Source organism: Pseudomonas sp. GV047 (assembly GCF_003058245.1).
Taxonomy (GTDB): Bacteria; Pseudomonadota; Gammaproteobacteria; order Pseudomonadales; family Pseudomonadaceae; genus Aquipseudomonas; species Aquipseudomonas marginalis.
This window is the reverse complement of the sequence record NZ_QCWA01000013.1, coordinates 113,245-170,915: the sequence shown is the minus strand read 5'-3', so window position 1 is coordinate 170,915 and position 57,671 is coordinate 113,245. Positions and strand designations below refer to the sequence as shown.

General features: G+C 60.9%; 48 protein-coding genes (2 of these 48 only partly in view). 38 read left to right on the top strand and 10 right to left on the bottom strand.

Features of this window, described 5'->3' with window-relative positions; translation table 11 throughout:
- From queA to C8K58_RS26990, 6 genes are all read left to right on the top strand, one after another.
- Window positions 1–50, top strand: the 3' portion of a protein-coding gene (gene queA, locus C8K58_RS27015; protein WP_065939254.1) for a tRNA preQ1(34) S-adenosylmethionine ribosyltransferase-isomerase QueA. 1,000 nt of this gene lie to the left of the window's left edge; 50 of the gene's 1,050 nt are visible here — the last part of the coding sequence; the start codon falls outside the window, past its left edge; it ends in the stop codon at window positions 48–50.
- A gap of 5 nt (window positions 51–55) precedes the next feature.
- Window positions 56–1,171, top strand: a complete 1,116-nt coding sequence (gene tgt, locus C8K58_RS27010; RefSeq protein WP_003175976.1) for a tRNA guanosine(34) transglycosylase Tgt — start codon at window positions 56–58, stop codon at window positions 1,169–1,171.
- A 43-nt stretch (window positions 1,172–1,214) separates the two neighbouring features.
- Window positions 1,215–1,553 (top strand): preprotein translocase subunit YajC, encoded by a 339-nt coding sequence (gene yajC / locus C8K58_RS27005; RefSeq protein ID WP_003175975.1) that lies wholly within the window; start codon window positions 1,215–1,217, stop codon window positions 1,551–1,553.
- 62 nt (window positions 1,554–1,615) lie between these two features.
- A complete protein-coding gene (gene secD / locus C8K58_RS27000) occupies window positions 1,616–3,484 on the top strand; it encodes a protein translocase subunit SecD (protein WP_027605408.1) in 1,869 nt (622 codons plus the stop codon).
- A 9-nt stretch (window positions 3,485–3,493) separates the two neighbouring features.
- Complete coding sequence (gene secF / locus C8K58_RS26995; protein WP_027605409.1) at window positions 3,494–4,408, top strand: protein translocase subunit SecF; 915 nt, start codon at window positions 3,494–3,496, stop codon at window positions 4,406–4,408.
- Window positions 4,409–4,532: 124 nt separating this feature from the next.
- Window positions 4,533–5,075 carry a glycine zipper 2TM domain-containing protein gene (locus C8K58_RS26990; protein ID WP_015885750.1) on the top strand — a complete coding sequence of 181 codons (543 nt, stop codon included), beginning with the start codon at window positions 4,533–4,535 and terminating at the stop codon, window positions 5,073–5,075.
- A 109-nt stretch (window positions 5,076–5,184) separates the two neighbouring features.
- Here the strand turns inward: C8K58_RS26990 and suhB are convergent, their stop codons facing one another.
- Window positions 5,185–6,000, bottom strand: coding sequence for an inositol-phosphate phosphatase (gene suhB, locus C8K58_RS26985; protein ID WP_003175971.1), 816 nt, complete (start codon window positions 5,998–6,000; stop codon window positions 5,185–5,187).
- A 145-nt stretch (window positions 6,001–6,145) separates the two neighbouring features.
- Here suhB and trmJ point away from each other — a divergent pair, with 145 nt between their 5' ends.
- From trmJ to C8K58_RS26880, 21 genes are all read left to right on the top strand, one after another.
- Window positions 6,146–6,916, top strand: coding sequence for a tRNA (cytosine(32)/uridine(32)-2'-O)-methyltransferase TrmJ (trmJ, locus tag C8K58_RS26980; RefSeq protein ID WP_027605410.1), 771 nt, complete (start codon window positions 6,146–6,148; stop codon window positions 6,914–6,916).
- A 2-nt stretch (window positions 6,917–6,918) separates the two neighbouring features.
- Window positions 6,919–7,701: a serine O-acetyltransferase gene (gene cysE / locus C8K58_RS26975; protein ID WP_092358316.1), complete on the top strand. Its 783-nt coding sequence runs from the start codon at window positions 6,919–6,921 to the stop codon at window positions 7,699–7,701.
- Between the two features lie 304 nt (window positions 7,702–8,005).
- Window positions 8,006–8,497 (top strand): Fe-S cluster assembly transcriptional regulator IscR, encoded by a 492-nt coding sequence (iscR, locus tag C8K58_RS26970; RefSeq protein ID WP_003194020.1) that lies wholly within the window; start codon window positions 8,006–8,008, stop codon window positions 8,495–8,497.
- Between the two features lie 50 nt (window positions 8,498–8,547).
- Window positions 8,548–9,762, top strand: a complete 1,215-nt coding sequence (locus tag C8K58_RS26965) for an IscS subfamily cysteine desulfurase (RefSeq protein WP_017530022.1) — start codon at window positions 8,548–8,550, stop codon at window positions 9,760–9,762.
- Window positions 9,763–9,861: 99 nt separating this feature from the next.
- Entirely contained in the window at window positions 9,862–10,248 is a 387-nt protein-coding gene (iscU, locus tag C8K58_RS26960) for a Fe-S cluster assembly scaffold IscU (protein ID WP_003175965.1), read from the top strand.
- Between the two features lie 28 nt (window positions 10,249–10,276).
- Window positions 10,277–10,600: an iron-sulfur cluster assembly protein IscA gene (gene iscA / locus C8K58_RS26955; RefSeq protein ID WP_024077295.1), complete on the top strand. Its 324-nt coding sequence runs from the start codon at window positions 10,277–10,279 to the stop codon at window positions 10,598–10,600.
- A gap of 8 nt (window positions 10,601–10,608) precedes the next feature.
- Window positions 10,609–11,130 (top strand): co-chaperone HscB, encoded by a 522-nt coding sequence (gene hscB / locus C8K58_RS26950; RefSeq protein WP_108574641.1) that lies wholly within the window; start codon window positions 10,609–10,611, stop codon window positions 11,128–11,130.
- Between the two features lie 53 nt (window positions 11,131–11,183).
- Window positions 11,184–13,046: a Fe-S protein assembly chaperone HscA gene (gene hscA, locus C8K58_RS26945; protein WP_108574640.1), complete on the top strand. Its 1,863-nt coding sequence runs from the start codon at window positions 11,184–11,186 to the stop codon at window positions 13,044–13,046.
- A gap of 3 nt (window positions 13,047–13,049) precedes the next feature.
- Window positions 13,050–13,391 (top strand): ISC system 2Fe-2S type ferredoxin, encoded by a 342-nt coding sequence (gene fdx / locus C8K58_RS26940; protein ID WP_027605415.1) that lies wholly within the window; start codon window positions 13,050–13,052, stop codon window positions 13,389–13,391.
- Window positions 13,392–13,405: 14 nt separating this feature from the next.
- On the top strand, window positions 13,406–13,606 hold the full coding sequence (gene iscX / locus C8K58_RS26935) for a Fe-S cluster assembly protein IscX (protein ID WP_017846180.1): 201 nt from the start codon (window positions 13,406–13,408) through the stop codon (window positions 13,604–13,606).
- Window positions 13,607–13,697: 91 nt separating this feature from the next.
- Complete coding sequence (ndk, locus tag C8K58_RS26930) at window positions 13,698–14,123, top strand: nucleoside-diphosphate kinase (protein ID WP_017846179.1); 426 nt, start codon at window positions 13,698–13,700, stop codon at window positions 14,121–14,123.
- Window positions 14,124–14,152: 29 nt separating this feature from the next.
- Window positions 14,153–15,301, top strand: coding sequence for a 23S rRNA (adenine(2503)-C(2))-methyltransferase RlmN (gene rlmN, locus C8K58_RS26925; RefSeq protein WP_027605416.1), 1,149 nt, complete (start codon window positions 14,153–14,155; stop codon window positions 15,299–15,301).
- 12 nt (window positions 15,302–15,313) lie between these two features.
- Entirely contained in the window at window positions 15,314–16,072 is a 759-nt protein-coding gene (gene pilW / locus C8K58_RS26920; protein ID WP_098478812.1) for a type IV pilus biogenesis/stability protein PilW, read from the top strand.
- Window positions 16,072–17,073, top strand: coding sequence for a RodZ family helix-turn-helix domain-containing protein (locus C8K58_RS26915; protein WP_027605418.1), 1,002 nt, complete (start codon window positions 16,072–16,074; stop codon window positions 17,071–17,073). Before pilW ends, C8K58_RS26915 begins: the two co-directional genes overlap by 1 nt.
- 2 nt (window positions 17,074–17,075) lie before the next feature.
- Entirely contained in the window at window positions 17,076–18,185 is a 1,110-nt protein-coding gene (gene ispG / locus C8K58_RS26910; RefSeq protein WP_003175952.1) for a flavodoxin-dependent (E)-4-hydroxy-3-methylbut-2-enyl-diphosphate synthase, read from the top strand.
- A gap of 23 nt (window positions 18,186–18,208) precedes the next feature.
- A complete protein-coding gene (hisS, locus tag C8K58_RS26905; protein WP_027605419.1) occupies window positions 18,209–19,498 on the top strand; it encodes a histidine--tRNA ligase in 1,290 nt (429 codons plus the stop codon).
- 41 nt (window positions 19,499–19,539) lie between these two features.
- A complete protein-coding gene (locus C8K58_RS26900; protein WP_027605420.1) occupies window positions 19,540–20,181 on the top strand; it encodes a YfgM family protein in 642 nt (213 codons plus the stop codon).
- A complete protein-coding gene (bamB, locus tag C8K58_RS26895; RefSeq protein WP_027605421.1) occupies window positions 20,174–21,325 on the top strand; it encodes an outer membrane protein assembly factor BamB in 1,152 nt (383 codons plus the stop codon). Before C8K58_RS26900 ends, bamB begins: the two co-directional genes overlap by 8 nt.
- Before the next feature lie 139 nt (window positions 21,326–21,464).
- A complete protein-coding gene (gene der, locus C8K58_RS26890) occupies window positions 21,465–22,934 on the top strand; it encodes a ribosome biogenesis GTPase Der (RefSeq protein ID WP_027605422.1) in 1,470 nt (489 codons plus the stop codon).
- Between the two features lie 135 nt (window positions 22,935–23,069).
- Window positions 23,070–24,218, top strand: a complete 1,149-nt coding sequence (locus tag C8K58_RS26885) for a pyridoxal phosphate-dependent aminotransferase (protein ID WP_027605423.1) — start codon at window positions 23,070–23,072, stop codon at window positions 24,216–24,218.
- Entirely contained in the window at window positions 24,206–24,997 is a 792-nt protein-coding gene (locus C8K58_RS26880; protein ID WP_027605651.1) for an amidohydrolase, read from the top strand. The genes C8K58_RS26885 and C8K58_RS26880 overlap by 13 nt, the downstream gene beginning before the upstream one ends.
- A 90-nt stretch (window positions 24,998–25,087) precedes the next feature.
- Here C8K58_RS26880 and leuA read toward each other — a convergent pair whose 3' ends face one another.
- From leuA to C8K58_RS26850, 5 genes are all read right to left on the bottom strand, one after another.
- The gene (gene leuA / locus C8K58_RS26875; protein ID WP_027605424.1) at window positions 25,088–26,767 is read right to left on the bottom strand and encodes a 2-isopropylmalate synthase; all 1,680 of its coding nucleotides are present in this window, start codon (window positions 26,765–26,767) and stop codon (window positions 25,088–25,090) included.
- Between the two features lie 370 nt (window positions 26,768–27,137).
- A complete protein-coding gene (locus tag C8K58_RS26865; protein ID WP_133822151.1) occupies window positions 27,138–31,322 on the bottom strand; it encodes a membrane-targeted effector domain-containing toxin in 4,185 nt (1,394 codons plus the stop codon).
- Window positions 31,323–31,553: 231 nt separating this feature from the next.
- On the bottom strand, window positions 31,554–32,375 hold the full coding sequence (locus tag C8K58_RS26860; protein ID WP_027605425.1) for a M23 family metallopeptidase: 822 nt from the start codon (window positions 32,373–32,375) through the stop codon (window positions 31,554–31,556).
- Between the two features lie 3 nt (window positions 32,376–32,378).
- A complete protein-coding gene (gene xseA, locus C8K58_RS26855; protein WP_108574638.1) occupies window positions 32,379–33,758 on the bottom strand; it encodes an exodeoxyribonuclease VII large subunit in 1,380 nt (459 codons plus the stop codon).
- A 10-nt stretch (window positions 33,759–33,768) separates the two neighbouring features.
- Complete coding sequence (locus tag C8K58_RS26850; RefSeq protein WP_108574637.1) at window positions 33,769–34,659, bottom strand: LysR family transcriptional regulator; 891 nt, start codon at window positions 34,657–34,659, stop codon at window positions 33,769–33,771.
- A 99-nt stretch (window positions 34,660–34,758) separates the two neighbouring features.
- Between C8K58_RS26850 and C8K58_RS26845 the strand changes: the two genes are divergently transcribed.
- The 4 genes from C8K58_RS26845 to guaA all read left to right on the top strand — a co-directional run bounded on the left by C8K58_RS26845 (window position 34,759) and on the right by guaA (window position 39,399).
- Window positions 34,759–35,526, top strand: coding sequence for a sulfite exporter TauE/SafE family protein (locus C8K58_RS26845; protein ID WP_108574636.1), 768 nt, complete (start codon window positions 34,759–34,761; stop codon window positions 35,524–35,526).
- A gap of 91 nt (window positions 35,527–35,617) precedes the next feature.
- Complete coding sequence (locus tag C8K58_RS26840; protein WP_027605429.1) at window positions 35,618–36,166, top strand: hypothetical protein; 549 nt, start codon at window positions 35,618–35,620, stop codon at window positions 36,164–36,166.
- Between the two features lie 104 nt (window positions 36,167–36,270).
- Window positions 36,271–37,740 (top strand): IMP dehydrogenase, encoded by a 1,470-nt coding sequence (guaB, locus tag C8K58_RS26835; RefSeq protein ID WP_003209646.1) that lies wholly within the window; start codon window positions 36,271–36,273, stop codon window positions 37,738–37,740.
- Between the two features lie 81 nt (window positions 37,741–37,821).
- Window positions 37,822–39,399, top strand: a complete 1,578-nt coding sequence (guaA, locus tag C8K58_RS26830; protein WP_027605430.1) for a glutamine-hydrolyzing GMP synthase — start codon at window positions 37,822–37,824, stop codon at window positions 39,397–39,399.
- A gap of 71 nt (window positions 39,400–39,470) precedes the next feature.
- Here the strand turns inward: guaA and C8K58_RS26825 are convergent, their stop codons facing one another.
- Together C8K58_RS26825 and treR are read right to left on the bottom strand one after the other, a co-directional pair.
- Window positions 39,471–42,530 (bottom strand): membrane-targeted effector domain-containing toxin, encoded by a 3,060-nt coding sequence (locus tag C8K58_RS26825; RefSeq protein ID WP_108574635.1) that lies wholly within the window; start codon window positions 42,528–42,530, stop codon window positions 39,471–39,473.
- Window positions 42,531–42,595: 65 nt separating this feature from the next.
- Window positions 42,596–43,300, bottom strand: a complete 705-nt coding sequence (gene treR / locus C8K58_RS26820) for a trehalose operon repressor (protein WP_027605432.1) — start codon at window positions 43,298–43,300, stop codon at window positions 42,596–42,598.
- 239 nt (window positions 43,301–43,539) lie between these two features.
- Between treR and treP the strand changes: the two genes are divergently transcribed.
- The 5 genes from treP to C8K58_RS26795 all read left to right on the top strand — a co-directional run bounded on the left by treP (window position 43,540) and on the right by C8K58_RS26795 (window position 50,862).
- Entirely contained in the window at window positions 43,540–44,982 is a 1,443-nt protein-coding gene (treP, locus tag C8K58_RS26815) for a PTS system trehalose-specific EIIBC component (protein WP_108574634.1), read from the top strand.
- Between the two features lie 70 nt (window positions 44,983–45,052).
- A complete protein-coding gene (treC, locus tag C8K58_RS26810; RefSeq protein WP_027605434.1) occupies window positions 45,053–46,699 on the top strand; it encodes an alpha,alpha-phosphotrehalase in 1,647 nt (548 codons plus the stop codon).
- 74 nt (window positions 46,700–46,773) lie between these two features.
- Window positions 46,774–47,994: a carbohydrate porin gene (locus C8K58_RS26805; protein WP_108574633.1), complete on the top strand. Its 1,221-nt coding sequence runs from the start codon at window positions 46,774–46,776 to the stop codon at window positions 47,992–47,994.
- A gap of 61 nt (window positions 47,995–48,055) precedes the next feature.
- On the top strand, window positions 48,056–50,581 hold the full coding sequence (gene ptsP, locus C8K58_RS26800; protein ID WP_108574632.1) for a phosphoenolpyruvate--protein phosphotransferase: 2,526 nt from the start codon (window positions 48,056–48,058) through the stop codon (window positions 50,579–50,581).
- A gap of 2 nt (window positions 50,582–50,583) precedes the next feature.
- Window positions 50,584–50,862: a PTS transporter subunit EIIB gene (locus C8K58_RS26795; protein ID WP_027605437.1), complete on the top strand. Its 279-nt coding sequence runs from the start codon at window positions 50,584–50,586 to the stop codon at window positions 50,860–50,862.
- A 40-nt stretch (window positions 50,863–50,902) separates the two neighbouring features.
- On the opposite strand, the gene mltF is transcribed toward C8K58_RS26795, so the two are convergent.
- Window positions 50,903–52,363 carry a membrane-bound lytic murein transglycosylase MltF gene (mltF, locus tag C8K58_RS26790; protein WP_027605438.1) on the bottom strand — a complete coding sequence of 487 codons (1,461 nt, stop codon included), beginning with the start codon at window positions 52,361–52,363 and terminating at the stop codon, window positions 50,903–50,905.
- Window positions 52,364–52,649: 286 nt separating this feature from the next.
- On the opposite strand from mltF, the gene purL reads away from it, so the two are divergent.
- Together purL and C8K58_RS26780 are read left to right on the top strand one after the other, a co-directional pair.
- The gene (gene purL / locus C8K58_RS26785) at window positions 52,650–56,546 is read left to right on the top strand and encodes a phosphoribosylformylglycinamidine synthase (RefSeq protein WP_027605439.1); all 3,897 of its coding nucleotides are present in this window, start codon (window positions 52,650–52,652) and stop codon (window positions 56,544–56,546) included.
- A 4-nt stretch (window positions 56,547–56,550) separates the two neighbouring features.
- Window positions 56,551–56,862 (top strand): NGG1p interacting factor NIF3, encoded by a 312-nt coding sequence (locus C8K58_RS26780; protein WP_098478821.1) that lies wholly within the window; start codon window positions 56,551–56,553, stop codon window positions 56,860–56,862.
- Between the two features lie 95 nt (window positions 56,863–56,957).
- On the opposite strand, the gene C8K58_RS26775 is transcribed toward C8K58_RS26780, so the two are convergent.
- Window positions 56,958–57,671, bottom strand: the 3' portion of a protein-coding gene (locus C8K58_RS26775; RefSeq protein ID WP_108574631.1) for a membrane-targeted effector domain-containing toxin. Its footprint extends 5,004 nt past the window's final position; 714 of the gene's 5,718 nt are visible here — the last part of the coding sequence; the start codon falls outside the window, past its right edge; it ends in the stop codon at window positions 56,958–56,960.

Here is a 57,671-nt window from a genome sequence, read left to right as displayed (position 1 = left end):
TGTTTATCACCCGTAATCCGGCGCCGCGCGGCCCAGAGGAACAACTATGAGTCGTATGTCGTTTGAATTGCTCGCCACCGACGGCAAGGCCCGTCGCGGCCGCCTGACGTTTCCGCGCGGTACGGTAGAGACCCCGGCATTCATGCCCGTGGGCACCTACGGCACCGTCAAAGGCATGCTGCCGCGTGACATCGTCGCCACCGGCGCCGAGATCATCCTCGGCAACACCTTCCACCTGTGGCTGCGTCCAGGCACTGAAGTGATCAAGAAGCATGGCGACCTGCATGACTTCATGAAGTGGCAGGGCCCGATCCTCACGGACTCGGGTGGCTTCCAGGTGTTCAGCCTGGGTGCCATGCGCAAGATCAAGGAGGAGGGCGTGACCTTCGCCTCTCCGGTGGACGGTTCCAAGGTATTCATGGGGCCGGAAGAGTCCATGCAGGTGCAACGCGACCTGGGCTCGGACATCGTGATGATTTTCGACGAGTGCACGCCGTACCCGGCCGATGAAGACGTCGCGCGGATTTCCATGGAGCTGTCCCTGCGTTGGGCCCAGCGTTCGAAGAATGCCCATGGCGACAACACCGCGGCGCTGTTCGGTATCGTCCAGGGCGGCATGCATGAAAGCTTGCGCAAGCGCTCGCTGGAAGGCCTCGACAAGATCGGTTTTGACGGCCTGGCCATCGGCGGTCTGTCGGTGGGCGAACCGAAGCACGAGATGATCAAGGTACTGGACTACCTGCCAGGCCTGATGCCCGCTGACAAACCTCGTTACCTTATGGGCGTTGGCAAACCCGAAGATCTCGTAGAGGGTGTGCGCCGCGGTGTGGACATGTTCGATTGCGTGATGCCAACCCGTAATGCCCGCAATGGGCATCTGTTCATCGATACAGGCGTGCTCAAGATCCGTAACGCGTTCCATCGCCATGATGATTCGCCGCTGGATCCCACCTGTGATTGCTACACCTGCCAGAACTTCTCCCGTGCTTATCTGCACCATCTGGACAAATGCGGGGAAATGCTGGGTAGCATGTTGAATACCATCCACAATTTGCGTCACTACCAAGTCCTGATGGCTGGTTTGCGCGAGGCTATTCAACAGGGTACATTGGCCGCCTTCGTCGATGCCTTCTATGCCAAGCGCGGGCTCCCTGTGCCGCCCTTGGACTGAGTTTTCCGACCCTAAGATTCACTATTTGCAACTGGAGTGCTAAATGAGCTTTTTTATCTCTAACGCCATGGCTGACGCCGCTGCGCCTGCTGCTGCCGGCCCTATGGGCGGTGGTTTCGAGTGGATTTTCCTGGTCGGCTTCCTGGTCATCTTCTACCTGATGATCTGGCGTCCACAGGCCAAGCGTGCCAAAGAGCAGAAGAACCTGCTGGGCAGCCTGCAGAAAGGCGACGAAGTCGTGACCACCGGCGGTATCGCGGGCAAGATCACCAAGGTTTCCGATGCTTTCGTGGTTCTGGAAGTCTCCGACACCGTGGAAATGAAGTTCCAGAAGGGCGCCATCGCCGCCACGCTGCCAAAAGGCACGCTCAAAGCGATCTAAGTTCCAACCTTTACCAATCGACGGGGCGCGCAAGGCGCCCCGCGTTATAAGCGGGCGGCGTGATGCTGAACAAATACCCTCTGTGGAAATACGTACTGATCCTGGCGGTGCTGGCGATCGGTTTTATTTATTCCGCTCCCAATCTTTACCCTGATGACCCGGCGATCCAGATCACTGGCGCCAGCACTTCGCTGCAGGTCAACCAGGCTGACCTGGAACGCGCGAGCAAGGCACTGGCCGACGCGGGTATCCAGGTTAAAGCGGCAACATTGGCAGCTGGTGCGAAGGGCGGGTTGTTGCGCCTGACCAAGCAAGAAGACCAATTGCCGGCAAAAGATGTCGTACGCAAGGCCATGGGTGACGACTACGTCGTTGCGCTGAACCTGGCACAGACCACCCCGCAGTGGTTGCGCAGCATTGGCGCGCACCCGATGAAGCTGGGTCTGGACTTGTCCGGTGGTGTGCACTTCCTGCTGGAAGTCGACATGGACAAAGCCCTCGACGCACGCCTGAAGGTCTATGAAGGCGACGTGAAGAGCCTGCTGCGCAAAGAGAAGCTGCGTTATCGCAGCCTGCCGCAGCTCAACGGTGCCATCCAGCTGGGCTTCTCTGACGAAGCTTCCCGTGAACAGGCCCGTGCGCTGATCCGCAAGAACTTCAATGATTTCGACATCGTACCGGCCGACCTGAATGGTCAGGCGGTACTGCGTCTGGCGATGAGCCCGGCCAAGATCGCGGAAATCCGCGAATACTCCATCAAGCAGAACTTGACCACGGTACGTAACCGCGTCAACGAGCTGGGTGTGGCCGAGCCGATTGTTCAGCGTCAGGGCGCCAACCGCATCGTGGTTGAGCTGCCGGGCGTGCAGGACACCGCTGAAGCCAAGCGTATCCTGGGTAAAACCGCCAACCTGGAGTTCCGTCTTGCGGCTGAGCCGGGTGCTTCCCGCGCAACTTCCGAAGAGTTCGAGTTCCGTGAAGGCAACCGTCCTCCGGCGCTGATCGAGCGTGGCTTGATCATCACCGGTGACCAGGTGACCGACGCCAAGGCCGGTTTCGGCGAGCACGGTACCCCTGAAGTGAACATCCGCCTGGATGGCCACGGCGGCGAACTGATGAGCCGCGCCACGCGCAGCAACGTGGGTCGCAGCATGGCGGTGATCTTCATCGAGCAGCGCCCGGTGACCACCTACACCAAGCAAATGGTCAACGGCGTCGAGAAAGACGTACCGGTGCAGACCTTCAAGGAAGAGAAGAAGATCATCAGCCTGGCGACCATCCAGTCGCCGCTGGGTGCTCAATTCCGCATCACCGGCCTGAACGGCCAGGGCGAATCCTCGGAGCTGGCCCTGTTGCTGCGTGCCGGCGGCCTGGCTGCGCCGATGTATTTCGCTGAAGAACGTACCATCGGCCCGAGCCTGGGTGCCGACAACATCACCAAGGGTATCGACGCGGCCTTGTGGGGCATGCTGTTCGTGTCGCTGTTCATCATCGCCATCTACCGCTTCTTCGGCATCATTGCCACCGTGGCCCTGGCGGGCAACATGGTGATGCTGCTGGCCCTGATGTCGCTGCTGGGCGCCACGCTGACCCTGCCAGGTATCGCCGGTATCGTACTCACCATGGGTATGGCGGTAGACGCCAACGTGCTGATCTTCTCGCGGATTCGTGAAGAGATCGCCGCCGGCATGACCGTACAGCGTGCAATCAACGAAGGCTTCGGCCGGGCATTTACCGCGATTCTCGACTCCAACCTGACCACATTGCTGGTCGGCGGGATCCTCTTTGCCATGGGCACCGGCCCGGTCAAGGGTTTTGCGGTAACCATGTCCCTCGGTATCTTTACCTCGATGTTCACGGCCATCATGGTGACCCGCGCAATGGTCAACCTGATCTTTGGCGGGCGTGACTTCAAGAAGTTGTGGATTTAAGGGGCTGCCATGTTACGTACAATCAACTTCATGGGCGTTCGCAACATTGCGTTCGGCGTCACCGTGCTCCTTACCGTTCTGGCGTTGTTCAGCTGGTTCCATAAGGGCCTGAACTACGGTCTGGACTTCACCGGCGGTACGCTCATCGAGCTGACCTACGAGAAGCCTGCCGACGTCACCCTGGTGCGCAGTGAGCTGGTCAAGGCCGGCTATCACGAAGCCATCGTGCAGAGCTTCGGTGCGACCACCGACCTGCTGGTGCGCATGCCTGGCGAAGACCCGCAACTGGGTCACCAGGTAGCCGAGGCCTTGCAGAAGGTGGGTGGCGACAACCCGGCGTCGGTCAAGCGCGTCGAGTTCGTGGGCCCGCAAGTGGGTGAAGAACTGCGCGACCAGGGCGGCCTCGGCATGCTGATGGCGCTGGTCGGCATCATGATCTACCTGGCTTTCCGCTTTCAGTGGAAGTTCGGTGTCGGCGCCATTGTGTCGCTGATCCACGACGTGATCGTGACCGTGGGTATCCTGGCGTACTTCCAGATCACCTTCGACCTGACCGTGCTGGCGGCCGTACTGGCGATCATTGGTTACTCCCTCAATGACACCATTGTGGTATTCGACCGGGTTCGTGAGAACTTCCGCGTACTGCGCAAGGCATCGCTGATCGAGAACATCAACATCTCCACCACCCAGACCCTGCTGCGGACCATGGCGACGTCGATCTCCACCTTGCTGGCGATCGCGGCACTGATGATCTTCGGCGGCGACAACCTGTGGGGCTTCTCCCTGGCTCTGTTCATCGGCGTCCTGGCGGGCACCTACTCGTCGATCTACATCGCCAACGTGGTGCTGATCTGGCTGAACCTCAACAGCGAAGACCTGATCCCTCCTGCCGCCACTGGCAAAGAGGTCGACGATCGTCCTTGATGGGCGCTTGTTGATCTGCTGTTACAAAAAGGGCACGAGTATTGAACTCGTGCCTTTTTTTTTGCTCCAAGGCTGGGTATAGCGCGGATCTTTCGGTCCGTTTGTGATGGTCAGGAGGTTCAACGTGAACAAGTCGTTACTGGTTGGTGCGGTATTGGGTGCTGTCGGTGTAACTGCCGGGGGTGCTGTTGCCACCTACAGCCTGGTAAAAAGCGGCCCTGAGTATGCGCAAGTGCTGGCGGTGCAGCCGGTGAAAACCCAGATTAAAACACCTCGTGAAGTCTGCAAGGACGTCGCAGTGACCCGGCAGAAGCCGGTGCAGGATCAACATCAGATCGTCGGTACCGTGGTAGGTGCACTGGCCGGTGGCCTGTTGGGTAACCAGGTCGGTGGCGGTAACGGCAAAAAGCTGGCCACTGTGGCCGGTGCGGTCGGTGGTGGTTACGCCGGTAACAAGGTTCAGGAAGGCATGCAGAACCGCGATACCTATACCACCACCCAGACTCGCTGTAACACCGTCAACGACATCAGTGACAAGGTCGTCGGCTATGACGTGCGTTACACCTTGGATGGCAAGGAAGGTTCGGTGCGCATGGATCGTGATCCGGGCGGCCAGATTCCAGTCGACAAGGAAGGGCGTCTCGTCCTGGGCCAGAACCAGCAGTAAGTCTTCTCTTGTATTTGATTTGTGGTGTTGTTGGTATTTAAGCTCACATCAAGCAAATCCCTGGCATAAAAAAAGCACCCCGCAGGGTGCTTTTTTTTTGCTCGCTCGCTTAGCGCTTCAGCGAAGCCGGCAGGTGCGGCTGGATCGCCGTCAGTACGGCCTTGAAGCATTTGGTGTTGCCGGCAACGACGTGGCCTTTTTCCAGGAAGTCATGGCCGCCAGTGAAGTCGCTCACCAGGCCGCCGGCCTCTTGGATCAGCAGGGCGCCTGCAGCCATGTCCCACTCGGACAGGCCCGACTCCCAGAACGCATCAAAACGACCGGCAGCCACATAGGCCAGGTCCAGGCTGGCCGCGCCAGCGCGACGGATGCCGGCAGTCTGGCCAACCAGGGCGCGGAACATGCCCAGGTAGTTTTCCAGGTTGTCCATCTGGTCGTCACGGAACGGGAAGCCGGTACCCAGCAGGGCGCCGTCCAGGCTGGTGCGACCGCTGACGCGCAGGCGACGACCGTTCAGTTGGGCGCCACGGCCACGGCTGGCGGTGAATTCTTCCTGGCGAACAGGATCGAGTACTACAGCGTGTTCCAGGCGGCCACGGTATTTGCAGGCAATGCTGACGGCAAAGTGCGGGATGCCGCGCAGGAAGTTGGTGGTGCCATCCAGTGGGTCGATGATCCACAGGTAGTCTTCGCCTTCGCCGCTGCCTTTGTGCAGGCCGGTTTCCTCGCCGAGGATGCCGTGGGTAGGGTAGGCCTTGCGCAGCGCGTCGATGATCTTCTGTTCGGCGGCGCGATCCACCTCGGACACATAATCCTTGGCGTCTTTTTCGTCGACCTTGATGGTATCCAGGCGCTCGATGGAGCGGAAGATCAATTCACTGGCGCTGCGGGCGGCGCGCAGCGCGATATTCAGCATGGGCTGCATGGATGTGTCACCTAAGGTTGTTAAAGAAAGCCGAGCATTCTAGCAGAAACTTTCTTCAGGTGAAGGACGACGTTAGCTTTCATGGCATAACCTTAGGCTGTTCTGTAAGATTTGCTCCCCTTTCCCGTGTCCGAGAGCGCCTACCTTGCTGCAAAACATTCGTGTCGTCTTGGTCAATACCAGTCATCCCGGCAATATCGGCGGGGTGGCGCGAGCCATGAAAAACATGGGGCTGACGCGCCTGGTGCTGGTCGAGCCGCGCGTGTTCCCGCACCACGAGGCCGATGCCCGCGCATCCGGCGCCAATGACATCCTGGAAAAAGCCCAGGTGGTCGCCACTCTGGAAGACGCCTTGGTCGGCTGCAACCTGGTGCTTGGCACCAGTGCCCGTGACCGCCGCATCCCCTGGCCGCTGCTGGATCCGCGTGAGTGCGGTACCAAGGTGGTGGAAGAGGCGGCCGGCGGTGCTGAAATCGCCCTGGTATTCGGCCGTGAAGACTCCGGCCTCACCAATGAAGAGCTGCAACGATGTCATTATCACGTGCACATTCCATCAGACCCTGGGTTCAGTTCGCTGAACCTCGGAGCAGCGGTGCAGGTGTTGAGTTACGAAGTGCGCATGGCCTGGCTGGCCGCTGAAGGCCAGCCGAGCAAGGTAGAGAAGGATGAAGTGGCGTCGACCAAGAGTGGCGAACTGGCCACCATGGACGAGCTGGAGCGGTTCTATGAGCACCTGGAGCAAACCCTGGTGGCCATCGAATTCCTCGATCCGGAAAAGCCTCGACACTTGATGGCGCGCCTGCGCCGCCTGTACGGGCGCAGCTCGGTCAGCCGGGCGGAAATGAATATATTGCGTGGCATTCTCACGGAAACCCAGAAAGCGGCCCGTGGCGAGCTTCTTAAGCGGAAGGATTAAAAATGTTCGAGCGTTTGCGAGAAGATATCCAGAGTGTTTTCCATCGTGATCCGGCGGCGCGCAACGCCTTTGAAGTGCTGACCTGCTACCCGGGCATGCACGCGATCTGGATCCATCGCCTGTCCGGCGCTTTGTGGAATATGGGCTGGAAATGGCTGGCGCGGCTGGTGTCGAACTTCGGCCGCTGGTTGACCGGGATCGAGATTCACCCAGGTGCCAAGGTGGGACGTCGCTTCTTTATCGATCACGGTATGGGCATCGTCATTGGTGAGACGGCCGAGATCGGTGATGACGTGACCCTCTACCAGGGCGTGACATTGGGCGGCACCAGTTGGAACAAGGGTAAGCGCCACCCGACGCTGGAGGATGGTGTGGTGGTGGGTGCGGGCGCCAAGGTGCTTGGTCCGTTCACCGTAGGCGCTGGCGCCAAGGTCGGCTCCAACGCCGTGGTGACCAAGGCCGTGCCGGCCGGCGCCACTGTAGTGGGGATTCCGGGGCGGATCATCGTCAAGCCGGACGTGGGCGATGAGCAGGAAGCCAAGCGCAAGGCCATGGCCGAGAAAATCGGTTTCGATGCCTACGGTGTCAGCGAAGACATGCCCGACCCGGTGGCGCGCGCCATCGGTCAGTTGCTTGACCACCTGCAAGCGGTGGACGGCAAGCTGGACGGTATGTGCGGCGCGCTGAAGGAGTTGGGCAGCAGCTACTGTGCGAAAGACCTGCCTGAGCTGCGCGAAGAGGACTTCGCCGAGATCAAGAGTGAGCCCGCCACCAAGGCTGGCTGAGATTTCACATTTGCTGCTAGGCCCGTGTGGGAGGGGGGGGCTTGCCCCGATGGCCATCTGTCAGTCACCCAATATATTGACTGATCCACCGCTATCGGGGGCAAGCCCCCTCCCACATTTGATCTCCATTCGTCTCGATATCGAACCATCGCCCCGCTGCCGCTGTTCGTCCCTGCCCCATCCTGCTATGATTCGCGCGCCCTTTTTACGGGTAATCCTGACTAAAGTACTAGGTCTTATAGTTGACTTAAATACTCGGGAATCGCATACTTGCTCCCATTCTGAAACACCTTGGTACTTGTCCATGAGACTGACTACAAAAGGCCGATACGCGGTGACCGCCATGCTTGACTTGGCCTTGCACGCGCAAACTGGGCCGGTGTCCCTGGCCGATATCTCCGAGCGCCAAGGCATTTCCCTGTCCTACCTTGAGCAGCTGTTCGCCAAGCTGCGCCGCAGCAATCTGGTCTCCAGTGTGCGTGGGCCGGGCGGCGGTTATCAGCTGTCCCGCGACATGCAGGGCATCCAGGTGGCCCAGGTGATCGACGCGGTCAACGAGTCCGTCGACGCGACCAAGTGCCAGGGCCTGGGTGACTGCCACGCCGGCGACACCTGCCTGACGCACCACTTGTGGTGTGACTTGAGCCTGCAGATCCATGAGTTTTTGAGTGGTATCAGCTTGGCTGATCTTGTGACTCGCCGTGAGGTGCAAGAAGTAGCCCAGCGTCAGGACCAGCGCCGTTGCAACACCAAGGCGCCGCGTCTGGACAAGATCGAAGCGTCCGCCGTCGAGTGACAGCCGAAGAGCTAACGGCACGCCAGCCAGCCTGATTTAGGAGAAAGTCCATGAAATTGCCGATTTACCTTGATTATTCAGCGACCACCCCGGTTGATCCGCGTGTCGCGCAAAAGATGAGCGAATGCCTGCTGGTCGACGGAAACTTCGGCAACCCGGCCTCCCGTTCCCACGTTTTCGGCTGGAAAGCCGAGGAAGCGGTCGAGAACGCTCGTCGCCAGGTTGCTGACCTGGTTGGCGCAGACCCGCGTGAAATCGTCTGGACCTCCGGTGCCACCGAGTCCGACAACCTGGCTATCAAGGGCGCGGCGCATTTCTACGCGACCAAAGGCAAGCACCTGATCACCACCAAGATTGAGCACAAGGCTGTCCTCGACACCATGCGCCAACTGGAGCGTGAAGGTTTCGAGGTTACTTACCTCGAGCCAACCACCGACGGTATCGTCACACCGGCGATGATCGAAGCCGCGCTGCGTGAAGACACCATCCTGGTTTCCGTGATCCACGTGAATAACGAAATCGGTACCATCAACGACATCGCGGCCATCGGCGAGCTGACTCGCTCCAAGGGCATCCTGCTGCACGTCGACGCTGCCCAGTCCACCGGCAAGGTCGACATCGACCTGTCCAAGCTGAAAGTCGACCTGATGTCGTTCTCGGCCCACAAGACCTATGGCCCCAAAGGCATCGGCGCCCTGTACGTGAGCCGCAAGCCACGCGTGCGCATCGAAGCCACCATGCACGGCGGCGGTCACGAGCGCGGCATGCGTTCGGGCACCCTGGCGACCCACCAGATCGTCGGCATGGGCGAAGCCTTCCGCGTAGCCAAGGAAGACATGGCTGCCGAAAACGTACGTATCAAGGCCCTGAGCGATCGCTTCTACAAGCAGGTCGAGAACCTTGAAGAGCTGTACATCAACGGCAGCATGACTGCCCGTGTACCGCACAACCTGAATTTGAGCTTCAACTATGTCGAAGGCGAGTCGCTGATCATGGCGCTCAAGGACCTGGCGGTTTCATCCGGTTCGGCCTGCACCTCGGCTTCGCTTGAGCCTTCGTACGTATTGCGCGCCCTGGGCCGCAACGACGAACTGGCACACAGCTCGATCCGCTTTACGTTCGGCCGCTTCACCACCGAAGAGCAAGTCGACTACGCCGCGCAGAAGGTCTGCGAAGCCGTCAACAAGCTGCGTGTCCTGTCGCCGCTGTGGGACATGTACAAAGACGGTGTCGATATTTCCAAGATCGAGTGGGCGGCACACTAACTATAGAAGCCGCCACCCAAGCTCTGTAGGAACGTGGCGGAAAACGCAGGCGTTTCTACAGGGTTCCAGAGCGGCCCTGATGAGTGAGGATTCAGTACCATGGCTTACAGCGAAAAGGTCATCGACCACTACGAAAACCCGCGCAACGTCGGCAAGATGAACGCGGAAGATCCTGATGTCGGCACCGGCATGGTCGGCGCTCCGGCGTGCGGCGATGTGATGCGCCTGCAGATCAAGGTCAACGACGCTGGCGTTATCGAAGACGCCAAGTTCAAGACTTACGGTTGCGGTTCGGCGATCGCCTCCAGCTCCCTGGCGACCGAATGGATGAAAGGCAAGACCCTGGATGAGGCTGTGACTATCAGCAACACCCAGCTGGCCGAAGAACTGGCCCTGCCGCCAGTGAAAATCCACTGCTCCGTGCTCGCTGAAGACGCCATCAAGGCGGCCGTTCGCGACTACAAGCAGAAGAAAGGCTTGATCTAAGCATTTGGCGACGAGTAAGGAGTCAACGATGGCTATCAGCATGACAGAAGCGGCTGCGCGGCACGTGCGACGCTCCCTGGATGGGCGCGGTAAAGGTGAGGGGATTCGTCTGGGTGTTCGCACCACGGGCTGCTCCGGCCTTGCCTATGTGCTGGAGTTCGTCGACGAGGTGGTCGATGAGGACCAGGTGTTCGAAAGTCACGGCGAGAAAGTGATCATCGACCCTAAAAGCCTGACCTACCTGGACGGCACCGAACTCGATTTCGTCAAGGAAGGGTTGAACGAAGGCTTCAAGTTCAACAACCCCAACGTGCGCGGTGAATGTGGCTGCGGCGAAAGCTTCAACATCTGAGGCTATTCGTGGGTACTCCTTGTCATTTCGCTTTATTCGAGCTGCAGCCGAGTTTTAGGCTGGACCTCGAGCAGCTTGCCACGCGCTACCGAGAATTGGCGCGTGGGGTGCATCCGGACCGCTTCGCTGACGCTTCCGAGCGTGAGCAGCGCCTGGCGCTGGAGCAATCGGCCAGCCTCAACGAAGCCTATCAGACGCTCAAGAGCCCTCCTAAACGCGCGCGTTACCTGCTCGCGATGAACGGTGGCGAGTTGCCGCTGGAAGTGACCGTGCACGACCCGGACTTCCTGATGCAGCAGATGCAATGGCGTGAAGAACTCGAAGACCTGCAGGACGAAGCCGATGTGGCGGGTGTCGCGGTCTTCAAGCGTCGTCTGAAAATTGCCCAGGATGAACTCAACGAAAGCTTCGCAGCCTGTTGGGATGATGCAGCGCAACGTGAACAGGCCGAGCGCCTGATGCGGCGCATGCAGTTCCTCGACAAGCTCACCTACGAAGTGCGCCAGCTGGAAGAGCGCCTCGACGATTAACCCAGTGTGCTGCCCGTGATGCGCGCCTGATAGACAGATAAGACCTGATTACCATGGCTCTACTGCAAATCGCCGAACCCGGCCAAAGCCCTCAACCGCACCAGCGTCGCCTGGCGGTGGGGATTGACCTGGGCACCACCAATTCCCTGGTTGCTGCCTTGCGCAGCGGCCTGTCCGAGCCGCTGCCCGATGCCGATGGCCAGGTGATCCTGCCGTCCGCCGTGCGTTATCACGCTGATCGCACCGAAGTCGGTGAGTCAGCCAGGTTGGCGGCGTCTACCGATCCTTTGAACACCGTGCTGTCGGTCAAGCGCTTGATGGGCCGTGGTCTGTCCGACGTCAAGCAATTGGGCGACCAGCTGCCGTACCGCTTTGTCGGTGGCGAATCCCATATGCCGTTCATCGACACCGTCCAGGGCCCGAAAAGCCCGGTGGAAGTGTCGGCGGATATCCTCAAGGTGCTGCGCCAGCGCGCGGAAACCACGTTGGGTGGCGAACTGGTCGGCGCGGTGATCACCGTCCCGGCGTATTTCGATGATGCCCAGCGCCAGGCCACCAAGGACGCGGCGAAACTCGCCGGCCTGAACGTGTTGCGCCTGCTCAACGAGCCTACCGCTGCGGCCGTGGCCTATGGCCTGGACCAGCATGCCGAAGGCCTGGTCGCTATTTACGACCTGGGTGGTGGCACTTTTGATATTTCGATCCTGCGCCTGACTGGCGGCGTGTTCGAAGTACTGGCTACCGGTGGCGACACAGCCCTGGGTGGCGATGACTTCGACCACGCCATCGCGGGTTGGATCATCAGCAGCGCCGGCTTGTCCGCTGACCTGGATCCGGGCGAGCAGCGTAACCTGCTGCAAACGGCCTGTGCCGCTAAAGAGGCGCTGACTGACGCTGCTTCTGTTGACGTTTCCTACGGCAGTTGGTGTGCCAAGCTGACTCGCGAAGCCTTCGATTCGCTGATCGAACCGATGATCGCCCGCAGCCTGAAAGCCTGCCGTCGAGCCGTGCGTGACTCCGGTATCGAGCTGGAAGACGTCGGTGCCGTGGTCATGGTCGGCGGTTCAACCCGTGTGCCGCGGGTTCGCGAAGCCGTTGCCCAAGCCTTTGGTCGCCAGCCGCTGACGGAAATCGACCCGGACCAGGTGGTCGCCATTGGCGCCGCCATCCAGGCCGATACCCTGGCCGGTAACAAGCGTGATGGCGGCGAATTGCTGTTGCTCGACGTCATCCCGCTGTCCCTGGGGCTGGAAACCATGGGTGGCCTGATGGAGAAGGTGATTCCGCGCAACACCACCATTCCCGTCGCGCGCGCCCAGGACTTCACCACCTACAAAGATGGCCAGACGGCCATGATGATTCATGTGCTGCAGGGCGAGCGCGAGCTGATCAGCGACTGCCGCTCCCTGGCGCGCTTTGAATTGCGCGGCATCCCGGCCATGGTCGCGGGTGCGGCGAAGATTCGCGTGACCTTCCAGGTCGACGCCGACGGCCTGCTCAGCGTCGCCGCGCGTGAACTGGCGTCCGGCGTGGAGGCCAGCATCCAGGTCAAGCCGTCCTACGGCCTGACTGACGGTGAAATCGCCAAGATGCTCAAGGATTCGTTCCAATACGCCGGCGACGACAAGGTCGCGCGCGTACTGCGCGAGCAACAAGTGGATGCCCAGCGCCTGCTCGAAGCGGTGCAGGGCGCCCTGGATGCCGACGGCGAGCGCCTGCTGGATGCCGAAGAGCGCATGGTCATCGACCTGCAGATGCAGGAACTGGCCGAACTGATGAAAGGCAACGATGGTTACGCCATCGAGCAACAGACCAAGCGCTTGTCGCAGGTCACTGACGCCTTTGCTGCCCGCCGCATGGATCAGACGGTAAAAGCCGCACTGGCCGGGCGCAACCTGAATGAAATCGAGGAATAATTAATGCCGCAGGTCATTTTTCTGCCACACGCCGAGCATTGCCCGGACGGTATGGTTGTTGAGGCTGAGACCGGCAAGTCCATCCTCGAAGTTGCCCATGACAACCACATCGAGATCGAAAGTGCCTGTGGGGGTGTGTGTGCCTGCACCACCTGCCACTGCATCATTCGCGAAGGCTTCAATAGCCTGGAAGAGGCCGATGAGTTGGAAGAAGATTTTCTTGACCGCGCCTGGGGCCTGGAAGCCACTTCTCGCCTAAGCTGTCAGGCCAGGGTCGGGACTGAAGACATTACCGTCGAAATTCCGAAATATTCGCTCAACCATGCGGCCGAAGCGCCGCACTGATTCAAGGAAGTGTCATGAGTCTTAAATGGGTTGATGTGCAAGAGATCGCTATCCTGTTGGCCGACGGCAACCCGGATATGGATCCCTATTCCCTGAATTTTGTTGCTTTGCGTGACATGGTCATGGCCTTGCCAGGCTTTGATGATGAGCGCGATCGCGGTGGCGAAAAGGTCCTGGAAGCTATCCAGACTGCCTGGAAAGAAGAACAGGACTGACGCCTCCCTTACGCAGTTAGGCAATACCCAAGAACCCGCGTATAATTCGCGGGTTTAATTTTTCGTAAATTACCGTTTCTGGAGTTACACCATGGCTGTTCAACGTACTTTCTCCATCATCAAGCCTGACGCAGTTGCAAAAAACGTCATCGGCGAGATCACCACTCGTTTCGAAAAAGCCGGCCTGAAGGTTGTAGCTTCGAAACTCAAGCAACTGTCCAAGGCTGAAGCTGAAGGCTTCTACGCTGAGCACAGCGCTCGTGGCTTCTTCGGCGACCTGGTTGCCTTCATGATCTCCGGTCCTGTTGTTGTTCAGGTTCTGGAAGGCGAAAACGCCATCGCTCTGAACCGTGAGCTGATGGGCGCTACCAACCCTAAAGAAGCCGCTGCCGGCACCATCCGTGCTGACTTCGCTGACTCCATCGACGCCAACGCTGTACACGGTTCGGACTCCGAAGCCGCTGCTGCTCGCGAAATCTCGTACTTCTTCGCAGCTACCGAAGTAACCACTCGCTAAGCATCGGCTTAAAGAGTGAGGGTGAATCCATGACGACATCGACTGTAAAAACCAACCTGCTGGGTCTGACTCAACAGGAAATGGAAAAATTCTTCGACTCAATCGGGGAGAAGCGTTTCCGTGCCGGTCAGGTAATGAAATGGATTCACCACTTTGGCGTCGACGATTTCGACGCCATGACGAACGTCAGCAAGGCCCTGCGCGACAAGCTCAAGGCTATTGCTGAAGTGCGTGGCCCCGAAGTGGTCAGCGAGGACATCTCCAGCGACGGCACCCGTAAGTGGGTGGTGCGCGTAGCGTCCGGCAGCTGCGTCGAGACCGTGTACATTCCCCAGGGCAAGCGCGGTACCTTGTGCGTTTCGTCCCAGGCAGGCTGTGCCCTGGACTGCAGTTTCTGCTCCACCGGCAAGCAAGGCTTCAATAGCAACCTCACCGCCGCCGAAGTGATCGGCCAGGTGTGGATTGCCAACAAATCCTTTGGCAGCGTCCCGGCGACCGTCGACCGTGCCATCACCAACGTGGTGATGATGGGCATGGGTGAGCCGCTGCTGAACTTCGACAACGTCATCGCAGCCATGCACCTGATGATGGACGACCTGGGCTACGGCATCTCCAAGCGCCGTGTGACCCTGTCGACCTCCGGCGTGGTCCCGATGATCGATGAGCTGGCCAAGCACATCGACGTCTCCCTGGCGTTGTCGCTGCACGCACCCAATGACGCATTGCGTAACCAATTGGTGCCGATCAACAAGAAGTATCCGCTTAAGATGCTGCTCGAATCCTGCCAGCGTTATATGGCGACCTTGGGCGAGAAACGTGTGCTGACCATTGAGTACACCATGCTCAAGGATGTTAACGACAAGGTCGAACACGCGGTCGAGATGATTGAACTGCTCAAGAACACCCCGTGCAAGATCAACCTGATTCCGTTTAACCCGTTTCCACATTCTGGTTACGAGCGGCCAAGCAACAACGCCATTCGCCGTTTCCAGGATCAACTGCACCAGGCCGGCTACAACGTCACCGTGCGCACCACCCGTGGTGAAGACATCGACGCCGCCTGTGGTCAATTGGTCGGGCAGGTGATGGACCGCACCCGCCGCAGCGAGCGCTATATCGCCGTGCGTGAATTGAACGCCGCCGACGATCTGCCGCAAATTGCTGTGAATCGAATCTGAGAGAGGATCTCTATGCCCTTGCGCCTTGCGCTGCTTTTGCTGGTTACCGGCCTCGCCGCCGGTTGTGTTTCATCGGGCCATGACAGCCCTTTGCAAACCGGCAAGGGCCGTGACGAGGCGCGGGTTGCCTATGTGCAACTGGGGTTGGGTTACCTGCGCCAAGGCATGAGCGAGCAGGCCAAGGTGCCGTTGAAAAAAGCCCTTGAACTGGACAGCGACGATGCCGACGCCAACGCTGCGCTGGCCCTGGTGTTTCACGCCCAGGCCGAGCCTGAGCTGGCTGACCGGTACTTCAACAAAGCTCTGGCCGCACGGCCTGCCGATCCGAAACTGCTGAACAATTACGGCAGTTTCCTGTTCAAGCAAAAGCGTTTTGACCAGGCCGCCCTTTATTTCCAGCAAGCCAGTACCGATACCCTCTATCCTGAGCGCGCGCGGGTGTTCGAGAACCTTGGGGTGACCTCGATGCGCCTCGGCCAGCGCGACAGCGCACGCCAGCAGCTGGAAAAAGCCCTGCACTTGAACGGCCATCAGCCACGAGCGTTGCTCGAAATGGCTGAGTTGTCCTACGAAGACAGGCATTATGTGCCGGCACGTGACTATTACGAGCGTTTTAGCCTGCTCAGCGGGCAAAATGCACGTAGTCTATTGCTCGGCGTGCGCCTGGCGACGGTTCATGAAGAACACGACACGGCCGCACGTTTTGGCCAGCAACTCGAACGACTCTATCCCGGTACGCCGGAATATCAGCAATACCTGTCGGAGCAATGATGAAAGCGGCGCACCCGGAAGTTGTAGCAGCTAATCGCGTAAACCCAGGCGACACCTTGCGTCAGGCCCGCGAAAGCAATGGTTGGTCGCTGGCGGAAGTGGCCCTCAAGCTCAATTTGACCACCACCTCCCTGGGCAACCTTGAGGCCGGCGCATTCGACAAGCTGCCTGGGCATACCTTCGCCCGTGGCTATATCCGCGCCTACGCCAAGTTGCTGGGCATCGACCAGGCCGTGTTGGTCCAGGAGTTCGACCAGTTCACCGGCACCGACTCCCAGGGCAGCAACGTGCATGGCCTGGGTCGCATCGAAGAACCGGTGCGGGTTTCCCACACAATCCTGCGTATTGTCAGCCTGTTGTTGCTGATCGCCGTGATCGGCGGCGGTTTCGTCTGGTGGCAAGACCAGACGTCCCAGCGCAGTAAGGACCTGACCAGCAACGCCATGGAGCACGTCGAAGTCGAAAGCGCCGACGGCACCACCCAGATTCATCCGCTGGATGAGCCGGAAGACCAGGCCGTAGCCCAAGGCCAGGCTGCCCCCGAAACCCCGGCCGCCGCTGAACCGTCCGAGCCGGAAAGTGCCCCGACCGCCGCCGTACCGGCCCCAGTGACACCGACCGCGCCAACTCACACGCCCGCGGCTCCGGTTGCCCAGGCTCATACACCGGCTGCTCCGGTCCCGGCGCCAGCGACTACGGCGCCAACCGCTCCGGCAGCCCCTGCGATTTCACCACCCACCACCCCTGCGTTGATCGCCGGTGACGGGCGTGTACAAATTACCTTCGTCGCTGACTGCTGGACGCAAGTCACCGATGGCAACGGCAAAGTGCTGGTCAGTGGTCTCAAGCGTAAGGGCGATACGCTCGACCTGGGCGGCAAGCCTCCTTTGACGCTGCGTCTGGGCTTCGCCCGTGGCGCGCAAGTGGCCTACAACGGCCAGCCTGTAGACGTAGCGCCGTTCACCACTGGCGAGACCGCTCGCCTGAAGTTGGGACAATAGTCATGCACGGCGAATCTCCAATCAAACGTCGCGTATCGCGCAAGATCTGGGTCGGCTCGGTGCCGGTGGGTGGCGACGCCCCCATCGCGGTACAGAGCATGACCAACAGCGACACCAATGACGTTGCCGCTACCGTTGCCCAGATCAATCGCCTGGAAGCGGCCGGGGTAGACATCGTTCGGGTATCCGTCCCGGACATGGACGCTGCCGAGGCTTTCGGTCGCATCAAGCAGCTGGTCAAGGTGCCGCTGGTTGCCGACATTCACTTCGACTACAAGATCGCCCTGCGCGTGGCCGAGTTGGGTGTCGATTGCCTGCGCATCAACCCGGGCAACATCGGTCGTGAAGACCGTGTGCGCGCTGTGGTGGACGCTGCTCGTGATCGCGGGATCCCGATCCGCATCGGCGTCAACGCCGGTTCCCTGGAAAAAGACCTGCAAAAGAAGTACGGCGAGCCGACCCCGGCAGCGCTGGTCGAGTCTGCACTGCGTCATGTTGAACACCTCGAACGCCTGAACTTCCAGGACTTCAAGGTCAGCGTAAAGGCCTCCGACGTGTTCATGGCGGTGGAAGCCTACCGCCTGCTGGCCAAGGAAATCGTGCAGCCGCTGCACCTGGGGATCACCGAAGCCGGCGGTTTGCGCTCAGGCACAGTGAAATCTGCGGTGGGTCTCGGTATGCTGCTCGCCGAAGGGATTGGCGATACTATCCGCATCTCGTTGGCGGCAGACCCGGTAGAGGAAGTGAAAGTCGGCTACGACATTCTCAAATCCCTGCGTTTGCGTTCCCGCGGTATCAACTTCATTGCCTGCCCGAGTTGCTCGCGGCAGAACTTCGACGTGGTAAAAACCATGAACGACCTTGAGTTGCGCCTCGAAGACCTGCTGGTGCCGTTGGATGTTGCAGTGATCGGTTGTGTGGTCAACGGCCCGGGTGAAGCCAAGGAAGCCCATGTGGGCTTGACCGGCGGTACACCGAACCTGATTTACATCGACGGTAAGCCGTCGCAGAAGTTAACGAATGACAATCTGGTGGATGAGCTGGAAAAGCTGATCCGCGAGAAAGCGGCCGAAAAGGTCGCGGCTGACGCAGCGCTGATCGCTCGCGGCTGATTGAACGAATTTAAGGATTTGATGTGAGCAAGTCTCTGCAAGCCATTCGTGGCATGAACGACATCCTGCCGGAGCAAACGCCGCTGTGGCGCTACTTCGAGGGGACTGTCGCGCGCCTGCTGGATAACTACGGTTACAAGCAGATCCGCATGCCGATCGTCGAGTTCACCGAGCTGTTCAAGCGCTCCATCGGTGAAGTGACCGACATCGTCGAAAAAGAGATGTACACCTTTGAAGACCGTAACGGCGACTCCCTGACCTTGCGTCCGGAAGGTACCGCCGCGTGCGTGCGCGCCGTGCTTGAGCATGGCCTCACCGGTGCTGGCCAGCCGCAGAAACTGTGGTACATCGGCCCGATGTTCCGTCACGAACGTCCACAGAAAGGCCGTTATCGCCAGTTTCATCAGATCGGCCTGGAAGTGTTCAACATCGACGGCCCGGACATCGACGCGGAGCTGATCGTGCTGACGTGGCGCCTATGGGGCCTGCTGGGCATCCGCGACGCGGTCAAGCTTGAGCTCAACAGCCTGGGCACCAGTGAATCCCGCGGCCGCTATAAAGTGGCCCTGGTCGAGTACCTGTCCGCCCATCTGGACAAGTTGGATGAAGACAGCCAGCGTCGTCTGAAGACCAACCCGTTGCGCGTCCTCGATACCAAGAACGCCGACACCCAGGCCGTGCTGGTCAATGCGCCGAAAATGGCCGATTACCTGGACGACGAATCCCGCATTCACTTCGAAGGCCTCAAGGCTCGTCTGGACGCGGCCGGCATTCCGTTCGTGATCAACACCAAGCTGGTGCGTGGCCTCGATTACTACAGCAAGACCGTGTTCGAGTGGGTCACCGACAAGCTCGGCGCCCAGGGCACCGTGTGTGCGGGCGGCCGTTACGACGGCCTGGTCGAGCAGATGGGCGGCAAGCCGACCACCGGCGTGGGCTTCGCCATGGGGATCGAGCGGCTGATCCTGCTGCTGGAAACCCTGGAGCAGGTTCCGGAAGAAATCTCCCGTCAGGTGGACGTGTACCTGTGCGCCTTTGGCGAGGCCGCCGAACTGGCCGCCCTGGCCCTGAGCGAAAAAGTACGTGACCAGTTGCCCAACCTGCGCCTTCAGGTCAATGCCGGCGCAGGCAGTTTCAAGAGCCAGTTCAAGAAGGCCGACAAGAGCGGTGCACTGTACGCACTGATCCTTGGCGATGACGAGTTGGCCCAGCAAGTGATAGGTTTCAAACCCCTGCGTGGCCAGGGCGAGCAACAGAACATTGCCTTTGATGCGCTCGCTGCGCACTTGGCCACCTGCGTCGTGCAGGGTTGAAGCTGTCGAACAGCCGAATTTAGCGATTAAGGAGTATTGGGGTGTCGAGTACTGATGATGAGCAGTTGGCCGAGTTCAAGGACTGGTGGCAGCGTAACGGCAAGCCTCTGGTTACTGGCGGTCTGCTGGCTTTAGTGGTGGTGTTCGGCTGGCAAGCCTGGACAAAGTATCAGGCCAACCAGTCCCAGGGCGCCTCGATCGTTTATCAGCAATTGCTGGAAACCACCCTGACGCCGGACGGCAAGCCCGACCCTGCGCAGGTTGCAGACCTGGCAGGCAAGTTGAAGAACGAATTCGGCGGCAGCACCTACGCCCAATACGGCAGCCTGTTCGTCGCGAAAGTCGCGGTCGATACCGGCAAGCTGGATGACGCCGCCGCAGAACTCAAGGCCATCGCCGACAAGCCGACCAACCCGACCCTGGGTGAAATCGCGCGTCAGCGCCTGGCCCAGGTATTGGCGGCACAGAACAAGGCTGACGAAGCACTCAAACTGCTCGACGGCGATGCGGACAAGGCATTTGTAGCCACTCGCGAAGAGCTCAAGGGCGACCTGTTGGTCCAATTGGGTCGTACCGACGAAGCCAATGCTGCGTACAAGAAAGCCAAGGCGGCGCTGTCTGATGAAGCGGCGGTCGGTGGCTTACAAATCAAGCTGGACGACTTGGCCAAAGGGGATGCATGACGTGATCCGTTGGAAACATGCAGCATTGCTGGCTCTGGCCGTTCTGGCCGCGGGTTGCAGCAGCAACAGTAAAAAAGAACTGCCTCCGGCCGAGCTGACCAGCTTCAAGGAAGAAGTCGTCCTGCAAAAGCAATGGAGCCGCTCCATCGGTGATGGCCAGGGCGAGACCTACAACATGCTGGTGCCGGCAATCGACGGTGACAACATTGTGGCCGCTGACGTAACCGGCGTGGTGATCTCCATGGATCGCATGAACGGCGACGTGAAGTGGAAGAAAGACCTCGAATTGCCTGTATCCGGCGCCGTAGGCGTGGGTTACGGCATGGTCATGCTCGGCACGCTCAAGGGCGAAGTCGTGGCGCTGGACTCCAGCACCGGTGAAGAGAAATGGCGCGCTCGCGTGACCAGTGAAGTCCTCGCACCGCCTGCCACCAACGGCGATATCGTCGTGGTGCAAACCCAGGATGACCGTGTGATCGGCCTGGACGCCAGCACCGGCGAACAGCGTTGGTTGTACGACAGCACCCCGGCGGTGCTGACCTTGCGCGGTACCAGTGGTCCGGTTGTGACCAACAATCTGGCCGTTGCAGGCCTGTCGACCGGTAAAGTAGTCGCCCTGGACACCAGGAACGGCGTGCCGGCCTGGGAAACCCGTGTGGCCATCCCCCAAGGTCGTTCCGAGCTGGATCGCGTAGTGGACATCGACGGTGGCTTGCTGCTGTCGGGCGAAACCCTCTACGTCGCCACTTACCAGGGCCGCGTTGCCGCGCTGGACCTGCAGAGCGGCCGGGTCAACTGGCAGCGTGATGCTTCCAGTTATGCGGGTGTCGCCCAAGGGTTTGGCAGCGTCTACGTAAGCCTGGCGTCCGGCACCGTTGAAAGTGTCGACGAGCGTTCCACCACTGCACTGTGGAGCAATGACTCCCTGGCCCGTCGTCAACTGTCGGCTCCGGAAGTGTTCTCCAGCTATGTAGCGGTCGGCGACTTCGAAGGCTACCTGCACCTGCTGAGCCAGGTGGATGGTCGTTTTGTAGGTCGTGAGCGTATCGACAGCGACGGCCTGCGTGCCCGTCCGCTGGTGGTGGGCAACATGCTTTATGTTTACGGCAACAGCGGCAAGCTGGAAGCCCTGACCATCAAGTAAAGGTTTGACTATGCTTGGGGTAAAACCCAGGCGGCCCCGCTTCGGCGGGGCATGCGGCATTTGAATATGCTGCCCCGAGCACCAGCCGCTGCCTTGCAGCGGCTTTTGTATTTTCTGAAATAACGAAGTGGAGAGCCGCATGGTTCCCGTAATCGCCCTGGTGGGCCGACCTAACGTCGGCAAGTCCACCTTGTTCAACCGCCTGACCAGGACTCGTGACGCCATCGTCGGCGACTTGTCCGGTCTGACCCGTGATCGCCAATACGGTGAGGCAAAGTGGCAAGGGCGCTCCTACATTATTGTCGACACCGGTGGTATCTCCGGTGATGAGCATGGCATGGACGAAAAGATGGCCGAGCAGTCCCTGCTGGCCATTGAAGAAGCCGATGTCGTGTTGTTCCTGGTGGACGCCCGCGCGGGCTACACCGCTGCCGACCAGATGATTGGCGAGCACCTGCGCAAGCGCAACAAGCGTTCCTATCTGGTCGCCAACAAGATCGACAACATCGACCCTGAGGCGGCCCGTGCCGAATTCAGTCCGATGGGTCTTGGCGACGCGATCCCGGTCGCCGGTGCCCACGGTCGCGGCATCACCCAGATGCTGGAAATCGCCCTGCGCGACTTCCCCAAGGATGACGCCGAGGAAGAAGAAGGCGAAGAAGAGGTCGTTGCCGAAGGCGAGGAAGCCAAGCGCATTCCGGGTCCAAGCGAAAAAGACGGTATCAAGATCGCGATCATCGGCCGCCCGAACGTGGGCAAGTCGACCCTGGTCAACCGTATGCTCGGTGAAGACCGGGTAATCGTCTACGACCAGCCCGGCACCACCCGCGACAGCATCTACATCCCGTTCGAGCGTAACGACGAGAAGTACACGCTGATCGACACCGCCGGTGTGCGCAAGCGCGGCAAGATCCACGAGGAAGTTGAAAAGTTCTCCGTGGTGAAAACCCTGCAGGCGATCAAAGACGCCAACGTGGTGATCTTCGTCATGGACGCCCGCGAAGGCGTGGTGGACCACGACCTCAACCTGCTGGGCTTTGCCCTCGAAGCCGGTCGGGCGCTGGTTATTGCGATCAACAAGTGGGACGGCATGACGCCGAGCGAGCGCGATTTCGTCAAGATCGAGCTGCAGCGCCGCCTGTTCTTCGTCGAGTTCGCCGATATCCACTTTATCTCGGCCCTGCACGGCACGGGTGTGGGTAATCTCTACGCTTCCGTACAGAACTCGTTCAAGTCCGCCGTTACCCGTTGGCCGACCAACCGTCTGACCCAGATCCTCGAAGACGCCGTTGGCGAGCACGCGCCGCCGATGGTCAACAACCGCCGGATCAAGCTGCGTTACGCCCACTTGGGTGGTGCCAACCCGCCGATTATCGTGATCCACGGTAACCAGATCGAGAAGGTACCCAAGTCCTACGTGCGTTACCTGGAAAACACCTACCGCCGCGTCTTGAAACTGGTCGGTACGCCGATCCGTATCGAGTTCAAGGGGGGCGAGAACCCATACGAAGGCAACAAGAACACATTGACTGACCGTCAGGTGAACAAGAAGCGTCGTTTGATGACTCACCACAAGAAGGCCGACAAGAAGCGTCGCGACAAGAAATAGCAGCCGCTTCACGTTGTAAGTTACAGGCTGCAAGAGAGGGCTCCTTTGGAGCCCTTTTTTGTGCCTGGCGGTTTGTCGCTTGACCTGCTTGCAGCTTGCAGCTTAAAACTTGCAGCTCACCCGAAGGGGGCTCCCATGATCACCAGCAAGCTGCCAAATGTCGGCACGACCATTTTCACCACCATGTCGCAACTCGCTGCCGAAACCGGCGCGCTCAACCTGTCCCAGGGGTTTCCCGACTTCAATGGGCCTCAGGCTTTGCTCGATGCCGTGGGCAAACATGTTGCCAGCGGGCACAACCAATATTCACCGATGACCGGCTTGCCGGCCTTGCGCCAGCAAGTGGCGGCCAAGATCGCCCGCAGCTATGGCGCCACGGTGAATGCCGACAGTGAAGTGACCATCACCCCCGGCGCCACCGCCGCGATCTTCTGCGCGATCCAGGCGGTGATTCGCACTGGCGATGAGGTCATTGTGTTCGACCCCTGCTACGACAGCTATGAGCCCTCGGTCGAACTGGCCGGTGGCCGCTGCGTGCATGTGCAACTGAGCCTGCAAGGCTTTGCATTGGACTTCGAGAAGATCAAGGCCGCGCTGTCGCCACGTACGCGCATGATCATCCTCAATACCCCGCACAACCCAACCGGCGCGCTGATCAGCCGCGCTGAGCTGGACCAGTTGGCCGAACTGATCCGCGACCGCGATATCTACCTGGTCAGTGACGAGGTCTACGAACACCTGGTATTCGACGGCGTGCCCCACGTCAGCGTCCTGGCCCATGAAGAGCTGTACCCGCGGGCGTTCGTGGTCAGCTCCTTCGGCAAAACCTACCACGTCACCGGCTGGAAAACCGGCTACGTGGTCGCGCCACCGGCCCTGACGGCCGAACTGCGCAAAGTGCATCAATACGTCAATTTCTGTGGTGTGACCCCGTTGCAGTTCGCGTTGGCCGATTTCATGGCTGAACACCCGGAGCACGTCGATGAACTGCCGGGGTTCTACCAGGCCAAGCGCGACCTGTTCTGCGACCTGCTGGCACCGTCGCGCTTCAGCTTTACCCGGGTGGCCGGCACCTACTTCCAGTTGGTCGATTACTCACAAATACGTCCGGACCTGGATGACGTCGCCATGTCCCTGTGGATGACCCGCGAGCATGGCGTGGCGACCATCCCGGTCTCGGTGTTCTACCAGAGCCCACCGCAAGGCCAGCGCCTGGTGCGCCTGTGTTTTGCCAAACGCGAGGAGACGCTGCGACAAGCGGCTGAAAAACTATGCGTGATTTGACGGCATTGCCTGACTTGAATATCGCCCTGGTCCAGACCACCCTGGCCTGGCACGACCGCCAGGCCAACCTCGAGCATTTCGAGGGGCTGCTGGAGCAGGCCCGCGGCGCCGACCTGATCGTGCTGCCGGAAATGTTCACCACCGGTTTCTCCATGGCGTCGCAAACCCTCGCCGAGCCGGAAAACGGCCCGACCCATCAGTGGCTCCAGGCCCAGGCTGCGAAGTACAACGCTGTGATCACCGGCAGCGTGATCATCCAGGCCGCTGATGGCAGCCACCGCAACCGCCTGTTGTGGGCGCGGCCGGATGGCGAGGTGTTGCACTACGACAAGCGTCATCTGTTTCGTATGGCCGGTGAACACAATCACTACACCCCCGGCGAGCGCCAGGTGCAGTTCGAATTGAAAGGCTGGCGTGTTCGGCCGCTGATTTGCTACGACCTGCGTTTCCCGGTGTGGAGTCGGGATGCCCAGGACACTGACTTGCTGCTCTACACCGCCAATTGGCCGGGGGCGCGGCGCCAGCATTGGAACCGCTTGTTGCCGGCGCGGGCTATCGAGAACCTGTGCTACGTAGCGGCGGTGAATCGAGTGGGCACCGACGGCAAGGGCTTTGCCTACACCGGTGATAGCCAGGTGCTGGATTTCCAGGGTGAGAGCCTGCTGAGTGCGGGGGAGGCGGACGGGGTGTTCCAGGTGTGCCTGGGCGCGGCTGAACTGGCGGCGTATCGCACCAGGTTTCCGGCGAACCTGGATGCCGATAGCTTTCAGTTTGTCTGACAGGCCGTTATCGGGGGCAACCCAAATCTGAAACTCAATAAAAAAGGCCCCTGGGTGCTCACCCAGGGGCCTTCTGTATGACGGCGAAGGTTACGCCGCTTTCGCTTCCTGCTGGCTCAACGAGCGGTTCAGTGCACTGAACAGTGCCTTGAAGCTCGCTGTGGTGATGTTTTCATCAATACCCACGCCATGCACCGGGCGTTCACCGTTCACACGCAGTTCGATATAGGCCGCGGCCTTGGCGTTGGTGCCTGCGCCGATGGCATGTTCGTTGTAGTCCATGATCTCCACCCCAATTGGCAGGCCGGCCACCAGCGCTTCCAGTGCGCCGTTGCCTTTGCCTTTCCAGTGCAGGTTGGTTTCGCCCTGGCCCTTGCCCGAGACTTCCACTTCGACAAAGCTGTTGCCGTTCTCTTCCTGCAGGCGATGGCTGACCAGCGCATACGGGGTGTTGGCTTGCAGGTATTCACGCTGCAGCAAGGCGTAGATCTGCGGTGCGGTCATCTCCAGGCCCACACGGTCGGTTTCGGCCTGGACCACCTGGCTGAACTCGATCTGCATGCGGCGCGGCAGGCTGATGTCGTATTCCTGCTCCAGCAGGTAGGCGATGCCGCCTTTGCCCGACTGGCTGTTCACGCGGATCACCGCCTCGTAGCTGCGACCGATGTCGGCCGGGTCGATCGGCAAATACGGCACTTCCCACAGCGCATCCTCTTTCTGCTGGGAGAAGCCCTTGCGGATCGCGTCCTGGTGAGAACCGGAGAAGGCGGTATGCACCAGATCGCCGACGTACGGATGACGTGGGTGTACCTGGATCTGGTTGCACTCCTCGACGACTTTACGCACGCCGTCGATGTCGGAGAAGTCCAGCTGCGGGTCGAGGCCTTGGGTGTACATGTTCAACGCCACGGTGACGAGGTCGACGTTACCGGTACGCTCGCCGTTACCGAACAGGCAACCCTCGACACGGTCCGCGCCGGCCATCAGGCCCAGCTCGGTGGCGGCTACGCCGGTGCCACGGTCGTTGTGGGTGTGCAGGCTGATGATCACGCTGTCACGACGATTGATATGGCGACCGAACCACTCGATCTGGTCGGCATAGATGTTCGGCGTGGCGCACTCGACGGTGGCCGGCAGGTTGAGGATCATCTTGTGCTCAGGCGTCGGGTTCCAGACCTCGATCACCGCGTCACAGACTTCCTTGGCGAACTCCAGTTCGGTAGCGCTGAAAGTCTCCGGCGAGTACTCGAAGGTCCACTGGGTTTCCGGCTGCTGGGCGGCGTACTTGACGAACAGCTTGGCCGCGTTGACCGCGATGGCCTTGATGCCGTCCTTGTCCTGGTTGAACACGATGCGGCGGAACGACGGCGACGTGGCGTTGTACAGGTGCACAATGGCCTTTTTGGCGCCGCGCAGGGATTCGAAGGTGCGTGCGATCAAGTCTTCACGGCCCTGGGTCAGCACCTGGATGGTGGTGTCCTCGGGGATGTGGTTGTCTTCGATCAGGGTACGCACGAAGTCGAAGTCGGTTTGCGATGCGGCAGGGAACGACGCCTCGATTTCCTTCACGCCGACCGCGACCAGGGTCTTCCAGAAGCGCAGCTTTTTCACCGCGTCCATCGGCTCGATCAGCGACTGGTTGCCATCACGCAGGTCGGAACTGCACCAGATCGGCGCGGTGGTGATGGTTTTGGAAGGCCAGGTGCGGTCCGGGATATCGATGGTCGGAAACGCGCGGTACTTCGAAGACGGGTCTTTGAGCATGCTCATCGGGAAATCCTTTGTTGTAGGGGCCGAGAAAAGGCGGCCTGCCGTAGAACTGTTTTTAGGGATAAAACGTAAAGACGAGGCAGATCGATTCAGCCTGGCAGTCGTGCGCTGACGAGGCACAGGCTGCGGTGCTGGCGAAGCTGGATGAGGGTGTGAGAGGTTTTCATGGATTTAACCCTAACCGCGGGGGATAGGAGATGGCAAGCGCTCAAGAAAAATTGATATAAAATCTACGATTTCGCATTTTTGTAGGTTTTTATTGTTTGTTTTTTGGTTTTTTGTGGTTTTTGTTTTGCTCATCTTCGTGGGTGCGCAATGGGTGGTTGCCGTACGGCGACGTCAGCGCCGGTACGGCATCCTGGGTTGCCTGCTACGGTAGTCGTAGATCATCAACGTTTTGCTTGAATTCAATATCCGGTTGTAAATCGGCGAAACTTGGGGAGGTAGTGGCTTTCGCGCCTGGGGGGATCGCCAAGCTTTTTGCGCCCTGGGGAGCCTCGATAATCGAGATTCCGACCCCTTTGTTCAACTCGGCAACCCCTGGAACACCGGCGGCCGTATTCATGTGCACGTTGCCAACCAACGCCACCCATTTCTCCCCCGGTGGTGTCTTCCCGATGATTTTTGTCGCGTAGTAATTGAAGTCTGACAAGCGCTCTTGGACGTAGCCTTGGTTACCAGCCCTGGCCGCGAAGTTATCGCTATGGGCTGTGAGGTAAGGATGCTCGAGCCCTATGACCTTAATGCCGTGTTTGTCGGCTTCCTGAATGAGGTCATACGGGGTCGGACTGTTTGGTGCATAGGTTGAGTAATTGTAAGGGCGGGGAAAGGCATATCCCGCATCCTGAGGTTGATAGGCGCCGGCGCCGAACACTGGAGAGCCCTCGAAGTACGGGGCATTTTCGAGATAAATCGTTGTGACTCCGTTTGCTTTTAAGTTCGCCATGTTTTCAATGATGAACTTGTAGCCCCCTGGCTCGTGGTGAAGTTCGCCTATGACCAGGCCATTTACATCGGCTGGCGCCAAGGTCGATTTAATCAGCTGGGCCGACGTCGCATTCTCAGGGATGGCTGGAATGGCAGGCCGTGCCGGCAGTTGCCCCGCACTCATGCGGGCAAAGAAGTCCTGCACGTCACGCCTGAACCAACGCCTCAGTTGCCCGGTGGTGGCCGCGTTCCCGTCGAAGTCTCTGGCCGCTTGGCCACTGAGCACGCGATCCATATATTCGTCGCCCGGTGGTGAAGTTCGTCCTCTGTGCCTTTTGGCGCCGGGCAACTCACTCAGGCGCCATTCCCCTGTCCCGGTTGATTCCATGAACGCCACATTCTTGTAGATGCTGGGGGCATCCGACGGCACTTTGGGGTCGATAATACTGACCCGCCCATGCCTGGCGTTGAACACAGAATAAATCTGGTAGGGGCGGTTGATTCCGGTGCTGTCGGTATAGCGGATGTAACAGTTTTCTCCCACTTGATAAATGCCATTGGCGTTTGGTCGGACGCCTCTAAGCGTGTCTTCAGGGACGGAGTAGGCGCTCAGGTCTCGCGGTGGCGTAACGGAATGCACGACGGGGCTGGGGATTGCCTGGGACGCCCTGATGCCCGCGCTGGTCGAAGGGACGGCAGGCGGGACAGGCGCGCCGGGCGGGGGCGTTCCCTGGGTGAGCAGCGACCTTGCGACGGGAGCGACGGGGACGGGCGTTCCCGCCGCGCGAAACACCGGACGCAAAGGCGTGCTCGGCACATTGGGCAGGCCTGATGCAAGCGCGGTGAAGTCGGCGAAAAGGTTGACCCGGCCGCCGCGTGTGAGCAGCCCACCGGGCAAGTGCCGGGCATTGCTCTGGATGGCTTTCAGTGCCGCTCGGCCGAGCCGACTGCCCACCTTCACCCCGGTAGAAATGCCCCGGCCGATGACCGGTATGAGGTCCAGAAACAGGCTGCCCACCTCCACGCCAAACATGATCTTGTTACGCATCGATTCGGCGTTCACTTCTGCACTGCTGGTTGACTGGAAGTCGGCTTTATCGATTAGCAGGCGCGTCTGTTGAGTGAACAATTCATCGTGGATGTCTGTTTCCATCGGCTTTAGGGTTATGGAATCGGGGAGACGTTTTCTTGCATTGTCCAGAATCTCGGCGGCTGCAAGAAGATCGGTGCCCCCACTGGTGGCGACTCGGCGCGCAGCGTCCACGGATTGCTGAAAATCGTTCTTTTCCGTTGGCGATTTTCTGCTCTGGGTATAGGCCTGCCATTCTTTCTTCTCCAGCAACGTCGTCAATGCGTCCAGGTTGGGCAGTTCCCTGAACGCCAGTCCGTCGGGGGCTCCGGGGCTGTAGAGCACTACAGAAGCGTCCGTTTGATTGCCGATGACCATCACGCCGCGAACCGGTTGGCCCAACTGGAGCAGGGTGTTGGCAACAATCGTTTGTCCATCCACCTCCGCACGCTGGGCCGGGTCCGGATGATCCAGGACCGCGTTGATCCACTGTACGCCCCGCTTCAAGGTCTTGTCGGTGCTGGCATCGGCTTGGAACCCACTGGGGTTGAGTTGTGCCAGGAACGCTTCTTTCTCCATCAAGTCGGCATTGCTGGCCTTCCACGTCTTGTGTAAATCAGCCGCCGGCCCCGATTCGGCATCCGGTGCCATGCGCGTCTCCAGCAGCTTGGTGTATTCGCCACCCACATCCGCAGTGTTGACCAGGCGCTTGAGTTGTTGTGTATCGAGGGTGATCGGCCGCTTCTGATCATCTAGAACCGGTGAGCCCTTGGTGTCTTGCAGCGCCAGGGTCATGGTGGTCTCGGTGTGCTTGTGGCTTTCGCCCATTTCCCATTGGCTTGGGTTTTTCAGGGCCAGGTCGGACAGTGGCAGGTAGGTGGTGGTCGTGGAGGGGGGGTGTGGAATACCGGAGCGACCGAGGTGGAAACGCGTCTTGGTGACTACTTTAACCATCAGTTGATCGGCGTCCACATTGGCCTGGGGGTAAGCCTGTTTCAGCGCTTCATTCATTTGCGACGTGGCAAAGCTGGATAAGGACGGAATGTTTTCCAGCAGGGATGCGAGTTGTTCAGCGCTCTTTGTCGCTTTCCCTTCCACGTGGCTGTAGAGCAATTCTTGAGCAGGGCTGAGGTTTTTCAACCAGCCCGGCTGGCCTTTCTCGGCCAATTTCTCGTTACGCGCAAGCATGGCGTTGCTGCCGTCGACTTGTGCCGACCAGTCAGCGGCATCATCCAGGGCCGTCATGAGCGTGGGCCCCAGCGTTGGTGCGGGGCTTGATGGCCGCTGCGGGGTGAATGTCCTGGCCATCAACGCATCGACTTCCGCGCCCTGGCGCTGGAGCAGCAAATTTATCCCCTCTGCCTGCACATCCCCGGCCAGGGGCGCCACGCCTAGCATCAAGTCATCCCCCGTAGGCGGCGACGCGCGGTTTTGCAGCGAAAGCGGCAGGCTTTGCCTCAACAGCTCGGCGGCCGGCCCGCCGCTGTCGAGCCGTTGCGCCAGTGCTTCGCGTAACAGTGCCGGGGTTGCGAACTCCTCGAAACCTTCGCTGGGGGTATAGAGCACCACGGGGCCATTCTGGTCGTTGAGCTTAATCTCCCGACCGGTGGCAGGCCAGGTCGGGGTGGACGCTGAAGAGCCATCCTTGCTGGTGATCATGAACGCACCGGCGAAGGCTGCACCCTGTACTGTGCCGTCATCAATGGTGATGGGGTACACACCGGGTCTTGATCCTTCAGGCAGTTTACTTTCCCGTTCCTCTAGAGACGGGTAGCGCAGCGCGTTGTCGATCAACTCTTTACTGGCCGGGCTCAGCGTGCCGTCCATCTTGCGGATGGCTGCCAAGGTCGACAGTTGATGTTTGTGGACCCATAACAGTTGGTCCTGTGGCGAGGGCGAGTTCGCTGAAAGCTGGGGCGTGGTCCAGTATTCCCGAAGCGTCTGAGCGTACTCGGTGGCAATGCTCCTGGCGATGGTGTGCAGCGAGGCGGTGGGCTGGAGGACATTGGCGGCCTGATCGGGCGCAGGCTGGGTCACGAATTCGGTCCTGACCCCCGGTGTCTCGAATAGCTGTTTGCTCGGGTTGGCATAGATTTCCCGAATCGCGCGGCTCAAGGCAGTCATTATTGGCTCGGAGGATTTCAACTGTTCTACGCCGTTGCTTGACGTATAGCTATTGAACGAAACCTTGTCCGGGTCGAGGGGATTCAGTTGAGGAAACGCCTGTGCCAGCCGTGTCTGCAAAAAGCTTTTGAAATCAGGACGCTGGCGTTGTTGTGAGGCCATCTCGTCCATGAGGCCGGAGTACTGTTCATTCAGTAACTGCAGATCGCCGATCTTGAAGTGATTCGAGAGAGGGCTGCGGATGGCAGTGGCGGGATTTATGCCCGACGAGTAAGGGGCGGAGAGGCTGGCGAGTCCCCGTACGGACGAACGAGACCTGGCGGGGGCGGGTTGTGGGCCTGGGCTGTCGTTCTGGGCTGCTGGCGTAGATGATGCGGGACGAGCAGGTGGAATATCGATTTGGGGTGGCGCGGGCCTGAGGTCATAGATATGCATTAAGGAAACTCCACAAGACTTGCTTTATGTGTCCTTGTGAGCGAATTGTCCTCCCTGGGATTCGGTGTGTGGGTGGCAAGTCAAGCGATGAAGGTTCCTTCAAGAATAGGTGGGAATGGCGACGCACTGTGTCGAGTTCGGCGCCATGGTCGTTGAAAGAGGGCGGTCGTCAGTGACCGGTCTACCCGTGGGTTTTGAACGTCCAGACCGGGCTGAATGCGCTGTCGTGTATCAGGGCTGGAAGGCGCCGATAAATATCGCAGGATCGACCCGTGCGTCATTGAGGCTGATATTCCAATGCATATGCGGCCCGGTCGCACGGCCCGTCGAGCCGACCTTGCCCACCACCGTACCGCGCACCAGTTGATCGCCGACTTTTACATCGATCTTCGACATATGGCAGAACATGCTGATAAAGCCCTGGCCGTGGTCGACAAACACGGTATTGCCATTGAAGAAGTAGTTGCCGGTCAGAATCACCTTACCGTTCGCCGGCGTCTTGATCGGTGTACCGGCCGGCACGGCAAAGTCCAGGCCCGAATGAGGATTGCGCTCTTCACCGTTGAAGAAGCGGCGCACGCCAAACTTGCTCGACAGCGGCCCGTTCACCGGTTTGTCCAGCACCAGGTTGCTCGGCAGGTTCGGGCTGAAACTGCGGTAGGCCTTGAGCTGCACGGCCAACTCGCCCTCGATGCGCTTGAGCTGCGCCGGGTCGGGGTTGACCTGGCTTTTGTTCTTCAGGGTGATGCGCTGTTCCGGGTATTTCTTGTAGCCGACGATAAACGGCAGGCTGCGCCCGCCGCTGCTGATGCGCTCGTTGCCCGGCTTGACCGTCAGCGGGATGCCGACAATCGCCAGCCAGTTGTCCTGCTCCTTCACCACCAGCACGGGTTTGCCCTGGTACGTGGCTTTCGGCGCGGCAGCCGAAGGGCCCAGTTCAACCACCGCAACGCCGCCGGGCACCGGCTTGTTCAAGGTACGGCTGATATAGCTGTCGGCATGAGCGTTAACGGCGAGGCATAGCAGCAACAACACACTAAAGAAACGTGGCATCAATCAATCCAATAACGAAAGGGTGACGGGGGTCAGGTGGTTATCTTCCACCCGCACCTGCAATTGGCCTTCACCGAGGCGCGCGGTGAGGCGCTGGCCGGTGTGGGTCTGTGCGGCGTTGCGGATGGCCTGGCCACGCTCGTCGAGCAAAATGCTGTAGCCACGGCCCAAGGTTGCCAGCGGGCTGACCACCTGCAACGTCTGCACCTGGCTTTGCAGTTGCAGGCGACGCGCCTTGAGGCCTTCGCGCATGGCGCGGGGCAGGCGCTCGGCAAGGCTGTCCAGGCGCTGGCGCAGCAGGGCCAACTGGCGCCCCGGATGCTGGCCGGCGAGGCGGGTTTCCAGGCGGATCAGGCGTTCGCGACGGGTATTGAGGTTGCGCTCGAAGGCGCGGCGCAGGCGCATATCCAGGTCGTCCAGGCGCTGGGCCTGCTGGCGCAGACGTTCGCCGGGGGGCCGCAGGCGCCGGGCCATGCCTTCCAGGCGCAGGCGGTCGTGGGTCAGGCGATTGCGCATCAGCATCACCAGGCGGCGGTGCAGGCTTTCGACCTGGCGCACCAGGTTACTGGCGTCGGGGGCCAGCAACTCAGCGGCCGCCGAAGGTGTGGGCGCGCGTACGTCGGCAACGAAATCGCTGATGGACACATCGGTCTCATGGCCGACCGCACTGACGATCGGCGTCACGCACGCGTCCACCGCGCGGGCCACGGCCTCTTCGTTGAAGCACCAGAGGTCTTCCAGCGAGCCGCCGCCACGGGACAGGATCAGCGCGTCAAAGCCACGGGCATCCGCCAGCTTCAGCGCGCGCACAATCTGCGGGATCGCTTCGCGGCCTTGTACGGCGGTGGGGATCAACGTCAATTGCACCTGGGGCGCGCGACGGCGGAACACGCTGATGATGTCGCGGATCACCGCACCGGTGGGCGAACTGATAATGCCGATGCGGCGCGGGTGCGCGGGCAGCGGCACCTTGCGTTCGGCACTGAACAGGCCCTCGGCGCTGAGTTTTTCCTTCAGGGCATCGAAGGCCAGGCGCAGCGCGCCATCCCCGGCGGGTTCGACGGTATCGAGGATCAACTGGTAGTCGCCACGGCCCTCGAACAGCGAGACCTTGCCGCGCACCTTCACCGCCAGGCCATCCTTCAACACCTGGCGGACCCGCGCGGCGTTATTGCGAAACAGCGCACAACGCACCTGGGCGCCACTGTCCTTGAGGGTGAAGTACACATGGCCGGAGGCCGGGCGGGCGAGGTTGGAGATCTCGCCTTCGACCCAGATATTGGTGAACACGTCTTCCAGCAACACCCGCGCGCGGCCGTTGAGCTGGCTGACAGTCAGGACTTCGCGGTCCAGGCCCAAGCGGGCAAAGGGATCTTTAATCATGGGCGGCAGTTTATAGGCATTCGCGCAGGGTTTGACAGAACTGCTCCACCAACGCGCTCGGTGACTGCTGGCAGGCCAGGGCGACGGTGCTCAGGCAGTCCGGGTCGGCCAGGGGCAAAAAGTACACGTTGGCGGGGGCGATGTCCTGCATGGACTTTGGCAGCAAGGCTATACCGAAACCGGCCTGGATCAACTGCAACTGGGTGGTCTTGCGTGACATTACTCGCGCGGCCTTGGGGAAAAATCCCGCACGCATGCACAGTTCGGCCGACAGATAACTCAGGCCGCCACGCTGGGGATGGGGGATCGAGATAAACGCCTGGTCTTTCAGTTGCTCCAGTTCGATGGGCGCCTGGCTGCGTGCCAGCGCATGACTCACAGGCACGGCTAGCAGCAGGGGTTCGCTGTATAAAGGCATGACCCGCACACCTTCGCGCTGGCGCAGCACGGGTAAGCGCAGCACCCCGACCTCCAGGCGACCGTCGGCGATTTCTTCCAACTGCGCTTCGGAGGACAGTTTGCCGATCTCCATCGACACTCCAGGGCAGCGCTCCAGCCAGGTGCCGATGCCTTGCAGTAAAGGCCCGCTCATCGGCACGGTGCTCGAATGACTGAGGCGCAGCGTGCCCAATTCGCCGTTGCCCACTTGGGTCGCCATCTGGCTGGCCTTGAGCAATTCGCTCAGCAGGTTGCGCGCCCGTGGATAGAAGGCTTCACCGGCGGCAGTCAGCCGCGGCTGGCGCGCGGTGCGTTCGAACAGCGGGGTTTGCAGTTGGTTTTCCAGCTCCTTGATCTGCCGGCTCAGGGCCGATTGCGCCACGAACAAACGTTCGGCGGCGGCACTGAAGCTGCCGCTGTCGGCGATTTCGACGAAGTAACGCAGTTGGCGGGTGGAAATCACACGTCATGCCTTTTCGAGATGGGTAGGGGGCTTTGAAGATATTAGTCGCATCCCTCACCGATGGCTAAAGTGATGGTCATCTTCAATAAGGAATTACCCATGAGCCCGGTTGAGCTGATGAGTCAGTGGTCGTTTGGTGGTATGGATTGGCTGGTGATCGGCCTGGGTGTGGTGGTGGCCTATATCGTGTTCGGCATCGCCGGTTTTGGCACGGCGCTGGTGGCGGGGCCGATCCTGCTCGTGTTTATGCCGCTGTCGAAGATCATCCCGCTGTTGGTGCTGCTGGATTTCGTCGCGGCCTTCGGCGGCCTGCTGCAAACGCGGCGTGACGTGAACAAGGCTGAGTTGCTGCGCCTGCTGCCGTGCATGGCCATCGGTTGCACCCTGGGCGTGGTGTTTCTGCTCAACCTGCATTCGGACCTGTTGCTGCTGCTGATGGGGGTGTTTATCAGCGCCTATGCGATCTACAGCCTGGCGGTGAAAACCCGGCCAACGCAGCTGGCCGCTGGCTGGTCGATCCCCATGGGCACCGTAGGCGGGTTGTTCGGTGCGTTGTTCGGCAGTGGTGGCTTTTTATATGCAATCTACCTCAACAGCCGCTTGCCCAAGGACGCGGCGCGCGCCACCCAAAGCGCGTTGATCAGCTGCAGCACGGTGGTGCGCCTGAGCCTGTTCCTGATCGCCGGGGTGTATGCTGATGGGCCGCTGCTGATGCTGGCGCTGTGCCTGCTGCCAGCGATGGCCCTGGGGCTGTGGTGTGGGCGCAGGCTGACCATGCGCATGTCCCGTGAGGCTTTCGTCCGGCTGGTGACGTGGTTGGTGCTGGCCAGTGGCATTGCGTTGATTGGGCGGTACTTGAGCACTTGACCTGATTTCTTCAGGGATTAAGCTGCCGTCCTCCCGGGCCTCATCGCGGGCTTGTCCGCGATGAGGCCAGAAGCCACGCCGCAGGTCTCCCATGAACTCCCAAAGCATCCTTGTCCCGAAAATCTCCACCTTGCCTGTCCACGAACCCCGCGCCCGGGCGATCGTGCGTTGGCTGGTGCGCAAGAACATCATCAAGGAAGAACTGACCACCTGTGGCCGCACCGGCAACCGCATGGCCTATGCCCTGGCCGACGGCGCCCGCGCCGTGGTGCTGCACCCCGAGGCGCTGCCGTTCAACGAGCCGGTCAATGGCCTGGAGATCATCTACAAGCGCTGCATCTATACCCCGGCCAAGGGCTTTCTCGAAGAAGCCGGCTGCCCGGAATGCCTCAAGGAAGTCGGCGAGGCGCTGTTCGAAAGCCTGGAAGACTGGATGCCCGGCCACACCGACAACTTCACCTGCCCGCTGTGTGGGCATGAAGATGACATCAACGGTTTCCTGTTCTTGCAGGAGTGTGGGTTTTCCAACCTGGGATTCATCTTCAACAACTGGGCGGAGGCGGGGTTCAAGCAGAGCTTTATCGACGAATTCGCCGATTGGCTGGACCAAAAGATCAGCTGGGTCAAAGTCGAGCTGTAGTCCTTCTATCACTATTCCCAAATATGTCAGAGTTTTACATTGAGACCTGAGGGGTGTCTGAGTATAATGGCGCGCTTCCATTTTCCCGCTCGGGAGCCCCCGCGATGCTGCGTATCAGCCAAGAAGCTCTGACATTCGACGACATTCTCCTAGTGCCCGGTTATTCCGAGGTGCTTCCTAACGAAGTCAGTCTCAAGACCCGCCTAACCCGTGGCATCGAGCTGAATATTCCCCTGGTTTCCGCTGCCATGGACACCGTCACCGAAGCCCGTTTGGCAATCGCCATGGCTCAGGAAGGCGGCATCGGCATCATCCACAAGAACATGACCATCGAGCAGCAAGCTGCCGAAGTGCGCAAGGTCAAGCGTTACGAAGCCGGTGTGGTGAAGGATCCGATCACCATCGAAGCCGACGCTACCGTGCGTGACCTGTTCGACCTGACTCGCCTGCACAACATCTCCGGCGTTCCGGTACTGCACGATGGCGACCTGGTCGGTATCGTCACCTCCCGTGACGTGCGTTTCGAGAACCGTCTTGAAGTCACCGTCCGCGAAGTGATGACGCCTAAAGAGCGCCTCGTGACTGTCAAGGAAGGCGCCGACAAGAACGACGTGCGCGAACTGCTGCACAAGCACCGTATCGAGCGCGTGCTGATCGTCGACGACAAATTCGCCCTCAAGGGCATGATGACCGTCAACGACATCGAAAAAGCCAAGGCTTACCCGCTGGCCAGCAAGGATGACCAAGGTCGTCTGCGCGTCGGCGCTGCGGTCGGTACCGGCAAAGACACCGGCGACCGCGTGGCGGCCCTGGTGGCTGCCGGTGTTGACGTGGTAGTGGTCGACACCGCCCACGGTCACTCCAAAGGCGTGATCGACCGCGTGCGCTGGGTCAAGCAGAACTTCCCTGACGTGCAGGTGATCGGCGGCAACATTGCCACCGGCGCTGCCGCCAAGGCCCTGGCCGAAGCCGGTGCCGATGCGGTCAAGGTCGGTATCGGTCCTGGCTCGATCTGCACCACGCGTATCGTCGCCGGTGTGGGCGTGCCGCAGATCAGCGCCATCGCCAACGTCGCCGCGGCCCTTGAAGGCACTGGCGTACCGTTGATCGCCGACGGTGGCATCCGTTTCTCCGGTGACCTGTCCAAGGCCATCGTTGCCGGTGCTTCCTGCGTGATGATGGGCTCGATGTTCGCCGGTACCGAAGAAGCGCCGGGCGAGATCGAACTGTTCCAGGGCCGATCCTACAAGGCTTACCGCGGCATGGGTTCGCTGGGCGCCATGTCCCAGGCGCAAGGCTCTTCCGACCGTTACTTCCAGGACTCCTCGGCAGGCGCCGAGAAGCTCGTACCGGAAGGCATCGAAGGCCGTGTGCCGTACAAGGGCACCCTGAGCGCCATCATCCATCAACTGATGGGCGGCCTGCGTTCCTCGATGGGCTACACCGGCAGCGCCGACATCGAAGAAATGCGCACCAAGCCAGAGTTCGTACGGATCACCGGCGCCGGCATGGCTGAATCCCATGTCCACGACGTGCAGATCACCAAGGAAGCGCCAAACTACCGCGTAGGTTGAGGCTTCCAGCAAAACGTTAAGTAACCGGGGCTGTTCTTTCAGCCCCGAGTTGTTTCTGATTCATTAGACGAGACTGACTTCATGGCCCTCGACATTCACGCCCACCGCATCCTGATCCTCGACTTCGGTTCCCAGTACACCCAGCTGATCGCCCGCCGCGTGCGTGAAATCGGCGTGTACTGCGAACTGCACCCGTTCGACATGGATGACGAAGCGATTCGCGAATTCGCACCGAAAGGCGTCATCCTCGCCGGTGGCCCCGAGTCCGTGCACGAAGCCAACAGCCCGCGTTGCCCGCAAGCCGTGTTCGACCTGGGTGTGCCTGTCTTTGGTATCTGCTACGGCATGCAGACCATGGCCGAGCAACTGGGCGGCAAGGTTGAAGGTTCCGAGCTGCGTGAATTCGGTTATGCCCGTGTCGACGTGGTCGGCAAGAGCCGCCTGCTGGACGGCATCGAAGACCACATCGACGCCGACGGCCTGTTCGGCCTCGACGTGTGGATGAGCCACGGTGACAAGGTCACCAGGATGCCGGAAGACTTCCACATCCTGGCCAGCACCCCGAGCTGCCCGATTGCCGGTATGTTCAGCGACGAGCGTCGCTACTACGGCGTGCAGTTCCACCCGGAAGTGACCCACACCAAGCAAGGCGGGCGCATCCTGTCGCGCTTCATCCTCGACATCTGCGAGTGTGAAGCCCTGTGGACCCCGTCGAAAATCGCTGAAGACGCGATCGCCAACGTACGCGCCCAGGTCGGTACCGACAACGTGCTGCTCGGCCTGTCCGGCGGCGTTGACTCCTCCGTGGTCGCTGCGCTGCTGCACAAGGCCATCGGCGACCAACTGACCTGCGTGTTCGTCGACAACGGCCTGCTGCGCCTGCACGAAGGCGAGCAGGTAATGGCCATGTTCGCCGAGAACATGGGCGTCAAGGTGATCCGCGCCAACGCCGAAGAACAGTTCCTGAACAACCTGGCCGGCGAGTCCGACCCGGAGAAGAAGCGCAAGATCATCGGTCGTACCTTCATCGACGTATTCGATGCCCAGTCCAACAAACTGGACAACATCAAGTACCTCGCCCAAGGCACCATCTACCCCGACGTGATCGAGTCGGCCGGCGCCAAGAGCGGCAAGGCCCACGTGATCAAGTCCCACCACAACGTGGGTGGCCTGCCTGAGGAAATGAACCTCAAGCTGGTAGAACCGCTGCGCGAACTGTTCAAGGACGAAGTCCGCCGTCTGGGCCTGGAACTGGGCCTGCCGTACGACATGGTCTACCGCCACCCATTCCCAGGCCCGGGCCTGGGCGTGCGCATCCTCGGTGAAGTGAAGAAGGAATACGCCGACCTGCTGCGTCGTGCCGACCACATCTTCATCGAAGAACTGCGCAAGGCCGACTGGTACCACAAGGTCAGCCAGGCGTTCGTGGTGTTCCAGCCGGTTAAGTCCGTAGGCGTTGTAGGCGATGGCCGTCGTTACGCCTGGGTCGTGGCCCTGCGTGCTGTAGAGACCATCGACTTCATGACTGCCCGTTGGGCGCACCTGCCGTACGAACTGCTGGAAACCGTCAGCGGCCGTATCATCAATGAGATCGAAGGTATTTCGCGCGTTACTTACGACGTGTCGAGCAAGCCGCCGGCGACGATTGAGTGGGAATAAGCAAGGCGAGCCTGAATGGCCTGCGTTGAGTGAGTAAAAAACCTGGCCTCGGCCAGGTTTTTTATTGCCTGTCAGGCAGGAAGCCGACTTTGCAGGCTCATGCCCATATTGGTAAGGGCGCTGGACAGCTGTTCCAGCGTGGGGAACCGTATGTCATGCACGCCTGCCCAGGCCGGGCGGTCGATGTAAAAGCTGCCGTCGGCCAGCCGATTGATGGGTGTCGCAACGATGCCCCTGTCTCTGCTGTGATGCCGCAGGGTGTAGTTGCCCTGGTTTTCGTCGATCAGGTACATGCCCTTGCGAAACAGCAGTCGCTGCTGTTGCTCCAGCGTCCTGTGCACCGGCGGCGCTTCCACTTGTACGCGCAGGTCGGCATTCAAGGTGTCGAAGCTGTCACCGATGCTTTCATGACGGGGGGCGCTGTCGCGATCAATGGCGATACCGGGGTCGATACGCACCTCGTTGCCTTGCCCCGGAAAGACCTCTTCTATACGCAGCCCGATGCCTCCTTCCAGTTCACTGAGACCGGCGAACCCATTGAAGGTGTTGATGTTTCTGGCGCCGGTCAGTACCAGCCATTTACCGCCGCCGTTCAGCGCTATGTCGGCTTGGATAAGGATGTGGGCGAGGTAATTGCTCATCACCTGTTCTGAAAGATCGGCGATAGGGGTGGGGTATTTGTAATGGGCTGCGCAGTCGATAGCCTGCACGCGTATGCCATTGGCCCTGGCGGTCTTGACCAGTTCCAGTTCATTGAACTGCCCGGATGGATCAGTGCCCAGCTTGCCAAGGTAGCTTTCCAGGTCCTCCGGCATCTCGCCGGTCTGGAAGTAGTGGTTCAGATCATCCTGGGCGAAGTCGTTGAGCAGGCGCCGCATATACAGGGTTTTCACGCCCTTGCGCGCGAAGAGCGGCAAGTTGTTGATCACCAGGCGGGTGCTGCTGATACGGTCCAGGGTTTCGCCGATGACGTAGCCCGGGAGATCTTCGGGCAGGCGTTCGAGGACTTCATCGAAGGCCGTTGTCGGTTCAAAGGCGGGGATGTCCGGACGAGGTGGCAGGCGGGTCCAGGACAGTTCCTTGTAGAAGTCTTGTGCTGATTGCAGCAGTTTGCGCTGAGTTTCGCCGAAGTAGTAGGTGAAGCGGTCAATGCGGCCGAAGCGGCGGTGAACGTGGGTTTCAGTGAGGCCCATTGCCCAGCGTTTCACTTCCGGGCGGGTGGATGGCGGGGTATCGAAGGGGCTGGTCACCCTGCGCAGCGAGTGGGGTGGCGTGGTCATCGCTTGTGGCGGTGGCGGGACCTGCGAGGGGGCCGGCCCCCGGGCGCTTTTGCTGGAGTTTCCCCCGCCGCCTTTCAAGCCGTTGCTGTGGGGCACAGGTTCCCATTCGTTGAGTTCGTTCAGGCGCACCGGCAGCGCGCCGGAAAAGCCATGGGGGGTGTTCGGGTCGACAATCGCCCAATGCCCACGGCCGTTGGGGTCGGCTTCGTAGCGCACGTAATAGGCTTGATCGTTCATCAGGATGGCTTGCTGAGGCATGCCGTCGGAGGTCCGCAGGCTATAGACCTGCTGGAATTTTCCGGGGGCGGTATCCAGGTGTTCTCCTTCCAGTATCAGGTTGGCCTGGTAGGTGGCAGGTACCGCAGGCTCAGGCACCGGCGGTGCGCTGGCGGGCGCTGTGGGCGGCGTCAACTCAATGGGCTCCACTGCGAGGGTGTCGGCCGCTTCGGCGATATCGGGCATGACCCCGTCGGCTTTCAACAGTGCCAGGTTAAACAGCGTATCGATGGCACTGAATATCGCGCCCAGCTCCCCGGCGTGGCGTTCGGCCGGGGTCTTGCCGTTGATGGCCTGGTCGATGTTCAGGCCAAGATTTGCCGCACTGGCCCCCACCACCACCAACGCTACCGGCCAGCCGACCACGGCCATCGGGCCGAAGGTTTTGCCAAAGGCGTTCAGGTAGCCGATCCAGAGTTTCTTGCGCAGGTCGCCATTGCTGCGCAGGGAAAAATCCGCGTCATTGCGCATGCGCGTCTGACTCGATTGCGCCAGCCAGGTAAAGGCATCGTCCTCGATGGTCTGGTCGGCTTGATTGATCAGGCGGTGGTCCCAGGTGCCCCAGTCGACAAACAACTGGTCGAGTTGGTGGGACAGGCCCTTGTCCACCCAGTCCGGCGGCAGGGTACCCGCCAGGGCCTGGGCGCTGCGGTAGATCAGCATGGGGGTGAGCAGCATCTGCTTCCAGGTGACAGCGTCGGTGTCGTCCTGTTGGACCTGAGCCGACAGCGGGAAGTGGGCCATGAAGCGGGCGCGGTTATCCGCATGGTTGGTCTGGTTCAGCAGCCAGAAATGCAGGTCGGCGGGGGTCTCGAAACCATAGAAGGCCTGGGACTCGCCTGGCACATAGAGGATTTGCCGGCCATCGCCGTCGATGATGCGCAGGATATCCGTGGCGATATGCCCACCGATATCCAGCGCCGCCACACGCAGTCCGTCGGCGGAAGTGGCCTTGGCTTGCAGGTTGGACAGGCTGGGGGGCCAGGACAGATTGCTGGCGAGGGCTTGAAGCACCGTGTGCAACTGGGGCTCGGTGAGGTGCCCGGCCTGTCGCGCCTGCAGGGCCTGGGCCAGGCAGTTGACTTTGGCCAGGGTACGGAAGTCGTCGAAGTGGGCGCTCCAGAACTTCTCCATGCGGGTGGTATAGCGGTCGCTGAAATCGATGCTCCAGAAGTCGTTGAGCACCGCGCTGGCGGACAGCTGCACTTCGTTGTGTCGATCGAATAACCGTGCTTCGGCACCCTCGCGATAAAAACCACCGTCGCCATCGAGCAAGTCGGCATTGTCCTGGTCGTGCACCTCGAAGCGGTGAATGACCAACTGCGTCAGCGTCATCGACTGCTGGGGTTTTTGGTTGTGGCTCCAGCCGGTAAAGGTCGCAGGGTCACCGATGCCGCTGTCGAAGCGGTGCCAGTAGACATGATCGGGATCCAGGTCTGGCAGGCCATGCTTGGTCAGAATCTCACGCGCAGCCTTGATCGCCATCGTCTGCATATTCGGACAGGCATCCAGCACCACAGGGGCCAGGGCGCGGAGTTTTTGCTGGGCGGCGGGGGAGGTGTCGGTCAGCGGCATGTTGCTCTCCTTGAAGGGGGAGAGCCGAGCATGCCAAGCGCTTCAGAGGGACAGCGGGTAGATAATTAACGCCTGGCGATATCGGAGAAGTAAAACTTATCCAACGTATGCCGCGACTCGGTGTACTCGAACTGCCGCCCGTCCTGCAAAAACGTCTGGTTGCTCACCACGATCACATGGCTCTGCCCTTCGAGGTCCAGGTGTGTCTGGTCGTCCTTGCTGCGGGGCAGGGCTTCGATGGTGCGCTGGGCGTAGCTGATCTGCAGTTGCAGGGTCTGCTCGATGAAGGCGTAGATCGACTGTTCGGCGATCGCCTGGTCCAGGCCGGGGATCAGGTCGGCGACGAAGTGGTTGATGTCGAGGATCACCCGTTTGCCGCCGATGCGCCGTACCCGTTTGATGCGCGTGATGAGGCTGCCGGGTTCGGCCTCGATGTGTTGCAACAGCGGGCCTTCAAGGGGGAGCTGGGTGAATTCGACCACTTCGGTGCGTACGTCATCGCCCAGGTCGGCGTGGGTTTCGTGGAAGCTGACGATGCCGCCGAGTTGGAACTCAATCGGGTTGGGCGAGAGCACGAAGGTGCCCTTGCCGTGGATCTTTTGCGCAAACCCTCGCTCCTGCAACTGCTCGATGGCGCGACGCACGGTGCCTCGGCTGGCCTGGTAGCTGTCCATCAATTCGGTTTCGGAAGGCAGGCGCGTGCCGCGTTGCAGGCGTTCGGTGGTGATGCTGGCAAGCAGATCGGTATAGATCTGGTTGTATTTGCTCATGGGTAGGGCTCTGTGCCGCGTTGGCGTTCAAGGCAGGAACCTTAGAGGCAGAGCGGCGGTTTGTCCATTAGACCCAAGGATTTCTGCGGCTTGCAGCGCAGTGGTGTCCTACAGGGAATAAACAAAATCAAACTCGTACAGACGAGTTGTTGCTTTAACTCGTCTGTACGAGTACTTTTGCCTTCGGCGTGCTGCCAATGACTGCCCCCCAAATAAAAAAATCAAAGTGGAAACCAAGCATGAGCCACGACTATTCCAACATTGCCCGCGAGATCCTCGAGCACCTCGGGGGCAGCGACAACCTTGAGCAAGCTGCCCACTGCGTGACCCGCCTGCGCCTGGCGCTCAAGGACCCGAGCCTGGTCAACAACAGCGCGTTGAACCAGGTCGATCTGGTCAAGGGCTCGTTCTTCACCGGCGGTTTGTTCCAGGTGGTGATCGGCCCCGGCGAAGTGGAAAAGGTCTACGCCGCCCTGCGCGAACAGACCGGCCTCGCTGCCGCCACCATCGCCGATGTGAAGAAGAAGGGCGCCGACAAGACCAACGCCATGCAGCGCCTGGTGCGGGTGTTCTCCGATGTGTTCATGCCGATCCTGCCCGCGTTGATCATCGCCGGCCTGCTGATGGGCGTGAACAACCTGATGGGCGCCAAGGGCATGTTCATCGAGGGCCAGACGCTGCTGGAGGCCTACCCGAACCTGGATGGCCTGTGGAGCCTGATCAACCTGATGGCCAACACCTCGTTCGTGTTCCTGCCGGCGTTGGTGGGCTGGTCGGCGGCCAAGCGCTTTGGCGGCAGTGAAATCCTCGGCATCGTGCTCGGCCTGATGCTGGTGCATCCCGATCTGCTCAATGCCTGGAACTACGGCAAGGCGGTCGCCGGGCTCGACGGCCAGAGCCTGCCGTACTTCGATATTTTCGGTTGGTTCAAGATCGAGAAAGTCGGCTACCAGGGGCAGATCCTGCCGATCCTGATGGCGGCGTATGTCATGAGCGTCATCGAGAAATGGCTGCGCGCTCGCGTACCCAACGCCATTCAATTGCTGGTCGTGCCGATCACCACCATCGTCGTCACCGGCGTGCTCGCGTTGGCGATCATCGGCCCGGTGACCCGTCACCTCGGCATCCTGATCACCGAAGGCGTGGTCACCCTGTTTGACCTGGCGCCGATGGTCGGCGGAGCGATTTTCGGCCTGCTGTACGCGCCGCTGGTGATCACCGGCATGCACCACATGTTCCTCGCCGTGGACCTGCAATTGATCTCCACCCAGGGCGGCACCTTTATCTGGCCGATGATCGTGATGTCCAACCTGGCCCAGGGCAGCGCCGCGCTCGCGGTGTTCTACACCACCCGCAATGCGCGGGATAAAAGCATGGCTTCGACCTCGGCGATTTCCGCCTACTTCGGCATCACGGAACCGGCAATGTTCGGGGTGAACCTGCGCTTCAAGTTTCCGTTTTACGCAGCCCTGGTGGGCTCGGCGCTGGGCAGCATTTTCCTGTCGCTGAACAAGGTGCAGGCCTCGGCCATCGGCGTCGGTGGTTTACCTGGGTTTATCTCGATCGTGCCGCAATCCATCGCGATGTTTGTGATCGGGATGGTCATCGCGATGGTGGTGCCGTTTGTTCTGACCTGTGCGTTGAGCATGAAGATTGTTCGGCCGGGTTATCGCGTCGTCTGATCGACCGCTATCGGGGGCAAGCCCCCTCCCACATTTGACCGCGCTCACAATTCTACTGAAGGAACCCACCATGCAAGACTGGCAACACTCGGTGATCTACCAGATCTACCCCAAGAGCTTCCACAGCCACGCGGGTAACGCCACCGGTGACCTGCTGGGCATCGTGGACAAACTCGACTACCTCCAATGGCTGGGCGTGGATTGCCTGTGGATCACCCCGTTCCTGCGCTCGCCGCAACGGGACAACGGTTACGACATCAGCGACTACTACGCCATCGACCCCAGCTACGGGACCATGGCCGACTGCGACCTGCTGATCAGCGAAGCGGCCAAGCGTGGCATCAAGCTGATGCTCGACATTGTGGTCAACCACACCTCCATCGAGCATGAGTGGTTCCAGCAGGCGCGCAGCAGCCTCGACAATCCCTACCGCGACTTCTACATCTGGCGCGACCAGCCGAACAACTGGGAATCCAAGTTCGGCGGTTCGGCCTGGGAATACGAGGCGCAAACCGGCCAGTACTTCCTGCACCTGTTCGACCACACCCAGGCCGACCTCAATTGGGACAACCCCCAGGTGCGTGCCGAGGTGTTCAAGTTGATGCGCTTCTGGCGTGACAAGGGCGTGGGCGGTTTCCGCCTGGACGTGATCAACCTGATCTCCAAGCCCGCCGATTTCCCCGAAGACAACAGCGACGGCCGCCGCTTCTACACCGACGGCCCGAACGTGCATGAATACCTGCAGGAGATGCACCGCGAAGTATTTGAAGGCCATGACCTGATCAACGTCGGCGAGATGTCGTCCACCAGCCTTGAACATTGCATTCGCTACTCGCGGCCAGAGTCGAAAGAGCTGTCGATGACCTTCAACTTTCATCACCTGAAAGTCGATTACCCGAACCTGCAGAAGTGGGTGAAGGCTGACTTCGACTTCCTGCAACTCAAGCAGATCCTCTCCGACTGGCAACTGGGCATGCAGGCCGGTGGCGGCTGGAACGCGCTGTTCTGGTGTAACCACGATCAACCCCGGGTGGTCTCGCGGTTTGGTGACGACGGCGAGCATCGCGTGGTCTCGGCCAAGATGCTCGCCACCGCGCTGCACTTCCTCCAGGGCACGCCGTTCGTGTACCAGGGCGAAGAACTGGGCATGACCAATCCGGGCTTCGACAGCATCGATCAGTACCGCGATGTGGAGACCCTGAACATCTTCCGCCTCAAGCGCGATGCCGGTGAATCCGAAGCGGCGAGCATGGCGGCGATCATGCAGAAGTCCCGCGACAACGGCCGTACGCCCATGCAGTGGAACGCGCAGCCGAATGCGGGTTTCAGCACCGGCGAGCCCTGGATCGGCCTCCCGGCGAATGCCGCGCAGATCAACGTTGAACACCAGCTCGACGATCCCGACTCCGTGCTGCATCACTACCGCGCGCTGATCGCCCTGCGTCGTCACGAACCGCTGATTCAAGAAGGGGTTTACCGCCAACTGCTGCAAGACCATTTGCAGGTCTGGGCGTACCTGCGCGAAGGCCACGGCGAGCGCCTGCTGGTGCTGAACAACTTCTATGGCCAGCCCTGTGAAATCCAACTGCCTGGCGACGTGATCGACGCGGCGACCGAGCAACGCCTGCTGATCAGCAACTACCCCGACTGCCCGCCACGCACGGCCACGGTGATTTTGCGCCCGTACGAATCCTTTGTGCTGCACCTGAAGGACTGAACCCGGAACTCCCGCAGCTGCTACGGAGAGCGCAGGGTGCTTCAAAAAACATAATAAAAATATCGGAGTGCTTCATGAAAACAACAATAAAGCTGGGCCTCGTTGCATCCTGCCTGAGCCTGCCATTCGGTGCGCAGGCCCTGGAGTTTGCCGGTTACTTGCGCAGCGGCGCGGGGACCTCGACAGGCAGTGGCAAGCAGCAGTGTTTCCAGTTGCCGGGGGCGCAAACCAAATATCGACTGGGCAACGAATGCGAGCAGTACGCCGAGCTGGAACTGCGTCAGGACCTGCTGACCCTCGACGATGGCTCAGTGCTCAGCGTTGACGCCATGGCATCGCTGTACAACCAATACGACCGCGCCCTTAAATTCCAGGGCGAAGACAACGGCTCGGCGCGCATGCCGCAGATGTATGCGCAGTGGTCGAACCTGCCAGCCCTCAATGGCGGTTCGCTGTGGGCCGGTCGGCGTTACTACAAACGCAATGACATCCATATTTCCGACTTCTACTACTGGAACCAGAGCGCCACCGGCGGCGGAATCGAGGACGTGCTGATCGGCGACCTCAAGTACAGCTACGCCATTTCGCGCAAGGACAACCTGTACCAGAAGGAATACGCCACCCGTCACGACTTCAACGTCGCGGGCTTCAAGACCAACCCCGGCGGCGAGCTGGAGCTGGGCTTGAGCCATATCGAAAAGGCCGGTGGGCGTGACACCCACAGCGGCTGGGCACTCACCGCGCAGCATGTGCAAAAACCCTTCCTGGGCGGCAAGAACAAATTCGCTTTGCAGTACGGCGAAGGCCCCGGCACCGGCCTGGGCTACACCGGCAATACCTTCCTGGATAACAGCAACAAAAGTTATCGCGCCGTGGAGTTCTTCGACTGGCAGGTGACCCCGCGTTTTGGAGGGCAGATCGAGGCGGTGTACCAGAAGGATATTCGCCCCGGCAGCCAGGACCAGACCTGGATGTCCATCGGCGTACGCCCCGCGTATGCGATCAGCGAACAATTCAAACTGGTCACCGAGCTTGGGCATGATCAGGTCGATGCCACCGGCGGCACGCGCAAGCTGAGCAAATTTACCTTCGCCCCGACCTGGTCGCCCAACGGCCCGGATTTCTGGGCGCGGCCGGAAGTGCGGTTGTACTACACCTATGCGACCTGGAACGAAGCGGCCAAGCGTGCAGCGAATGAACTGGCGGCGGGTTCGGCGTTGTCCGACACCGGCGCCTATGGCACCGCGCGGCATGGGTCGAACGTGGGCGTGCAGGTTGAATACTGGTGGAAATAAGTCATCCATGGGATAGGCATCCACCCAAGGATCTTTACAGAACAAAACAGCAGGTGACGTCATGACCGCAACTCAACCCCTGGAATTGCTGGCGCCCTTGTCCGGCGTGCTGCTGGCACTGGACAAGGTGCCTGACCCGGTGTTCGCCAGCCGCATGATCGGCGACGGCCTGTGCATCGATCCCACCTCGCAGACCCTGTGTGCGCCCCTGGCCGGGGTGATCAGCAATATCCAGGACAGTGGGCATGCGGTCAGCGTCACCGACGACAACGGCGTGCAGGTGCTGATGCATATCGGCCTGGACACCGTGAGCCTGGCGGGCAAGGGCTTCACCCGCCTGGTCGAGGAAGGCCAGCGGGTGGAGGCCGGGCAAGCCTTGATCGAATTCGATGCCGACTATGTGGCACTCCACGCACGCAGTTTGCTGACCTTGATGCTGGTGGTCAGCGGCGAGCCGTTCACGCCATTGGCAAGCGGCCTGGTGGAATTGGGCCAACCGGTGTTGCAGGTTGCGCCCGGCAACCGGGTAGAGGAGGCCGATGAGGAGGAGGGCGATGCACGCTTCTCAAAACCGTTGACCTTGCCCAACACCAACGGTTTGCACGCGCGCCCGGCCGCCGTATTGGCCCAGGCGGCGAAAGGTTTTAACGCGAGCATTTACCTGCACAAGCAAACCCAGAGTGCCAACGCCAAGTCGCTGGTGGCGATCATGGCGCTGCAAACCGTGCAGGGCGATACCTTGCAAGTGAGTGCGGCCGGTGACGACGCCGAGGCGGCGATCCAGGTGCTGGTCGCGCTGTTGCTTGAAGGCTGCGGCGAGGCCATCGCGGCACCGGCTGCACAGCTTGAAGCGCCCCTGCCGGTATCGTCGGCGACGCTGCTGCGAGGCGTTTGCGCATCGCCGGGATCGGCGTTTGGCCAAGTGGTCCAGGTTGCTGAGCCCGAGCTGAAGGTGATTGAACAGGGCGCTGGCGAGGCGTTCGAGCGCGCCGCTTTGGACCGTGGCTTGCTGGCTGCAACCGAAGCGCTGCAAGCCCTGCAAACCCAGGCGGCGGGCAGTGCCCAGGCGGAGATTTTTCGTGCCCATCAGGAGTTGCTTGAAGACCCGACGCTGCTGGAACAAGCCGATGGCCTGCTGGCCGAAGGCAAGAGCGCCGCGTTTGCCTGGAACAGCGCCACGGTTGCCACTGCCCAGCTGTTCCAGAACCTGGGCAATGCCCTGTTGGCCGAACGTGCGGCGGACCTGGCGGATGTCGGTCAGCGCGTGCTGAAACTGATCCTCGGTATTCAAGACCGCGCCTGGGACCTGCCCGACCGCGCGATCCTGGTCGCCGAGCAACTGACGCCTTCGCAAACCGCCAGCCTCGATCCCAAAAAAGTGCTGGGGTTTGTCACCGTCGGCGGCGGGGCGACCAGCCATGTCGCGATCCTGGCGCGGGCCTTGGGCCTGCCTGCCATATGCGGGGTCGGGCTTGAAGTGCTGGCGCTGGCCAACGGCAAACAGGTCCTGCTCGACGCCGACAAAGGCGAGTTGCACCTGGACCCCAACCTGGCCGAGATCGAACAGCTGGAAGCTGCGCGTAAGCAGCACGTGCTGCGACGTCAGCGTGATGTGGCGCAGGCTTTAGTGCCTGCGATTACCCGCGACGGCCATCACGTCGAGGTGAGCGCCAACGTCGCTTCGTTGCAGGAAGTGGAGCAATCCCTGGCCCTGGGGGGTGAAGGCGTCGGCCTGCTGCGCTCGGAGTTTTTGTACCTGGATCGCAATCGCGCCCCAAGCGTGGATGAGCAGGCCGCCACCTACAGCGCCATCGCCCGAGCCCTGGGTACCGAGCGCAATCTGGTGGTGCGCACCCTGGACGTTGGCGGCGATAAACCCCTGGCGTACGTGCCGATGGACAGTGAAACCAACCCGTTCCTGGGCCTGCGCGGTATACGCCTGTGCCTGGAGCGCCCGGAGCTGTTGCGTGAACAGTTGCGCGCGATCCTCGCCAGTGCCGGGCTGGCACGCCTGCATATCATGTTGCCGATGGTCAGCCTGCTGTCGGAGCTGCATCTGGCGCGCCAGATTATGGAGGAAGAAGCCCGGGCCCTTGGGCTCAGCGCGTTGCCCAAACTGGGCATCATGATTGAGGTGCCGTCGGCGGCCCTGATGGCCGATGTGTTTGCGCCCCATGTGGATTTCTTCTCCATCGGCACCAACGACCTGACCCAATACACCCTGGCCATGGACCGTGATCACCCGCGCCTGGCCAGCCAGGCCGACAGCTTTCACCCGGCGGTATTGCGCCTGATCGCCGCCACCGTCACGGCCGCCCATGCCCATGGCAAGTGGGTGGGCGTATGCGGCGCACTGGCGTCCGAAGCCCTGGCGGTGCCGGTGTTGCTCGGGCTGGGGGTGGATGAGTTGTCGGTCAGTGTGCCGCTGATCCCCACCATCAAGGCCACCGTGCGCGGGCTGGACCTGGCCGGCTGCCAGACCATCGCCCGTCAGGTACTGGGCCTGGAAGAAGCCGTCCAGGTACGCGAGGCCTTGCGCCTGTATCACGCGGCCACCGTTGAAACCTCACCTGTCGTGGAGCACTGAGCATGTTCGAGAAATTGCAGCGGGCGTTCTGGAAAGCCCTGACCCCGGATTTGATTGCCGAGACGGTGGCGGTGCCGACACAGGGGCTGTTGTCGGCCGAGGTGCTGAGTGCGCTGGGCGGTGCGAATAACCTCAGGTCGCAGCAGCGTGTGGCGCTGACGCGGGTGCGGGTGCAATTGCAGGATGCGGGGCGGTTGGATGAGGCGGCGTTGAAAGCGGCGGGTGTGGCGGGCGTGATGGTGTTGGCGGGAGGAGTGGTCCACCTGATCACCGGCCTCTGATCTATGTAGCGATCAAAAGGTGGTGTCTGAAATGTTGCGGTCAGAGTTGCGGAGTGTCTTCCGGCGGCTTGGTTTTATCCACACCCGGCACATGCAGATTACCTTCCACCACCTGGTTACCCTCCAGCTGCGGCTGGGTCACCCAGGTCAGGATGTCGTAGTAGCGCCGGATGTTCGCCACGAAGTGCACCGGCTCGCCGCCCCGGGCGTAGCCGTAGCGGGTCTTGCTGTACCACTGCTTCTGCGACAGGCGCGGCAGCATCTTCTTCACGTCCAGCCACTTGTTCGGGTTCAGGCCTTCCTTCTTCGCCAGGATGCGCGCGTCGTCCAGATGGCCGGTGCCGACGTTATAAGCGGCGAGGGCGAACCAGGTGCGGTCGGGCTCGGCGATCTTGTCGTCCAGCTCGTCCTTGATCTTGGCCAGGTACTTGGCGCCGCCCATGATGCTTTGCCTGGCATCCAGGCGATTGGACACGCCCATGGCCTGGGCGGTGTTCTGGGTCAGCATCATCAGGCCGCGCACGCCGGTCTTTGAGGTGACCGCCGGTTGCCACAGCGATTCCTGATAGCCGATAGCCGCAAGCAGGCGCCAATCGACTTTTTCTTCCTTGGCGTAGGCGCGAAAGTGCTTCTCGTATTTGGGCAACCGCTGCTGCAAATGCTGGGCGAAGGTGTAGGCGCCGACATAGCCGAGTACATCGACGTGCCCGTAATAGCGGTCTTTAAGGCGTTGCAGGGTGCCGTTCTTTTCCACCTTGTCCAGGTAGCTGTTGATTTCGTTGAGCAGGCTGTTGTCGTCGCCGGCGGCCACGGCCCAGCTCTGGTTGCTGGCATTGCCGAGGTCGAACGCCACCCGTACGTTGGGGAAGTACACCTGGTTCATCGCCACTTCGTTGGAGTCCACCAGGGTCAGGTCGATTTGCCCCTCGTCCACCATGCGCAGCAGGTCGACCACCTCGACGGCATCGGATTCTTCGTATTCGATGGCCGGGTTCTGCTTCTTAAGCGCGGCCAGTTGTTCGGCGTGGGTGCTGCCCTTGAGCACCATGATCTTCTTGCCCACCAGGTCCGCCGCGTTCGTCGGGCGTGACTGGCCGTTGCGGTAGATGATCTGCGGGGTGACTTCCAGGTAAGGGTGGGAGAACCGCACCTGTTGCTGGCGCTGCTCACTGCTGACCAGGCCGGCCGCGGCGAGCACCGGGCCGTTGGGTTTGCCCAACTGGCCGAACAGGTCGTCGAGGTTGTCGGCGGTCTCGATTTCCAGCTTCACGCCCAGGTCATCGGCAAAACGCTTGACCAGTTCGTATTCGAAACCGGTTTCACCGTTGCGGTCCTGGAAGTAAGTCGCCGGGCTGTTTCGGGTAATCACCCGCAATACGCCATCCTCCTTGATTCGCTCGAGCGTGCTGGGTTTATCAACACAGGCGCTGAGCATCAGGAAGAGTCCGGTGACGATGAGCCATCTGGCGCATCGCGGGCGCAAAGCAGTTGGGGAGAACATCTGCGCAGTATACGCAAACGGCCCACGGCGCCATATCTCGACAGCGGCGGACTTGTCTGCTAGCGCCGCCAAAACTGTGCTGCAGCCCGCAGAAACGTGGCTTGGCGCCCGATTGTGACGGTTAAAATAACTGCGCGGAATGCCTTGGATAACGCCCCGATAGCGTGCAAACCGTGTTAACTGACGTTCGGCAGCCGCCAGCGGTGCCGTTTCGGGTGCCGTTGGCGATGGTTTACGCTAGAATGCACGGCCTCAAAGCACACCCCTTCCCGAGGCTGTCCCGAAGATGTTGATCCTGCGCGGCGCTCCTGCCCTTTCTGCCTTTCGCCACAGCAAACTCCTTGAACAACTGAGCCAGAAGGTTCCAGCGGTTACAGGCCTGTATGCTGAATTTGCTCACTTCGCCGACGTTACCGGCGTCTTGACCGCCGACGAACAGCAAGTGCTCGCACGCCTTCTGAAGTACGGCCCAAGCGTTCCCGTTCAAGAGCCGACCGGCCGCTTGTTCCTGGTTCTGCCACGGTTCGGCACCATCTCGCCCTGGTCGAGCAAGGCCAGCGATATCGCCCGCAACTGCGGCCTGGAGAAGATCCAGCGCCTGGAGCGTGGTATCGCGTTCTACGTCGAAGGTGGGGTCAGCGACGCCGAGGCCGAGCTGATCGCCAGCAGCCTGCACGACCGCATGACCCAGATCATCGTCAGCCAACTGGAACAGGCTGCCGGCCTGTTCAGCCACGCCGAACCCAAGCCGCTGACCGCGATTGACGTGCTGGGCGGTGGCCGCGCTGCGCTGGAGAAGGCCAACACCGAGCTGGGCCTGGCCCTGGCCGAAGACGAGATCGACTACCTGGTCAACGCCTTCACCGGCTTGAAGCGCAACCCCCACGACATCGAACTGATGATGTTCGCCCAGGCCAACTCCGAGCACTGCCGTCACAAGATCTTCAACGCCAGTTGGGACATCGACGGCGAGAGCCAGGAAAAAAGCCTGTTCGGCATGATCAAGAACACCTACGTGATGCACAGCGAAGGCGTTCTGTCGGCGTATAAGGACAACGCCTCGGTGATCGTCGGCTCGGTTGCCGGCCGTTTCTTCCCGGACCCTGAAACCCGCCAGTACGGCGCGGTGCAGGAGCCGGTGCACATCCTGATGAAGGTCGAGACCCACAACCACCCGACCGCGATTGCCCCGTTCCCGGGCGCAGCCACCGGTTCCGGCGGCGAGATCCGCGACGAAGGTGCCACCGGCCGTGGCGCCAAGCCAAAGGCCGGCCTGACCGGTTTCACCGTGTCCAACCTGCAGATCCCGGGCTTCGAACAGCCATGGGAAGTGCCGTACGGCAAGCCTGAGCGCATCGTGACGGCGCTGGACATCATGATCGAAGGCCCGCTGGGCGGCGCCGCGTTCAACAACGAATTCGGGCGTCCGGCGCTGACCGGTTATTTCCGTACTTTCGAACAGTCCATCACCACCCCCCGTGGCGATGAAGTGCGCGGCTACCACAAGCCAATCATGCTGGCTGGCGGCATGGGCAACATCCGTGAAGAACACGTCAAGAAAGGCGAGATCCTGGTCGGCTCCAAGCTGATCGTGCTCGGCGGCCCGGCAATGCTGATCGGCCTCGGCGGCGGCGCGGCTTCCTCCATGGCCACCGGCACCAGCTCGGCAGACCTCGACTTCGCTTCCGTACAGCGCGAAAACCCTGAGATGGAACGCCGCTGCCAGGAAGTCATCGACCGTTGCTGGCAGTTGGGTGACAAGAACCCCATCAGCTTTATCCACGACGTCGGCGCCGGCGGTTTGTCCAACGCCTTCCCGGAGCTGGTCAACGATGGCGACCGCGGTGGCCGCTTCGAACTGCGCAACATTCCAAACGACGAGCCGGGCATGGCCCCGCACGAAATCTGGAGCAACGAATCCCAGGAACGTTACGTACTGGCGGTCGGCCCTGAAGACTTCGCGCGCTTCCAGGCCATCTGCGAACGCGAGCGTTGCCCGTTTGCCGTGGTCGGCGAAGCCACTGCCGAGCCGCAACTGACGGTCACCGACAGCCACTTCGGCAACAGCCCGGTGGACATGCCCCTCGAAGTGCTGCTGGGCAAGGCCCCGCGCATGCACCGTTCGGCGGTACGTGAAACCGAGCTGGGCGATGATTTCGACCCAAGCGCCCTGGACCTGGCCGACAGCATCGAACGTGTGCTGCACCACCCGGCCGTGGCGAGCAAAAGCTTCCTGATCACCATCGGCGACCGCACCATCACCGGCCTGGTGGCCCGTGACCAGATGGTCGGCCCATGGCAGGTGCCGGTGGCCGACGTTGCCGTCACCGCCACCAGCTTCGACGTCTACACCGGTGAAGCCATGGCCATGGGCGAGCGTACGCCGCTGGCCCTGCTGGACGCCCCTGCGTCGGGCCGCATGGCCATTGGTGAAACCCTCACCAACATTGCCGCGTCGCGCATCGGCAAGCTGTCCGACATCAAATTGTCGGCCAACTGGATGTCCGCTGCCGGTCACCCCGGTGAAGATGCGCGTCTGTACGACACCGTAAAAGCGGTCGGCATGGAGCTGTGCCCGGAACTGGGCATCACCATTCCGGTGGGCAAGGACTCCATGTCCATGGCCACCCGTTGGAACGATGAAGGCGTGGACAAGAGCGTCACCTCGCCGCTGTCGCTGATCGTCACCGGCTTTGCGCCGGTCACCGACATCCGCCAGACCCTGACCCCGCAACTGCGCATGGACAAGGGCACCACCGACCTGATCCTGATCGACCTCGGCCGTGGCCAGAACCGCATGGGCGCCTCGATCCTCGCGCAAACCCACGGCAAGCTTGGCAAACAGGCGCCGGACGTGGATGACGCCGAAGACCTGAAAGCCTTCTTCGCCGTGATCCAGGGCCTCAACGCCGACGGCCACCTGCTGGCTTACCACGACCGTTCCGACGGTGGCCTGCTGACCAGCGTGGTCGAGATGGCCTTCGCCGGTCACTGCGGCCTGAACATCGTGCTCGACAGCGTTGCCGAGGACGCCTCTGAAATCAACGGCATCCTCTTCAACGAAGAGTTGGGTGCAGTGATCCAGGTTCGCCAGGACGCAACCCCGGACGTACTCGCACAGTTCAGCGCCGCTGGCCTGGACGACTGCGTGGCGGTGATCGGCCAGCCGATCAACAACGGCGAGATCAACATCTCGTTCAACGGCGACACCGTGTTTGCCGGCCAGCGCCGCTTGCTGCAACGCCAGTGGGCCGAGACCAGCTACCAGATCCAACGCCTGCGTGACAACGCCGACTGCGCCGAGCAGGAATTCGACGTGATCCTGGAAGAAGACAACCCGGGCCTGAGCACCAAGCTCAGCTTCGACGTCAACCAGGACATCGCCGCGCCGTACATCAAGAAAGGCATCCGCCCACAGGTTGCCGTGCTGCGTGAGCAGGGCGTCAACGGCCAGGTGGAAATGGCGGCCGCGTTCGACCGCGCCGGCTTCAATGCGATCGACGTGCACATGAGCGACATCCTCGCCGGTCGCGTTGACCTCAATGAGTTCAAGGGCCTGGTGGCCTGCGGTGGTTTCTCCTACGGCGACGTATTGGGTGCAGGCGAAGGCTGGGCCAAGTCGGCCCTGTTCAACAGCCGTGCCCGCGACGCGTTCCAGGGCTTCTTCGAGCGCAACGACAGCTTCACCCTGGGTGTGTGCAACGGTTGCCAGATGATGTCCAACCTCCACGAGCTGATCCCGGGGAGCGAGTTCTGGCCGCACTTCGTGCGTAACCGCTCGGAGCAGTTCGAAGCCCGCGTCGCCATGGTGCAGGTGCAGGAATCCAACTCGATCTTCCTGCAAGGCATGGCCGGTTCGCGCATGCCGATCGCCATCGCCCACGGTGAAGGCCATGCCGAGTTCGAAAGCGAAGAAGCCTTGCTCGAAGCCGATCTGTCCGGCTGCGTGGCCATGCGTTTCGTCGACAACCACGGCAAGGTCACCGAAAGCTACCCGGCCAACCCGAACGGCTCGCCGCGCGGGATCACCGGCCTCACCAGCCGCGACGGTCGCGTGACCATCATGATGCCGCACCCGGAGCGCGTGTTCCGCGCCGTGCAGAACTCGTGGCGCCCGGAAGAGTGGAACGAAGACGGCGCGTGGATGCGCATGTTCCGCAACGCCCGCGTGTGGGTGAACTAAGGCGGTGTACAAGCTTGCCTTCTTTGTGCCCGACAGCCATGTGGAGACGGTGAAAGCCGCCGTCTTCGCCGCTGGCGGCGGGCGCATCGGCGACTACGACAGCTGCGCCTGGCAAGTGCTGGGCCAGGGCCAGTTTCGCGCGTTGGACGGCAGCCAGCCGTTTATCGGGCAGGTTGGCCAGGTTGAGGTGGTTGAAGAATGGAAGGTCGAGCTGGTGGTGACCGATGCGTTGATCAACGCAGTGGTCGCCGCGTTGAAGCTCAGCCACCCCTATGAGACACCGGCTTATGAAGTGTGGTCGTTGGCGGATTTCTGATCCGCCCGCTGTAGAAACAAGAAACCCGCTGGGCCAGTTTGGCCAGCGGGTTTTTTTGTGGGTGCTCATGAACCCGGTGTCAAAGCCTCAATGGCTCAGGGCGCGGGGGTCAACCCGACTTCTGCCTTCAATGCACTGATCAACATGTTTTCGTAGCTGAACCGCTTGCCCTGCATCGGCTCCCAGCGGTCGACATAAAACAGGCCATTGTGGTCGACCTTGATCGGCGTCGACACGATTTCCCCGGTGCGCGAACGATGCAGCAGGATGTTCTGCGAGGGCGACGGGCGTTCGATCAGGAACAGGCCGGGCCGGCTCAGGCGTGTCCTGTCCACCGCTACGAAGGGCGCCGGGGCTTTGGTGCCGGCAACCCCGGCGTCGAGGATCAAGTCGCTGCGCAAGGCCCTGGTGTAAGGGCTGATGCCTTCGGAAACGGTCTCCCAGGCCCCCGCTCGAATGTTCCGGGCCAGGGCCGGGGCGGTGTCCCGCACATGCAGGCTGACCGCGCCCTGGAGTTCCGCGAGGCCAGGCACGCTCAGGTGGGTGTTGGTGTGCGCGCTGCCCACGAAGGCCACCCACTTGTGGGGCCCGTGTGCGGCCTGGTCGGCGTCGATGACCTTGGAGGCGAAGTAACTGAACAGCTGGTTGCGTGAGACATCCGCGTCCCCCAACCCCTTGATGTGGTAACTGGCGGTGCAGTCCAGGGCGCGAATGCGCATGCCGTGCCTTGCCGCGATCTGGATCACTTCGGTATAGGTATCGCTGCCTTTGTAGCCCGGCATATGGCCCCGATCCAGCTGGGTGAGGTA

Excerpts from the sequence above, each read along its gene's own strand:
- tgt (WP_003175976.1), top strand. The coding sequence starts at position 56 with ATGTCGTTTGAATTGCTCGCCACCGACGGCAAGGCCCGTCGCGGCCGC.
- yajC (WP_003175975.1), top strand. The coding sequence starts at position 1,215 with ATGAGCTTTTTTATCTCTAACGCCATGGCTGACGCCGCTGCGCCTGCT.
- secD (WP_027605408.1), top strand. The coding sequence starts at position 1,616 with ATGCTGAACAAATACCCTCTGTGGAAATACGTACTGATCCTGGCGGTG.
- secF (WP_027605409.1), top strand. The coding sequence starts at position 3,494 with ATGTTACGTACAATCAACTTCATGGGCGTTCGCAACATTGCGTTCGGC.
- suhB (WP_003175971.1), bottom strand. The coding sequence starts at position 6,000 with ATGCAGCCCATGCTGAATATCGCGCTGCGCGCCGCCCGCAGCGCCAGT.
- cysE (WP_092358316.1), top strand. The coding sequence starts at position 6,919 with ATGTTCGAGCGTTTGCGAGAAGATATCCAGAGTGTTTTCCATCGTGAT.
- iscR (WP_003194020.1), top strand. The coding sequence starts at position 8,006 with ATGAGACTGACTACAAAAGGCCGATACGCGGTGACCGCCATGCTTGAC.
- C8K58_RS26965 (WP_017530022.1), top strand. The coding sequence starts at position 8,548 with ATGAAATTGCCGATTTACCTTGATTATTCAGCGACCACCCCGGTTGAT.
- iscU (WP_003175965.1), top strand. The coding sequence starts at position 9,862 with ATGGCTTACAGCGAAAAGGTCATCGACCACTACGAAAACCCGCGCAAC.
- iscA (WP_024077295.1), top strand. The coding sequence starts at position 10,277 with ATGGCTATCAGCATGACAGAAGCGGCTGCGCGGCACGTGCGACGCTCC.
- hscA (WP_108574640.1), top strand. The coding sequence starts at position 11,184 with ATGGCTCTACTGCAAATCGCCGAACCCGGCCAAAGCCCTCAACCGCAC.
- fdx (WP_027605415.1), top strand. The coding sequence starts at position 13,050 with ATGCCGCAGGTCATTTTTCTGCCACACGCCGAGCATTGCCCGGACGGT.
- iscX (WP_017846180.1), top strand. The coding sequence starts at position 13,406 with ATGAGTCTTAAATGGGTTGATGTGCAAGAGATCGCTATCCTGTTGGCC.
- ndk (WP_017846179.1), top strand. The coding sequence starts at position 13,698 with ATGGCTGTTCAACGTACTTTCTCCATCATCAAGCCTGACGCAGTTGCA.
- rlmN (WP_027605416.1), top strand. The coding sequence starts at position 14,153 with ATGACGACATCGACTGTAAAAACCAACCTGCTGGGTCTGACTCAACAG.
- pilW (WP_098478812.1), top strand. The coding sequence starts at position 15,314 with ATGCCCTTGCGCCTTGCGCTGCTTTTGCTGGTTACCGGCCTCGCCGCC.
- C8K58_RS26915 (WP_027605418.1), top strand. The coding sequence starts at position 16,072 with ATGAAAGCGGCGCACCCGGAAGTTGTAGCAGCTAATCGCGTAAACCCA.
- ispG (WP_003175952.1), top strand. The coding sequence starts at position 17,076 with ATGCACGGCGAATCTCCAATCAAACGTCGCGTATCGCGCAAGATCTGG.
- bamB (WP_027605421.1), top strand. The coding sequence starts at position 20,174 with ATGCATGACGTGATCCGTTGGAAACATGCAGCATTGCTGGCTCTGGCC.
- der (WP_027605422.1), top strand. The coding sequence starts at position 21,465 with ATGGTTCCCGTAATCGCCCTGGTGGGCCGACCTAACGTCGGCAAGTCC.
- C8K58_RS26885 (WP_027605423.1), top strand. The coding sequence starts at position 23,070 with ATGATCACCAGCAAGCTGCCAAATGTCGGCACGACCATTTTCACCACC.
- C8K58_RS26880 (WP_027605651.1), top strand. The coding sequence starts at position 24,206 with ATGCGTGATTTGACGGCATTGCCTGACTTGAATATCGCCCTGGTCCAG.
- leuA (WP_027605424.1), bottom strand. The coding sequence starts at position 26,767 with ATGAGCATGCTCAAAGACCCGTCTTCGAAGTACCGCGCGTTTCCGACC.
- C8K58_RS26865 (WP_133822151.1), bottom strand. The coding sequence starts at position 31,322 with ATGCATATCTATGACCTCAGGCCCGCGCCACCCCAAATCGATATTCCA.
- C8K58_RS26860 (WP_027605425.1), bottom strand. The coding sequence starts at position 32,375 with ATGCCACGTTTCTTTAGTGTGTTGTTGCTGCTATGCCTCGCCGTTAAC.
- xseA (WP_108574638.1), bottom strand. The coding sequence starts at position 33,758 with ATGATTAAAGATCCCTTTGCCCGCTTGGGCCTGGACCGCGAAGTCCTG.
- C8K58_RS26845 (WP_108574636.1), top strand. The coding sequence starts at position 34,759 with ATGAGCCCGGTTGAGCTGATGAGTCAGTGGTCGTTTGGTGGTATGGAT.
- C8K58_RS26840 (WP_027605429.1), top strand. The coding sequence starts at position 35,618 with ATGAACTCCCAAAGCATCCTTGTCCCGAAAATCTCCACCTTGCCTGTC.
- guaB (WP_003209646.1), top strand. The coding sequence starts at position 36,271 with ATGCTGCGTATCAGCCAAGAAGCTCTGACATTCGACGACATTCTCCTA.
- guaA (WP_027605430.1), top strand. The coding sequence starts at position 37,822 with ATGGCCCTCGACATTCACGCCCACCGCATCCTGATCCTCGACTTCGGT.
- C8K58_RS26825 (WP_108574635.1), bottom strand. The coding sequence starts at position 42,530 with ATGCCGCTGACCGACACCTCCCCCGCCGCCCAGCAAAAACTCCGCGCC.
- treR (WP_027605432.1), bottom strand. The coding sequence starts at position 43,300 with ATGAGCAAATACAACCAGATCTATACCGATCTGCTTGCCAGCATCACC.
- treP (WP_108574634.1), top strand. The coding sequence starts at position 43,540 with ATGAGCCACGACTATTCCAACATTGCCCGCGAGATCCTCGAGCACCTC.
- treC (WP_027605434.1), top strand. The coding sequence starts at position 45,053 with ATGCAAGACTGGCAACACTCGGTGATCTACCAGATCTACCCCAAGAGC.
- C8K58_RS26805 (WP_108574633.1), top strand. The coding sequence starts at position 46,774 with ATGAAAACAACAATAAAGCTGGGCCTCGTTGCATCCTGCCTGAGCCTG.
- ptsP (WP_108574632.1), top strand. The coding sequence starts at position 48,056 with ATGACCGCAACTCAACCCCTGGAATTGCTGGCGCCCTTGTCCGGCGTG.
- C8K58_RS26795 (WP_027605437.1), top strand. The coding sequence starts at position 50,584 with ATGTTCGAGAAATTGCAGCGGGCGTTCTGGAAAGCCCTGACCCCGGAT.
- mltF (WP_027605438.1), bottom strand. The coding sequence starts at position 52,363 with ATGTTCTCCCCAACTGCTTTGCGCCCGCGATGCGCCAGATGGCTCATC.
- purL (WP_027605439.1), top strand. The coding sequence starts at position 52,650 with ATGTTGATCCTGCGCGGCGCTCCTGCCCTTTCTGCCTTTCGCCACAGC.